The organism is Burkholderia sp. Bp9090, from assembly GCF_003857985.1.
In the GTDB taxonomy this organism is placed as follows: domain Bacteria; phylum Pseudomonadota; class Gammaproteobacteria; order Burkholderiales; family Burkholderiaceae; genus Burkholderia.
The window spans coordinates 1-52,978 of sequence record NZ_QTPV01000053.1; the positions used below are offsets into that span (position 1 = coordinate 1).

Consider the following 52,978-nt stretch of genomic DNA (forward strand, 5'->3'; position numbering starts at 1 on the left):
TCAGGTGTGTAAGCGCAGTAATGCGTTCAGCTAACTGATACTAATTGCCCGTAAGGCTTGATCCTATAACAAGTCTGCCTTATGGATCGGCGCCGTGCGACAGCACCGGCCGCAAGATCCAGAGCGACGAGTTGAATTCTCGTGTGTGATACACACAACTCAAAATTACTGCTTCTTCCAAGATTGGTTCTGTTGGCCATGCCAGCAGAACAACCCTCTTTGCCTGATGACCATAGCGAGTCGGTCCCACCCCTTCCCATCCCGAACAGGACCGTGAAACGACTCTACGCCGATGATAGTGCGGATTCCCGTGTGAAAGTAGGTAATCGTCAGGCTCCCTAAGCCAGAAACCCCCGCCCGAACAGGCGGGGGTTTTTGCATTTGCAGCGCAGAAATGCACGATCTCAGCGAATGTCAGGACGGCCGATCGATCAGATCGGATCCCGGAGTCCTGCAGTTTGTCGATTTGCAGGCATGTCGCAGTTCAACCGATCTGCGATCCATGTCCTGCGACGACACGCCAGCCGCTGCCCGGTCGGCGCCACAGGCGCGTGTAGGCGAACGTGCCGTTGAATGCGGTGCCGTCGAAACAACCGGCAAGCATGGCCTTCGTCGTGGTGAGGATCATCTCGCCGATCGCTTTTGCCTGCGTTTCCCGAATATCGAGTGTGTCGAGACGCAGCAGTTTCGCGCGATGGGCGGTCAGATCGTCGTGCTTCGAGATGACCTGCCCACTCGGAACGGTGAAGACCAACTCGTCATCCAGCAACGTGTCCGTGCGTCGACGCCGTTGGCGAGCATTGCCGCTCGAAGTGCGGTTTCATAGGGTTCGATGACTGCACGAACGGTATCCATATCGGGGCCTCGCATCAGCTCGAAGGATCAGGATTCCACGGATGGTCGGCGGGTGTGCCGCGGTGCCGACAAACGGTACGGTGGTTGCGGGTTCGCAGCCGAATCGACTGCATGGCCGTCGAACGAGCAACAATCGCCGCCTCAAGCAGAGGAACACGGTTCTTCCATACCTTGCATGACGGCCGCACCCGTCAGCGCGCTCGCACCGAGCGTGGCGCCAGCGCCCCAATTCAATGCTCCGCCTGCGCCCCGTTGACTTCCCGCCGAAACGCCCCCGGGCTCGTCCCCGTCCATTTCCGGAACGCACGATGAAACGCGCTGGGCTCGGTAAAACCGAGTTCCGCCGCGATTTCCGCGACGCTGAGCGTTTGTCCGCGCAGCAGCGACTGGGCCAGCGCGCCGCGCAGTTCGTCCTTGATCGACGCGAAGCTCTGCCCCTCGCTGCGCAGGCGTCGCCGCAGCGTCGCGGGCGTCGTGCCGAGGCGCACGGCCAGCGTATCGAAGTCCGGCCACTCGCTGGCCGGCAGCGCCTTCAGGCGTGCGCGCGTCTTCGCCACCCAGCCGGTGTCGTGTCGATAGCGCACGAGCAGGTTGCCGGGCGCGCCGCGCAGGAAGGTCTTCAGCGCCTGCGCGGAGCGGATCGTCGGCAGCGCGAGGTACGTGGCGTTGAACGCGAGCCGGCTGTCGGGACGGTCGAAATGCACGGGCACACCGAAGAACTGGTGGTAGTCAGCGCGCTGGTCGGGGCTCGGGCACGCGAAATCGATGCGCTGCAGCGGAATGCGCCGGCCGATCAGCCAGCAGGCGACGCCGAGCAGGATCAGCCAGAACGTCCGGTAAGCAAACGCCGAATACGGTGCGCCTGCCTGCGTGAGGACGATCTGCGCCTGGCCGTCGGCGACCACGAGCTCGCCGTGCGGTTCGTCGAGCACGGCACGCAGGAACTGCAGCGCACGCCGCAGCGCCTTCTCGAGCGTGCCCGCGTGCAGCACGGCATGGCACAGCAGCGTGAAGCTGCCGCGCCGCATCGGGCGGGCCGCGAGCCCGAAGAATTCGTCATCGATCGCGCTGGCGATCGCCAGCCACAACCGGCCGTACTGCTGCGGCGTGACGGGCTCGCGCACGGCGGCCGGCAGGCCGGCGGCACGCAGCACGGCCTCGGTCGACATCCGCCGCCGGCGCAGGCTCTCGAGCGCATCCTCGACGAAACCCGGCGAGATCATCTGCGGCCCCATTTTTCATGCCCTCCAGACATGGCAAAAGCGATCACGATTCTAGATTCTGTTTGTCATTGATTGCAATGTGACGGCTGTCTACCATCATCGATATACCCCCGGTTCGCCGGCGGTCATAACGAACAGGAGACACGCATGCGTGATGGAGCAACCGCCCGGGTGGTGCCGGCCTACGCCGACGCCGTGGCCGGCTTCCGTATCGAGACTGCCGCCGCACAGCTGCACGGCGACCTGGAGCAGGGCCTGAACGCCTGCGTGGAATGCTGCGACCGGCATGCGGCGGCGGATCCGGATGCGATCGCGCTCGACTGGATCGACGTCGGCGGCCGGCACCGCAGCTTCACGTTCGCGCAGATGCAGGCGCTGTCGGCGCGGGTCGCGAACCTGCTGGTCGAGGAGGGCGTGAAGCCGGGCGACGTGGTCGCCGGCCTGTTGCCGCGCACGCCCGAACTCGTCGCGACGATCCTCGGCACGTGGCGCGCAGGCGCCGTCTATCAGCCGCTCTTCACCGCGTTCGGACCGAAGGCGATCGAGCACCGGCTGCGCATGAGCGATGCGCGTCTGGTCGTCACCAACATCGCGAATCGCGCGAAGCTCGACGAGATCGTGGATTGCCCGCGGGTCGCGACGGTGCGCGAGGCGGGCGACGCGCTGCCGGCGCGCGACATCGATTTCCGTGCGGCGCTCGACGCACAGTCCGCGCTATTCGAACCGGTGCCGCGCAAGGGCACCGACCTGTTCATGATGATGTCGACGTCGGGCACGACGGGCCTGCCGAAGGGCGTGCCGGTGCCGCTGCGCGCGCTGCTCGCGTTCGGCGCATACATGCGCGACGCGGTGGACCTGCGCGCCGGCGATCGTTTCTGGAACATCGCCGATCCGGGCTGGGCATACGGCCTCTACTACGCGATCACGGGCCCGCTGCTGCTCGGCCACGCCACGACGCTGTACGAGGGCGGCTTCACGGTCGACAGCACCTACGACGTGATCGAACGGCTCGGTATCACGAGCCTCGCCGGTTCGCCGACCGCGTACCGGATGCTGATGGCGGCCGGCACGGAAGCAGCATCGCGCCTGAAAGGGCAGCTGCGGGTCGTCAGCAGCGCGGGCGAACCGCTGAATCCGGAAGTCGTGCGCTGGTTCCACGCGGCGCTCGGCGCGCCGATCTACGATCACTACGGCCAGACCGAACTCGGCATGGTCGTGAACAATCATCACGGGCTCGCGCACGTCGTCCATACCGGTTCGGCCGGCCTCGCGATGCCCGGCTATCGCGTCGCGGTGCTTGACGACACCGGTCGCGAACTCGGCCCCGGCGAGCCCGGCAACCTCGCGATCGACATCGCTCGCTCGCCGCTGCTGTGGTTCTCCGGCTACTGGCAGCAGGACACGCCGGCCATCGCGGGCGGCTACTACCGGACCGGCGACAACGTCGAGCTCGAGCCGGACGGCACCGTGAGCTTCATCGGCCGCGCGGACGACGTGATCACGTCGTCCGGCTACCGGATCGGCCCGTTCGACGTGGAAAGCGCGTTGATCGAGCATCCGGCCGTCAGCGAGGCCGCGGTGATCGGCGTGCCGGACCCGGAGCGCACGGAGATCGTCAAGGCGTTCGTCGTGCTGTCGAAGGGCTTCGACGGCACGCCGGCGCTGGCCGACGAACTCAGCCAGCACGTGAAGCGGCGGTTGTCGGCCCACGCCTATCCGCGCGCGATCGAGTTCGTCGACGCGCTGCCGAAAACCCCGAGCGGCAAGATCCAGCGCTTCGTGCTGCGCAAGATGGAAGCCGAGAAGGTCGCTCAATCCTGACTATCGAATACTGACTACGGACTGCGAATGAACATCAAGGATCGCGTTTTTCTGATTACGGGCGCCGGTTCGGGCCTCGGTGCCGCGGTGGCGCGCATGGTGGTCGCCGAAGGCGGCAACGCCGTGCTGCTGGACGTCAATGAAGACGCCGGCGCGAGCCTCGCGCACGAACTCGGCACATCCGCACGCTTCGTGAAGACCGACGTGACGAGCGAAGCCGACGGGCAGGCCGCCGTTGCCGCCGCGCGCGCTGCGTTCGGCCGCATCGATGCGCTCGTGAATTGCGCGGGCGTCGCACCGGGCGAGAAGGTGGTCGGCCGCGAAGGCCCGCATTCGCTCGATCGCTTCGCGCGTGCGGTATCGATCAACCTGGTCGGCACGTTCAACATGATCCGGCTGGCGGCGGATGCGATGTCGAAACAGGACGCCGACGCGGAAGGCGAGCGTGGCGTGATCGTCAACACCGCGTCGGTCGCGGCGTTCGACGGACAGATCGGGCAGGCCGCGTATGCGGCATCGAAGAGCGGCGTGGTGGGCATGACGCTGCCGATCGCGCGCGAGCTCGCGCGGTTCGGCATTCGCGTGGTGACGATCGCGCCGGGCATCTTCGCGACGCCGATGATGGCCGGCATGCCGCAGGACGTGCAGGACGCGCTCGGCAAGAGCGTGCCCTTCCCGCCGCGGCTCGGTCGCCCCGACGAATTCGCGGCGCTGGTGCGCCACGTCGCCGAGAATACGATGCTGAACGGCGAAGTCATCCGTCTCGATGGCGCGCTGCGCATGGCACCGCGCTGACACTGGAGGAATGCAATCATGACGACACAGGATCCGATCGTAATCGTCGGCGCGGCACGCACGCCGATGGGTGGTTTTCAGGGCGACCTGGCCGCTGCCAGCGCGAGCGAGCTCGGCGCGGTGGCGATCCGCGCGGCGCTCGAGCGCGCGAACGTGCCCGCGGAGCGCATCGATGAAATCGTGTTCGGCTGCGTGCTGCCGGCCGGGCAGGGCCAGGCGCCGGCACGGCAGGCCGCGCTGAAGGCCGGCTTGCCGCTGGGTACTGGCGCGACCACGGTCAACAAGATGTGCGGCTCCGGAATGAAGGCCGCGATGTTCGTGCATGACCTGCTGCTGGCAGGTTCGGCGGGCGTGGCCGTCGCGGGCGGGATGGAGAGCATGACGAATGCGCCGTACCTGCTGCCGAAAGCGCGCGCGGGGATGCGGATGGGCCACGGCCAGGTGCTCGACCACATGTTCCTCGACGGTCTCGAGGATGCGTACGACAAGGGCCGGCTGATGGGCACGTTCGCGGAGGATTGCGCGCAGGCCTACCAGTTCACGCGCGAGGAGCAGGACGCGTTCGCGATCGCGTCGCTGACGCGCGCGCAACGCGCGATCGCGGAAGGGCGCTTCGTGTCGGAGATCGCGCCGGTGACGGTGAAGGCCGGCAAGGCGGAAGCCGTCGTGTCGATCGACGAGCAGCCGGGCAAAGCGAAGCTCGACAAGATTCCGACGCTCAAGCCGGCGTTCCGCGAAGGCGGCACGGTGACGGCCGCCAATTCGTCGTCGATTTCCGACGGTGCGGCCGCGCTCGTGATGATGCGCCGCTCGGAAGCGGACCGGCTCGGCCTCGCGCCGAAGGCGGTGATCGTCGGGCATTCGACCTACGCGAACAAGCCGGGGCTGTTCGCGACGGCGCCGATCGGCGCGATCCGCAAGCTGTCGGAGAAAACCGGCTGGAACCTGCGCGACGTCGACCTGTTCGAGATCAACGAAGCGTTCGCGGTGGTTGCGATGGCCGCGATGCGCGATCTCGACCTGTCGCACGACAAGGTGAACGTGCACGGCGGCGCGTGCGCGCTCGGCCATCCGATCGGCGCATCGGGCGCACGCGTGATGGTGACGCTGCTGGCCGCGCTCGAAGCGTATGGGCTCAAGCGCGGCGTCGCGTCGCTGTGCATCGGCGGCGGCGAGGCGACGGCGATCGCGATCGAGCGCGTCGCGTAACGCGCGCCGGGAGGACGCAGGCGGTCTGGTCCGGGGCCATACCGCCGCATCGGCGAAGCGCGTCACGCGCGCTTCGCCGAACCCGCCGTCATTCGACCGTTTCGCCTTTCGCCTGCAGGTCGGCGTGATAGGACGAGCGCACCATCGGCCCCGATGCGACCTGGCTGAACCCGAGCGCAAGCGCGCGCTGCCGCAACTGCGCGAATTCCGCGGGTGGAACGAAGCGCTTCACGGGCAGGTGGTGGCGGGTCGGCTGCAGATACTGGCCGAGGGTCAGCATGTCGACACCATGCGCGCGCAAGTCGCGCATCACCTGTTCGACCTCGTCGATCTCTTCGCCGAGGCCCAGCATCAGGCCCGACTTGGTCGGCACGTTCGGCGCCGCGGACCTGAATGCCTGCAGCAGGCCCAGCGAGTGCCGGTAGTCGGCGCCCGGCCGCGCCTCGCGATACAAGCGCGGCACGGTTTCCAGATTATGGTTGAACACATCCGGCGGGGATGCCGCGAGCAGGTTCAGCGCGACCTCGTGCCTGCCGCGAAAATCCGGCGTCAGCGCCTCGATCCGGAGTGCCGGGTCGATCCCGCGTGCGGCGCCGATGCAGGCCGCAAAGTGTGCGGCGCCGCCGTCGCGCAGGTCGTCGCGATCGACCGACGTGATCACCACGTACTTGAGCCTCATCGCTGCGATCGTTTCGGCGAGTCGTGCCGGCTCGTCCGGATCGAGCGGAAGCGGGCGGCCGTGCCCGACATCGCAGAACGGACAACGCCGTGTACAGATGGCGCCCATGATCATGAAGGTCGCCGTGCCGTGAGCGAAGCACTCGCCGAGATTCGGGCAACCGGCTTCCTCGCATACCGTATGCAGCTTCTGCTCGCGCAGGACCTTCTTGAGCGCCATCACCTCGCGCGAGCCGGGAAAGGCGGCACGAATCCATTCAGGCTTGCGCGGCATGTCGGCCGGTTCGGTCGCGACGATCCTCACGGGGATGCGAGCCATTTTTTCGGCGGCGGAGAGCCGGGTTCCGGCGGCCATCGGCGTGTTGCGGATATTCGTGTTCGCCATGGCTTACCCGCGGTAGTAGCGTTGCGCGACGAACGGGGTTCTCGCGACTTCCATCGGAACCGGTTTGCCGCGGACGATCGCATGCAGCGCCGTGCCCGGTGTCGCGAATTCGGCCGCGACATGGCCGATGGCCACCGGGCCGCCGTACGTCGGACCGAAGCCGCCGCTCGTCACCGTGCCGATCGAGCGCCCGTCGGCGTCGACGATGTCGGCGCCCTCGCGCACCGGCACCCGGTCTTTCACGACGAAGCCGACGCGTCTTCTTTTCACGCCCTCGGCGATCTGCCGCGCGACGACATCCGCGCCGGGATAGCCGCCGGCGCGTGCACCGCCAGGGCGTCGCACTTTCGAGAGGGCCCACAGCAGCCCGCCTTCGATCGGCGTGGTGCCGGTGTCGATGTCGTGGCCGTACAGGCACAGGCCGGCTTCGAGACGCAGCGAATCGCGCGCGCCGAGGCCGATCGGCTCGACGGCAGGGTCGGCCAGCAGCAGGCGTGCGAGTGCTTCCGCCCGATCGGCCGGCACGGAGATCTCGTAGCCGTCCTCGCCGGTGTAGCCGGAGCGGCTGACCATGCACGCCGCGCCGGCCAGCTCGACACGCGTGCTTTGCATGAAGACCAGTTCGGCCAGGCGGGGCGCCAGGCGCGCCAGAATCGACGCGGCGGCCGGCCCTTGCAGGGCGAGCAGCGCGCGGTCGGCCAGTTCGACGACGTTACAGCGGTGGCCGATCCGTTCCCTCAGATGGCGGAGGTCGCGGTCCTTGCACGCGGCGTTGACGACCGCGATCAGCTCGGCGTCGCCGAGGCGGGTGATCATCAGGTCGTCGAGAATGCCGCCTTGCTCGTTCGTGAACAACGCGTAGCGCTGCATGCCCGGCGGGAGGTCGATCACGTCGACCGGCACCAGCGTTTCGAGCGCGGCGGCGGCATCCGGGCCCGACAGCAGCACCTGTCCCATGTGCGAGACATCGAACAGCCCGGCCTGCTCGCGCGTGTGAAGATGCTCTTTGAGGATGCCGAGCGGGTACTGGACGGGCATTTCGTACCCGGCGAACGGAACCATCTTCGCGCCGAGCTCGACGTGAAGGTCGTGAAGTGGAGTACGGGAAAGTGGGATCGTCATCGTTATTCCGGATCAACAGGATTTTAGGAGATCGCGCGCGGCACAGCTTCGGAGTACGGAATGAACGACTGGAACGATCCCGTATCCGGAGGCGTGTCCCGTTCTCCGGAGCGACGTCGAAGTCGCTCCCGAAGAACGGTCGGGCAATGGCCCGAGCGGCCGTTACTTGCCGTATACCGGGAATGCGCCGCACAGTTCGGCGACGTGTCGCCGAACGCGGTCGATGACCGACGGGTTCTCGATATCGGCCAGGATGTCGCAGATCCAGCCGGCCACCGCGCGCGCTTCCGCTTCCCTGAAACCGCGGCTCGTCACGGCAGGCGTGCCGATGCGAATGCCGCTGGTGACGAACGGGCTCTGCGGGTCGTCGGGCACCGCGTTCTTGTTCACGGTGATGTGCGCGCGGCCCAGCGCCGCATCGGCCGCCTTGCCGGTCAGCCCCTGGCGGATCAGGCTGACGAGGAACAGGTGATTGTCCGTTCCGCCGGAGACGATGTCGAAGCCGCGTTTGACGAACGTATCGGCCATGGCCCGGGCGTTGGCGACCACCTGCTGCTGATGGATCCGGAACCCGGGCGACAGCGCTTCCTTGAACGCAACGGCCTTGGCGGCGATGACATGCATCAGCGGGCCGCCCTGGATGCCGGGGAACACGACGGAATTGAGCTTCTTCTCGATCTCCGGGTTCGTCCGGGCGAGAATCAGGCCCCCGCGCGGGCCGCGCAACGTCTTGTGGGTCGTCGTGGTGACGACGTCCGCGTGCGGCAGCGGATTCGGGTACGCGCCGGCCGCCACCAGGCCCGCGACGTGGGCCATGTCGACGAACAGGTATGCGCCGATGGCGTCGGCGATCTGCCGGAAGCGTGCCCAGTCCACCACGCGGGAATAGGCGGAGAAGCCGGCCGTGATCAGTTTCGGCCGTTGCGCGGTCGCCAGCGCCTCGACCTGGTCGTAATCGATCTCGCCGGTTTTCGCGTTCAGGCCGTACTGCACCGCACGATAGAGCTTGCCCGAGAAATTCACATGCGCGCCATGCGTCAGGTGACCGCCGTGCGCGAGGCTCATGCCGAGTATCGTGTCGTGCGGCTCGAGCAGTGCCATGTAGACGGCGGCGTTGGCCTGGCTGCCGGAATGAGGCTGCACGTTCGCGTAGTCGGCACCGAACAGCGCCTTTGCGCGATCGATCGCCAGCTGTTCGACAACGTCGACGAATTCACAGCCGCCGTAGTAGCGCTTGCCCGGATAGCCCTCGGCATACTTGTTGGTCAGCACCGAGCCTTGCGCCTGCAGCACGCGCGGGCTCGTGTAGTTTTCCGAAGCGATGAGCTCGATATGGTCTTCCTGGCGAATGCGCTCGCGTTCCATCGCCGTCCACAGTTCGTCATCGAAGCCTTCGATCCGCATGTCTTTGCTGAACATTTTTCCTTCTCCTGGTATCGGTGCGGCGCGCACGTCGGGTGCGCGGCCGCTCAAGCAGGGTTGAGTGTCGTTACGAGTGGGGCGGCCGGCGCGTCACGATCGATACGCTTCCATCGGCGGACACGAACACACGAGGTTGCGGTCGCCGTAGACGTTGTCGACCCGCGAAACCGGCGGCCAGTACTTGCCGCCTGCCGTCGCCGCGACGCCGAGCGGATAGACGGCCTGTTCGCGCGAATACGCGTGAGGCCAGTCGCCCACGAGTTCGGCCGCCGTGTGCGGCGCGTGCTTGAGCGGATTGTCTTGGGCATCCAGCGTGCCCGCTTCCACGGCTGCGATTTCGGCGCGGATCGCGATCATCGCGTCGATGAACCGGTCGAGTTCGGCCTTCGATTCCGATTCGGTCGGCTCGATCATCAGCGTGCCGGCGACGGGGAAGCTCATCGTCGGCGCGTGGAAGCCGAAATCGATCAGGCGCTTGGCGACGTCGTCGACGCTGATGCCGCTGCTGTCCTTCAACGGCCGCAGGTCGATGATGCATTCGTGCGCGACGCGGCCGTTCGGCCCCGTATAGAGAATCGGGTAGTGTGGCGAGAGGCGCGCGGCGATGTAGTTGGCGTTGAGGATCGCCACCTCGGTTGCACGCTGCAACCCGCGCGACCCCATCAACGTGATGTAGGTCCACGTGATCGGCAGGATGCTCGCGCTGCCGAGCGGCGCCGCGGACACCGCACCGATCCCCGGCACGCTGCCCTCCCGATGCCCGGGCAGGAACGGCGCGAGATGCGCCTTGACGCCGATCGGGCCGACGCCGGGGCCGCCGCCGCCGTGCGGGATGCAGAAGGTCTTGTGCAGGTTCAGGTGGGACACGTCGCCGCCGAACGCGCCCGGCCGGGCGAGGCCGACCAGCGCGTTCATGTTGGCGCCGTCGATGTAGACCTGGCCGCCGTGCGCATGGACGATGTCGCAGGCGTCGCGTACGCGGGCCTCGAACACGCCGTGGGTCGACGGATAGGTGATCATGATCGCGGCCAGCCGGCTGTCGTACCAGGCGGCCTTGGCGGCGAGGTCCTCGATGTCGACGTTGCCGTCGTCGTCGCAGTCGACGACGACGACCTGCATGCCGGCCATCTGTGCGGATGCCGGGTTCGTGCCGTGCGCCGACGACGGAATCAGGCAGATGTCGCGCCGTGCCTCGCCGCGGCTCGCGTGATACGCGCGGATCGCGAGCAGGCCCGCGTATTCGCCTTGCGAGCCCGCATTCGGCTGCAGCGACACCGCGTCGTATCCGGTGATCGTGCACAGCATTGCCTCGAGTTCCCGCGCCAGCACGCGATAGCCGTCGGCCTGTTCGGCCGGTGCGAACGGATGCAGCCGGGCGAACGCCGGCCACGTGATCGGCATCATTTCCACGGTGGCGTTCAGCTTCATCGTGCAGCTGCCGAGCGGAATCATCGTGCGGTCGAGCGCGAGATCCTGGTCGGCGAGCCGGCGCAGGTAGCGCAGCATTTGCGTTTCCGAATGGTGGCTGTTGAACGCCGGGTGCGTGAGGAAGGCGCTCCGGCGCAGCAGCGGGGCAGGCAACGCATCGGCGGTGGCGGCGTCGACGGCCGCGAAGTCGGGAACGGCGCGCCCTTCGGAGAAGATCGACCAGAGCATGACGATATCGTCGGACGTGGTCGTCTCGTCGAGCGAGATGCCGATCCGGCGCGCGTCGATGGTGCGCAGGTTGACCCGGCGGGCCCGTGCCGCCTCGTGCACGGCATCGGTGCGAATGCCGCTGTCGACGGCGATGGTGTCGAAGCAGTATTCGGTTGGCACGGCATGGCCGAGCCGGCGCAGGCCAGCGGCCAGGATCGCGGTGAGGCGGTGGATGCGGCGCGCGATCGCGGTCAGTCCGTGCGGGCCGTGATAGGCCGCGTAGAAGCCGGCGATATTGGCGAGCAGTACTTGCGCGGTGCAGATGTTGCTGGTGGCCTTCTCGCGCCGGATGTGCTGTTCGCGCGTCTGCATCGCGAGGCGCAGCGCCGGGCGGCCGTGCGCGTCGATCGACATGCCGACCAGTCGTCCCGGCATCGTGCGCCTGAACGTGTCGCGCGTCGCGAAATAACCGGCGTGCGGGCCGCCGTAACCCAGCGGCACGCCGAAGCGCTGCGTGGTGCCGACCGCCACGTCGGCGCCGAATTCGCCCGGCGGCGCGAGCAGGGTCAGCGCGAGCAGGTCGGCGGCGACCACGGCCAGCGCGCCGTTCGCATGCAGGGTGCCGACCACGTCGCGGTAATCATGGATGTCGCCGAAGGTGCCCGGATATTGCAGCAGCGCGGCGAAACAGCCGGTGGCGGACAGATCGCGGCGCGGATCTCCGACGACGATCTCGATGCCGAGCGGCTCCGCGCGCGTGCGAACGATCTCGATCGTTTGCGGATGGCAATCATGTGCGACGAAGAAGATCCGGCTGTCCGACCGGGCGAGGCGCCGGCAGAACGTCATCGCCTCGGCGGCCGCGGTGCCTTCGTCGAGCATCGACGCGTTGGCGATCTCGAGGCCGGTCAGGTCGGCGATCATGGTCTGGAAGTTGAGCAGCGCCTCCAGGCGGCCTTGCGAGATTTCCGGCTGGTACGGCGTGTAGGCCGTGTACCAGGCCGGATTTTCCAGCACGTTGCGCTGAATGACCGGCGGCGTGTGGGTGTCGTGGTATCCCATGCCGATGAACGAGCGGAACACCTGGTTGCGGCCTGCCAGTGCAGCCAGCCGGTCCAGCGCGTCGGCTTCGGTGCAGCCGGGAGGCAGGGCGAGCGGGGCATCGCTGCGGATCGCCGCGGGGACGACCTGCTTCACCAGCTCGTCGACGGAGTCCACGCCGAGCACGGCCAGCATCGCGGCCTGTTCGTCGGCATCGGGGCCGATGTGGCGGCGGACGAACGACGCGCGCTGCGCGACGGAATCGAATGCGTTCATGGCCGTCTCCGTCATTCGCCGATATAGGCGCGATACGCGGCGGCATCCATCAACCCGGTCAGCTGCTCCGGGCTGTCGATGCGCATCCTGAAGAACCAGCCGTCGCATTCCGCCGAATCGTTGACGAGGCTCGGCGTGTCGCCCAGGGCGGCGTTCGCTTCCAGCACGGTGCCGGAGACCGGCATCTTGACCTCGCCGGCGGCCTTGACCGATTCGACGGTGGCGGCCTCGTCGTACTGGGCAAAGGCGTCGCCTTCGTTTGGCAGTGCGACATAAACCAGATCGCCCAGCTGCGATTGCGCGTGGTCGGTAATGCCGACGGTGGCGCTGCCGTCGTCTTCGACGCGCAGCCATTCATGGGATTCGGTGTATCGGACCTCGCTCATGTGCTCTCTTCCTGACAGGGTTGCGTTGAGTGATGCGGCACACGCAAGCCGGAAGTGCACGGGCGGGAGGATGACCGACGAGTCGGCATCCGGACGAGACCGGGGCATTCCAGGCTGCGTGCCTGATGCCCCCTCTGTCCGTTTGCCTGAGAGATTGCGCGCCCCGGCGGGGCGCTTCTCCTTCGGCGAGGCTTGGTCGACGACCAGAGGCCTACTCTCCAGAGCGCTAATCGATGCGTCAGTCCTTTTGCCTGAGAGTTTCTGGGGCGATTCCCCTTCGGCGCCGCCGGACGGCGGTCTCTCCTGACACATCCCGATAGCTGGCGACAATCTAGTCGCACGCCCGCGGCGGTGTCAACACCCCATTCGACCGCCCATGCGGCGAGGCAGATGCCGCGGCACGGCGCAGGCGCGCCGAAAACGGCGCGCGGCATGGCGGAGCAAGGCCGCGCGGCGATCGCGGCCGGTCGATACTTCGGTGGAGACCGAAATGAATATCCGATATCGACTATCTGTCCGCCGGCGGGGGGCGGTTGCCCGACTGGGCCATCAGGTCGTCGAGGAACGCGCGAAGCACGGTCGGCTGCGCGGCGCCGCGGCGCGTGATCGACGAGAACGGCCACGCGGACGTGAGCTGTTCCGCGGCGAGCTGGCGCATCTGGCCGGCGTCGACCCACTGTCTCGCGTAGTGCCGCGGCAGAAAGCCGATGTAAGCGCCCGTCAGGATCAGGATCGCCTGTGCCTCGACATTGTCGACGGTCGCGGCCGCGCTGCCGCTCTCGAGCAATTGCAGGTCGCGCTGCTGCAGGAACGCGCGCGCGACCACCTGGCTTTGCCGGACGCGCTCGATCAGCGCGTCGCCGGTGGCGTCGGTCGAGAACAGCGGATGGTAGCGGCTGCAGTAGAGGCCGTCGGGCTCCTCGTACAGCTGCGTGTAGGACAGGCCGGCGACGGTGAGCGGGAAGTGGCCGATCGCGAGGTGAAGCCGCCCGTCGAGCACGCGCTCCTCGAGCTCGGCCGGCGTGCCGATGTAGATGTCGAGCTGGACGTCGTGACCGCGCGAGACGAACCGGCGCAGCGCGAGCGGCAGGATGCTGTCGGTGTCGGTGACCGTGTTGTCGATGATGCCGAGATGAAGCCGGCCCGAGATGCGCTGCTTGAGCGCGTGTGTGTCCATGCAGAACGCTTCCACCGCGAGCGCGAGGCGCTGCGCGGATTCGTAGGTCGCGACGCCGTGTTCCGTCAGACGAAAGCCGCTGCGGCCGCGTTCGCACAATTTGACGCCGAGGCGCGTTTCGAGGCTGGTCATCTGCTCGCTGATGGTCGACTGGCTTACGTTCAGCGCGGCCTGCGCGGCGGAGAAACCGCCGCATTTCACGATGGTCATGAAAATCCTGAGCAGTTTCAGGTCGATGTCCTGCAGCTGTTTCACGTTCCGTTCTCCTCCGTCCGTCACATCGGAATATCCGATATGGACATCTGATGCCTGCTATTTTTCCGGAAAAAATTTTTGCCCATAGTGACCGCAAAGGCAAGCGCATGGACGGCCGTGCGCCGAAGACGAATCCGCATACAGATGGAGACGGAGACAATGCAGAACAACAGCTATGAAAAGGGCAGGCTCAACCTGCCGTTCGTCGGTCACTGCACCTTTGCGAAGGCGCCGGTGTGTCTCGACTGGGAGAACATCGACGCGGACGTCGCGATCCTGGGTGCGCCCAACGACATGGGCACCCAGTGGCGCTCGGGCGCGCGCTTCGGCCCGCGCGGCATTCGCGAGGCGTCGACGCTGTTTTCGTTCGGGCACGCGGGCGCCTACGATCACGAAGACGACGTGCTCTACCTGACCGAGGACCAGGTTCGCATGGTGGACGTCGGCGATGCGGACATCGTGCACACCGACATGGCCACGAGCAACGCGAACATCGAACTGGCCGTGCGCAAGATTCTCGCCGGCGGGGCGATGCCGGTAGTGCTCGGCGGCGATCATTCGGTGCATGCGCCGGTGATCAAGGCGTTCGAAGGCCGCGGGCCGATTCACATCGTGCATTTCGATGCGCACCTCGACTTCGTCGACGAACGCCACGGCGTGCGATACGGACACGGCAACCCGTTGCGCCGGGCCTCCGAGATGGACCATATCGCCGGCATGACGCAGCTCGGCATCCGCAACGTCTCGTCATCCAACCGCAGCGACTATGACGCGGCCCGCGCCGCGGGTTCCAACATCCTGTCCGTGCGCGATGTCCGGCGCCTCGGCACCGACGGCGTGCTCGAGCAGATTCCGCAGCGCGGCGCCTACTACATCACGATCGACATCGACGGCTTCGATCCGTCGATCGCGCCGGGAACCGGCACGCCGAGCCACGGCGGTTTCCAGTACTACGAAGTGCTCGAGATCATCCAGGCGCTCGCGAAGCGCAGCCACGGAAGCATCGTCGGCATGGACCTGGTGGAAGTGGCGCCGGCTTACGATCCGACCGGCACGACCTCGATCCTGGCCGCGCAACTGCTGATGAACAGCATCGGTTTCATTTTCCACGCGCGCAGCCTGGCCCGCGCCCGCTGAGACATTCATATCAGGAATCGGGCGCGACGTCTCGCGGGACGCCCGAAGTCACTACCGTACGGCCCGGGGGACCTCGCCGAGAGGCGCCGGGCAGGCTATCAAGGAAGATCAACATGGATGCCGTAGTCGCGCAATATCTCGATCGTCACGATGTTTCCCAGGCGACCCGCAACTTTCTCGCCAGGCCGATGAAGATGTTCATCGGCGGCGCGTGGGTGGACGGCAGCGACGGCCAGTTCAGCGCCGTCACCGAGCCGTCGACCGAGGGCGTCATCACGCAGATTCCGTTCGCGACGCCGGCCGATCTCGACCGTGCCGTCGCCGCCGCCCGCCACCAGTTCGATCACGGCGAATGGCGCCGCCTCAAGCCGCTGGAGCGCGAGCGGCTGCTGCACCGGCTGGCTGACCTGATCGAGGCGCACGCGGACGAACTCGCGGAGATCGAGTCGATCGACATGGGCAAGTCCGTCGCGCAGGCCCGCGCGATCGATATCCAGGGCACGGTCGATACGTTCCGCTATTTCGCCGGCTGGGCATCCAAGCTGCACGGCCGCACGGTCGAGCCGTCGCTGCCGGGCAACTATCTGGCTTATACGCGCAAGGAGCCGATCGGTGTCGTGGGCGCGATCGTGCCGTGGAACTATCCGCTGCAGACCATGGCCTGGAAGCTGGCGGCCGCGCTGGCGGTCGGCTGCACGACGGTCGTGAAGCCGGCCGAACTCACGTCGCTGTCGACGCTGCGCTTTGCCGAACTGGTGCAGGAAGCCGGCATTCCGGACGGGGTGGTCAACATCGTGACCGGTCGCGGCAGCGTGATCGGCGCCGCGATGGCGAGCCACCCGGGCATCGACAAGCTGACCTTCACGGGTTCGACGCCGGTCGGGCGCGACGTCGGGCAGAACGCGGTGCGGCACATCAAGCGCGTGACGCTCGAACTCGGCGGGAAATCCCCGGTCATCGTGCTGGACGACGCCGATATCGATGCCGCCGCGCAGGCCGTGGCCAACGGCGTGTTCTTCAACTCCGGCCAGGTGTGCGACGCGGGCACGCGGGCCTACATCCACCGCGACATCCATGACCGTTTCCTCGCGGCGCTCGCCGACTACACGGCGACGTTGAAGATCGCCCCCGGGCTGGATCGCGATTGCTTCATCAGCCCGCTCGTGTCGGCCAGGCAAAAGGACACGGTCCTGTCGTACATCGAATCCGGCATCCGGGAAGGCGCCGAATGCTACTACGGCGGCCGCGCCCATGCGGGCCCGGGGCACTTCGTCGAACCGACGATCTTCGCGCATTGCCGTCCCGACATGCGGATCGTCCGCGAGGAAATCTTCGGCCCGGTGCTCGTGACCGCGCCGTTCGACACGCTCGACGAGGCCGTGGCGCTCGCGAACGATTCGTCGTTCGGCCTGGCCGCCGCGATCTACTCGAACGACCTGGGCCGCGTGCACGGCCTGATTCCGCGGTTGCAGGCGGGCACGGTCTATGTGAATGCGCACAGCACCATCGATCCGGCGCTGCCGTTCGGCGGGTTCAAGACGTCCGGGTTCGGCAAGGACCTCGGGCCGGAACAGCTCGACTATCTGATGGAGACCAAGTCAGTCTGCATCACGCTTCCCTGACCGGTTGCACGTGATGTGCCGCCTTCGGCCGGCATGCACGGCAAAAGCCTGCAGCCGGCCGAAGGCGGCCTGATTCCGATGCGAAATCTTCTCGACCCGTTCGTCCGGACCGGTCCGGGGAATTCGCTCTGCTTAGCCCTTTGCGATCATGGGGTACGACATGCAGGCAGAAACAAACGTATTGAAGGCGCCGCGCGGCGACCACGGTGCCATCGAGGCGCACTCGATCGACTTCGTCCCGGAAAGCGAGCGTACCGACCGGCTGGCCAGCCAGGGGCCGTTCTGGTTCGTCGGGAACTTCACGTTCTTCACGATGACGATCGGCTTCGTCGGGCCGAGCGTCGGTCTCGATTCGTTCTGGACCACCGTCTCGGGCACGCTCGGCATCATGTTCGGCACGCTGTTCATGGCGTTCCACGGCTCGCAGGGACCGCATCTCGGCTTGCCGCAGATGATCCAGTCGCGCGCGCAGTTCGGTTATCGCGGCGTCGTGCTCGTGCTGCTGGCGACGTTGTTCGTCTTCGCGGGCTTCAACATCGTCAACCTGGTATTGATGATGCAGGGCCTCAGGACGCTGTTCCATTGGGATCCGCTGCAGGTCGCGCTGGTCGTGACGGTGCCGGCCACGATCCTCGCGATCCTCGGACACGACTGGATGCACCGGACGTTCAAATGGTCGTTGTATCTTTCGCTGCCGCTTTACGGCCTCGTGACGCTGGCGGTGCTGGCCGGCTGGATCCATGACGCGCCGGCGGCGGCCGGTGCGCCGGTCGCGAAGCTGGGCTTCAACTGGACCGGCTTCATCGCGCAGTTCGCGGCGGCGGCCAGCTACAACATCGCGTATGCGCCGTACGTGTCGGACTATTCGCGCTACCTGCCGAAGAACACGCCGAGCGGCAGGCTGATCGCCGCGGTGTTCGTCGGGGCATCGCTGTCCGGCGCGTGGATGATCGCGGTGGGCGGATGGCTCGGTGCGCACCTGCATGCGACCGATGTGCTCGTCGCGCTCCACGGCGTGGGTGCCGGAATCGCGCCGCAGCTGGGCACGGCGGTCGTGGCCATCACGATCGTCGCGTTCCTGCCGGTGATCGCGATGAACATCTACAGCGCGAAGCTGACGGCCATCACCAGCGTGGACTCGTTCCGGAAGGTGGAGCCGACCGCGAAGGCACGGATCGCGGCGATCGTCTTCGTCGTGCTGCTGCAGTTCGGCGTCGCGATGCGCATCTACGCGTCCGGTTCCGGCCTGTCGGTGCTCAACATCTATCTGGTGGTGATGCTGTATTTCCTGGTGCCGTGGACGGCAGTCAACCTGACCGACTACTTCTTCGTGCGCAAGGGGCGTTACGCGGTGCCGCATTTCTTTCGCCCGCGCGACAGCCTGTACGGGAACTGGGGCGGACGCGGCCTGCTTTCGTACCTGATCGGGTTCGTGTCGATGGTGCCGTTCTTCTGCATCTTCGACGGCGACCGCGAGGTCTATGTCGGCCCGCTCGCGAAGGCGATGGGCAGTGTCGACCTGGCCTGGCTCGTGGGGCTGATCGTCTCGGCGCTCGCGTACTACGTGCTGTGCCGGTCGCTCGACCTGCGGCGCGAGGAAGCGGAAATCGCGCACATCGAAGCGCACATGCCGGAGTTCACCACCGGCGAGAAAAAGCGCGGCTGACCCGGCACGCCAGGATCATTCATCGAGCAGGATAATCAAGATGACTAAATACTACGACTACATCATTGTGGGCGCCGGGTCGGCGGGATGCGTGCTGGCGAACCGCCTGACCGAGGATTCGAACGTCAGCGTGCTGGTTCTGGAGTACGGCGGAAGCGATCGCAGCGTGATCATCCAGATGCCGAGCGCGTTCTCGATGCCGATGAACACGAAGCGGTTCAACTGGCACTACGAGACGGCGCCGGAACGGAACCTGGACGGACGCCGCCTGCATTGCCCGCGCGGCAAGGTGCTCGGCGGCTCGTCGTCGATCAACGGCCTGGTCTACATTCGCGGGCATGCGTGCGATTTCGACGAATGGGAATCGCTCGGCGCGCGCGACTGGGGATACCGCAACTGCCTGCCGTATTTCCGCAAGGCCGAGAGCTACAAGTTCGGCGGCGACGAATATCGCGGCGCGGACGGCCCGCTGAGCACCAACAACGGCAACAACATGCAGAACCCGCTGTACGGCGCATGGGTGGAAGCGGGGGCCGAGGCCGGCTACATCAAGACCGACGATTGCAACGGCTACATGCAGGAAGGGTTCGGCGCGATGCACATGACGGTCAAGAACGGCGTTCGGTGGTCGACCGCGAACGCGTACCTGCGCCCGGCGATGCAGCGACCCAACCTGACCGTTCTCACCCATGCGATGACGCGCCGGATCGTGATGGAAGGCAAGCGCGCGGTCGGCGTGGTCTACGAGCAGGGCGGCGTCCAGCACACGGTACGCTGCACGCGCGAAGTGCTGGTGTCGTCGGGGCCGATCGGCTCGCCGCATCTGCTGCAGCGCTCGGGGATCGGGCCGGCCGACGTGTTGAGCAAGGCAGGGATCGAGGTCGTGCACGACCTGCCGGGCGTCGGCGAGAATCTTCAGGATCACTCGGAAATCTACATTCAGTACGAGTGCAAGGAGCCGGTGTCGCTCAACGGCAAGATGGGGCTGCTCGGCAAGGCGATGATCGGCCTGCGCTGGCTGCTGTTCAAGGACGGGTTGGGTGCCAGCAACCATTTCGAGGCAGGCGGGTTCATCCGTTCCGAAGCAGGGCTGCGCTGGCCCGACATCCAGTTCCACTTCCTGCCGGCGGCGATGCGTTACGACGGCGACAAGCCGTACAAGGGGCACGGCTTCATGGTGCTCACGGGGCCGAACAAGCCCAAGAGCCGCGGGCACGTTCGGGTTCGCTCCGCCGATCCGTACGAGCATCCGGAGATCCGGTTCAACTATCTCGACCGCGAGGAAGATCGCGAGGGGTTCCGTCGCTGCGTGCGCCTCACGCGCGAGATCGTCGGGCAGCCGGCCATGGATCGCTTCCGCGGCGTGGAGCTGGCACCCGGCCCGGACGTGACGACGGACGACGAGATCGATGCGTTCGTGCGTGCCAACATGGAAAGCACGATGCATCCGTGCGGCTCGTGCCGGATGGGCGAGGACGCGATGGCCGTGGTGGATTCGGAATTGCGCGTGCGCGGCGTTCAGGGCCTGCGCGTCATCGATTCGTCGGTGTTTCCGACCGAGCCGAACGGGAACCTGAACGCGCCGACCATCATGCTGGCCGAGCGGGCGGCCGATCTGGTGCGCGGGCGGAAGACGCTCGCGCCGTCCGATGCGTCGGTCGGCTTCGTCGAGAACTGGGAAGCGCAGCAGCGCACGGGCGTTCCCAAGCGCAAGGTGGCCGCTTAAGCGCGGCGCACGGCGGCGCGCGTTCGGCGGTCACGTCACCGATCGCGCGCCGCCTCCGGCGACACCGCGCCGCACGCGCGGATCACGAGCTGCACGACCTCTTCGGTCGTCTCGGCGAAAGCCTTCTGCGTGAGCGCACGCTTGCCGCTCAGCGCGCGGATCTGCGCATCGAAATCCGCATAGTGCTGGGTGGTCGCCCAGATCAGGTACATCAACGCGTGCGGATCGATCGGCGCGAGCAGGCCGCGCGCGATCCAGCCTTCGATCACCTTCACGCGCGTGTCGAACCACGGCTTCACGCGCTCCGACAGGATGTCCTGCATGTGAGCGGCGCCGTGGATGATCTCGTTCGCCCAGACCTTCGAGCCGAGCGGGCGCCGTCGCGACAGATCCATCTTCGCGCGCACGTAGCTGGCGATCGCTTCGACCGGATCGTCGCCGGTCTCGAACGATCCGGCCGCGCGGTGCCAGTCTTCGAACAGGTCGTCGAGCACACGGCGGTACAGCGCAAGCTTCGTCGGGAAGTAGTAATGCAGGTTCGCCTTCGGCAGGCCCGCGCGCTCCGCGATCATCGCGGTGCTCGCGCCGTCGAGCCCGCGCTCCGCGAACACGGCTTCCGCGCACGCCAGCAGATGCGCTTCGTTGGACTCGCGGATGTGTGCCTTGCGTCGCCGCAAAGGCGTGCCCGTTTCGTCGTCGCCGATGGTGTCGGCGGCCGCCTGGTCATGTCTCATCGTTGCCCTCGCGCGGCATGCATGCCGCGTTGGGCTTCATTCTAGCCGCTGGTTCGCATCGAACGCACGCGCGAACACATCGGCGCGTGCGCGGTGCTGCGATGCGGTGGCACGTTTCTCGCTCGATCGATTCACGCAAGAAAGACATTGCGCTGCGCATTTTGATCGTCTAAAACCTGTCCAATCGGACAGGATTCGACGGGCGGCGGAACGTAGTGCCAACCCTGACGCCGTTTGATCGGACGAATCGCGCGAACGATGCGCATCTGCACCTCGCAGGTGCGGGTTTGCCCCGACGGCTGCAATGCGCGCACCGGCATGGGCCGGGATGACGGCATGACCGACCCCACAGGAGCGATACGAATGGACACGGTATCGGAAACAGTGAAGCGGGCAGGATTCGACACGTCGATCAAGGTCGACGGCAGGCGGTTGTGGGACAGCCTGATGGAGGTCGCGAAGATCGGCGCCACGCCGAAAGGCGGCGTCTGCCGCCTCGCGCTGACCGATCTCGACAAGGCCGGCCGCGACCTGATCGTCGGCTGGGCGAAAGCCGCCGGCTGCGCGGTGACGGTCGATACGATGGGCAACGTGTTCATGCGCCGCGCGGGCCGCGTGGCCGACGCGGCGCCGGTCGTCACCGGGTCGCACGCGGACTCGCAGCCGACGGGCGGCCGCTTCGACGGCATCTACGGCGTGCTCGGCGGTCTCGAAGTGATTCGCACTCTGAACGATCGCGGCATCGAGACCGAACACCCGGTCGAGGTCGTGATCTGGACCAACGAGGAAGGCTCGCGCTTCGCGCCGGCGATGGTGGCGTCGGGCGTGTTCGCCGGCGTGTTTACGCTCGAGTACGGGCTGTCGCGCAAGGACGTCGACGGCAAGACGATCGGCGAGGAGCTCGCACGCATCGGCTACGCGGGCGACGTGCCGTGCGGCGGCCGCAAGCTGCACGCGGCGTTCGAGCTGCATATCGAGCAGGGGCCGATTCTCGAGGCCGAGTGCAAGACGATCGGCGTCGTGACGGACGCGCAGGGGCAGCGCTGGTACGAGATCACGTTCACCGGCCAGGAAGCGCACGCGGGGCCGACGCCGATGCCACGCCGCCGCGACGCGCTGCTCGGGGCGTCGCGCGTGGTGGACCTCGTCAACCGGATCGGCCTCGATCACGCGCCGTTCGGCTGCGCGACGGTCGGGATGATGCAGGTTCACCCGAACTCGCGCAACGTGATCCCGGGCCGCGTGTTCTTCACCGTCGATTTCCGTCATCCGGACGACGCCGTGCTCGCGAAGATGGACGCCGCGCTGCGCGACGGCGTCGCGCGCATCGCGGGCGACATCGGGCTCGAAACCGAGCTCGAGCAGATTTTCTACTACGAGCCCGTCGCGTTCGATCCGGCCTGCGTGGCGGCCGTGCGCGACGCGGCCGAGCGCTTCGGCTACTCGCATCGCGACATCGTGTCGGGTGCGGGGCACGATGCGTGCTACCTGGCGCAGGTGGCGCCGACGTCGATGGTGTTCGTACCCTGCGTCGACGGCATCAGCCACAACGAGATCGAGGACGCGACGCCTGCGTGGATCGAGGCCGGCGCGAACGTGCTGCTGCACGCGATGCTGTCGCGTGCCTGCGAGCCGGCTTCATGACGGACGGGATATAGCGCGGCCGGCAGGCTGCGCACTGCGTGACATTGGCATTCCAAAGCATGACCGCCCCGACTGTGCATTCGCAGCCGGCGGGGACGGCTTTGTCTCCACCCAGTCGAAGGAACGCGTATGACCACCCAGCCAACCGGCGATATCGCCGCGCATCGCCTGTCGTCCACGCAACTCTCGTGCGAATTCGCCGATATCGCGCCGCTGCTCGATCCGACTGCCGCCGCGGCCGCCGCGAGCCGCTGCCACTACTGCTACGACGCGCCGTGCGTGCAGGCCTGCCCGACGCAGATCGACATCCCGGGCTTCATCCGCAAGATCGGCAACGGCAACCTGAAGGGCGCCGCGACCGACATCCTGTCCGCGAATCCGCTCGGCGGGATGTGCGCACGCGTGTGCCCGACCGAGATCCTGTGCGAAGGCGCGTGCGTGCGCAATCACCAGGATGCGCAGCCGGTCGCGATCGGCGCGCTGCAGCGCCACGCGACCGACTGGGCGATGGCGAGCGGCGCGGTGCGCTTCACGCGTGCGCCCGATACGGGGCGGCACGTCGCGGTGGTCGGCGCGGGGCCGGCCGGGCTCGCGTGCGCGCACCGGCTCGCGCTCGCCGGGCATCGCGTCACGCTGTTCGATGCGCGACCGAAGGCGGGCGGCCTGAACGAATACGGGATCGCCGCGTACAAGACCGTCGACGATTTCGCGCAGCGCGAAGTCGAGTGGTTGCTGTCGGTCGGCGGCATCGCGCTGGAGACGGGCGTCGCGCTCGGCCGCGACGTGACGCTCGACGCACTGCGCGAGCGGCACGACGCGGTGTTTCTCGCGATGGGCCTCGGCGGCGTGCGCACGCTCGCGATCGACGGCGAGCAATTGACCGGCGTGATGAACGCGGTTGACTTCATCGAGCAGGTGCGCCAGGCCGACGCGCTGGAGAACGTGCCGGTCGGGCGGCGCGTGGTCGTGATCGGCGGCGGCAATACGGCGATCGACGCGTCCGTGCAGAGCCGCAAGCTCGGCGCGCAGCGCGTGACGATGGTGTACCGGCGCGGCGCGGACGCGATGAGCGCGACCTGGGCCGAACGCGAATTCGCGCAGAAGTGCGGCGTCACGCTCGTCACGCACGCAAAACCGGTGCGCATCGCGGGCGCGAACGGGCACGTGACGGGCGTCGAATTCGAGGCCGCGTCGGGTGAGCGCTTCACCGTCGACGCGGACATGGTGCTGAAGGCGATCGGCCAGACGCTGGTGCCGGACGGTGTCGCGGCCACGCTGCTGACCGAGGACGGGTCGCGCATCGCGGTCGACGCGGACGGGCGCACGGCCTTGCCCGACGTGTGGGCCGGCGGCGATTGCGCGGCGACGGGCGGCATCGACCTGACGGTGCAGGCCGTGCAGGACGGCAAGCGCGCGGCGGCCGCGATCGACGCGGCGCTCGCGCAGCGCGACGCCCGGGCCGCGTGAGCGCGCGATACGCACCTGCACCGCGGACCCCGCGCGCACCACGATAAACGCTCTCACCGACACGGAGCCGAACATGGCCGACCTTCGCTGCACCATCGCAGGCATCACTTCGCCGAATCCGTTCTGGCTGGCCTCCGCGCCGCCGACCGACAAGGCATACAACGTCAACCGCGCATTCGAGGCGGGCTGGGGCGGCGTCGTGTGGAAGACGCTCGGGCTCGATCCGCACGTCGTCAACGTCAGCTCGCGCTACGGCGCGGTGCAGTGGAACGGCCAGCGGATCGCCGGGCTGAACAACATCGAGCTGATCACCGACCGGCCGCTCGACGTGAACCTGAAGGAGATCGCGCAGGTGAAGCGCGACTGGCCCGACCGCGCGCTGATCGTGTCGCTGATGGTGCCGTGCAACGAGCGCGACTGGAAATGGATCCTGCCGCTCGTCGAGGATACGGGCGCCGATGCGGTCGAGCTGAACTTCGGCTGCCCGCACGGGATGAGCGAGCGCGGGATGGGTGCGGCGGTCGGCCAGGTGCCGGAATACGTCGAGATGGTCACGCGCTGGGTCAAGGAAGGCACGAAGCTGCCGTGTCTCGTGAAGCTCACGCCGAACATCAGCGACATCCGGATGGGCTCGCGCGCCGCGTACAAGGGCGGCGCGGACGGCGTGTCGCTGATCAACACGATCAACTCGATCGTCGCGGTGGACCTCGACCAGATGGCGCCGATGCCGACCGTCGACGGCAAGGGCACGCACGGCGGCTATTGCGGCCCGGCGGTCAAGCCGATCGCGCTGAACATGGTCGCCGAGATCGCGCGCGACCCGGAGACGCCCAACCTGCCGATCTCCGGCATCGGCGGGATTTCGTCGTGGCGCGACGCGGCCGAGTTCATGGTGCTCGGCGCCGGCAGCGTGCAGGTGTGCACCGCCGCGATGCATTACGGATTCCGGATCGTGTCGGATCTCGTCGACGGGCTGTCGAACTGGATGGACGAGAAGGGCTACGCGACGCTCGACGACATACGCGGCCGCGCGGTGCCGAACGTCACCGACTGGAAATACCTGAACCTGAAGTACGACATCAAGGCGCGCATCGACCAGGACCGCTGCATCCAGTGCGGGCTGTGCCATATCGCATGCGAGGACACGTCGCACCAGGCGATCACCGCATTGAAGGACGGCGTGCGGCATTTCGAAGTGGTGGACGCGGCGTGCGTCGGGTGCAATCTTTGCATGCATGTGTGTCCGGTCGAGCAATGCATCACGATGGAGCGGGTCGATGCGGGCGACTACGCGAACTGGACCACGCATCCGAACAACCCGGCGCGGGCTGATGCGGGTGCGAGCCCGGCGGAACCCGCGAAACACGAGAAGCACGCGAAGGCGGCCTGACCGACGTCCGGCGGCGCGGTATCGCCCGCGCTGCCGCTTGTGTCCTGTTCTGCCGGCATCGCACGATGCCGGCGTCGACGTTTACGTGGAGCGCATTCGATGAAACCAGCAGCGATTCCCGCCGAACCCGACAGCGCCGCGGCGCCGGCCGGCAGCCTGTACAACGACGACCTCGCGCCGACGACGGCGGCGCAGCGCACGTGGCGCTGGTATCACTTCGCGGCGCTGTGGGTCGGGATGGTGATGAACATCGCGTCGTACATGCTCGCGGCCGGGCTGATCCAGGAAGGCATGTCGCCGTGGCAGGCGGTGCTGACGGTGCTGCTCGGCAACCTGATCGTGCTCGTGCCGATGCTGTTGATCGGTCATGCGGGTGCGAAGCACGGGATTCCGTACGCGGTGCTCGTGCGTGCGTCGTTCGGCACGCAGGGCGCGAAGCTGCCCGCGCTGTTGCGCGCGATCGTCGCGTGCGGCTGGTACGGCATCCAGACCTGGCTCGGCGGCAGCGCGATCTACACGCTGCTGAACATCCTGACCGGCAACGCGCTGCACGGCGCCGCGCTGCCGCTCGTCGGCATCTCGCTCGGGCAGCTCGCGTGCTTCATCGTGTTCTGGGCGCTGCAGCTGTACTTCATCCTGCACGGCACCGATTCGATCCGCTGGCTCGAAAGCTGGTCCGCGCCGATCAAGGTCGTGATGTGCGTCGCGCTCGTGTGGTGGGCGACGTCGCAGGCGGGCGGCGTCGGCTCGATGCTGTCGGCGCCGTCGCAGTTCGTCGCGGGCGGCAAGAAGGCCGGGCTGTTCTGGGCGACGTTCTGGCCGGGCCTGACCGCGATGGTCGGCTTCTGGGCGACGCTCGCGTTGAACATTCCCGACTTCACGCGCTTCGCGCATTCGCAGCGCGACCAGATGATCGGGCAGTCGATCGGGCTGCCGCTGCCGATGGCGCTGCTGTCGGTGGTGTCGGTCGTCGTGACGTCGGCCACCGTCGTGATCTACGGCAACGCGATCTGGGATCCGATCGACCTGACGAGCCGGATGACCGGCATCGGCGTGGGCATCGCGCTCGTGATCCTCACGCTCGACACGATGTGCTGCAACCTCGCGGCGAACCTCGTCGGCCCCGCATACGATTTCTCGAGCCTGTGGCCGAAGGCGATCTCGTATCGCGCCGGCGGGATGATCACCGCGACGATCGCGATCGTGATGATGCCGTGGAAGATCCTCGCGACGACGGACGGCTACATCTTCACCTGGCTCGTCGGCTATTCGGCGCTGCTCGGGCCGGTCGCGGGCATCCTGATGGTCGACTACTTCCTGATTCGCGGCACGCGGCTCGACACGCGCGCGCTGTTCGACGAGCGCGGCGACTTCAGCTATGCGCGCGGCTGGAACCCGGCCGCACTGGCGGCGCTCGCCGTCGGCGTGCTGCCGAACCTGCCCGGCTTCCTGCACACCGCATTCCCGGCGTCGTTTCCGAACGTGCCGGCGTTCTTCAACACGCTTTACACGTATGCGTGGTTCGTCGGCCTCGTGCTGGCGTCCGGCGTGTACGGCACCTGGATGAAGTGGCGTGCGGCGCAGCGCGCGCAGATCGCGAACGCGTGATGCGCGAACGCATGCGGCACCCGACAGTCAACGAGGAGGCAACGACATGGCAATCCTGATTCGCGGCGGCACCGTGGTCGATGCGGACCGCACCTATCGCGCGGACGTACTGTGTGCCGACCCGCAGGACGGCGGCACGATCCTGCAGATCGCCGAGACGATCGACGCGCCGGCCGGCGCGACGGTGGTCGATGCGCACGACCAGTACGTGATGCCGGGCGGCATCGATCCGCATACGCACATGGAACTGCCGTTCATGGGCACGACGGCCAGCGACGATTTCTATTCGGGTACGGCCGCGGGGCTCTCGGGCGGCACGACGAGCATCATCGACTTCGTGATCCCGAGCCCGAAGCAGCCGCTGATGGACGCGTTTCACGAATGGCGCGGCTGGGCCGAGAAGGCGGCCGCCGACTACGGCTTCCACGTGGCCGTCACGTGGTGGGACGAATCGGTGCACCGCGACATGGGCACGCTCGTGCGCGAGCACGGCGTGTCGAGCTTCAAGCACTTCATGGCGTACAAGAACGCGATCATGGCCGACGACGAGGTGCTCGTGAACAGCTTCTCGCGCTCGCTCGAACTCGGTGCGCTGCCGACCGTGCACGCGGAGAACGGCGAGCTCGTGTTCCAGTTGCAGAAGGCGCTGCTCGCGCGCGGGATGACGGGGCCGGAGGCGCATCCGCTGTCGCGCCCGCCGGAGGTCGAAGGCGAGGCCGCGAACCGTGCGATCCGCATCGCGCAGGTGCTCGGCGTGCCGGTGTATATCGTGCACGTGTCGTCGAAGGACGCGGTCGATGCGATCACGCGCGCGCGCAGCGAGGGGCTGCGCGTGTTCGGCGAAGTGCTGCCGGGCCATCTGGTGATCGACGAGGCCGTGTATCGCGACCCGGACTGGACGCGTGCGGCCGCGCACGTGATGAGCCCGCCGTTCCGCTCGGCCGCGCATCGCGAAGCGCTGTGGCGCGGGCTGCAGGCCGGGCAGCTGCAGACGACGGCGACCGATCACTGCGTGTTCTGCGCGTCGCAGAAGGCGATGGGCCGCGAGGACTTCACGAAGATCCCGAACGGCTGCGGCGGCGTCGAGGACCGCATGTCGGTGCTGTGGCATCACGGCGTGAATCAAGGCCGCATCACGCCGAACGAGTTCGTGCGGATCACGTCGACGAACGCCGCGCAGATCTTCAACCTGTATCCGCGCAAGGGGGCGGTGCAGGTCGGCGCCGATGCGGACCTGGTCGTATGGGACCCGGCCGCGACGAAGACGATCTCGGTGAAGACCCATCACCAGCAGGTCGACTTCAACGTGTTCGAAGGGATGACGGTGCAGGGCGTCGCGACCCACACGCTCACGCGCGGCGCGCTCGCGTGGGCCGACGGCGAGCTGCGTGCGGTGCGCGGTGCGGGCCGTTACCTGAAGCGGCCGCCCGCGGCCGGCTACTACGAGGCCGCGCGCATCGCGAACCGGCTGCGCGAGCCGCATCCGGTCGAGCGCGCCGGCTGAACGCGCACGAAACCGGCGCGAGGCCGGTTCGCAACGGGTTCGAAACGGGCACGCGCGCTGCGCAGTCAGCGCGCGTCGCCCGTGTTTGCCTCGCGGATCGGAATCACGGTGCGCGCGCCGCACTGGCGCAGCAGGTCACGCAGTTCGTTGATGACCGGAAACACCTCGTGGTTCCAGTCGGCGCCTTGCCGGTCGTGCGCTTCCTGCTCGCGCTCGACGATCCAGCGATCCTCGCGGAAGATCCGCTCGGTGAACCAGACCAGCAGCGGCCACGCGAGATCGAGCGCGAACGGAATGCCCGGCTTGTGGATCGACAGCAGTCCGAACGTGCGGTTGGTGCGCTGTTCCGCGTCGAGCGGCACGTAGACGATCCACAGGTCCATCACGAGCGTGCCTTCGCTCGAGCGGATCTGCAGCGTCTGGTACGGGTAGCCCGTGCGCACCGTCATCACGCTCTTGTCGGCCTGGTCGGTCGGTTTCTTGCTGGCGCCGAACACGAGCGCCTCGCCGACCGGCTGCTTGCCTTCCATGCGTGCGAACGTGTAGTCGACCTCGACCCAGTCGTCGCCGCGCCGGCGGCCGACGCTGCGTGCGCGCATCTGTCCCATCTGCTTGCGATGCAGGAACTGATGGTTCATGTCCATCAGGTTCTCGTGCATGAACGAGTAGTGGCACTTGACCTCGCGGCCGAAGCGGCGCGTCTTGTACGCGGGATCGTCCGCCGATTCCAGCGCGGGGAACGGGCGTTCGTCCGCGAGCGTCGCATCGCCGGGGAACACGAAGATCAGCCCGTGCGCCTCGCGGCACGGATACGCGCGCACGCCGTTGGGCAGGCGCTCGCGGCCGAGGTACGGCACGTCGACACAGCGGCCGCTGTCGCACGCGTAGGTCCAGCCGTGGTAGCAGCAGCGCAGCGTTTCGCCGCTCACGACGCCCGCATGCAGCGGCACCTGGCGGTGCGCGCAACGATCTTCGAGCGCGTAGACGGCGCCGGATTCGGTGCGCACGAGCACGATCGGATCGCCGGCGAAGCGCACGCCGAGCGTCTTGCCGCGCTTGAGTTCGCGCGACCACGCGAGCGGATACCAGTGATCGGGATGGATGGGCACGCGGCGCAGGTCGCGCACGACCGAGCCACTGGACGGTTCTTCGAGAGCACTGCTGTCAGACAAAGGCACTGCGCGCATGCGTGACGCCTCCTGGCTGGCTGGAGAGTTCCGAGCGCCGCGCGGTGCGCGGCGGGGGACTGATCTGGAGAAGTCTACGCGAAGTTTGCCCGCGAAGCTGACCCGATGCGGGTTTGCCCGGCCCGGACAGCATGCGTTTCGTTGACGCAGCGCAAACGCGGGCGGCGGCGCGGGCCGGCCGGGTCAGCGCGCACACCGGCCGCCGCGGCGCCGGCGGTCCCTCACAGGCCGGCGTCGCGCCACAGCACCGCGTCGGCGCGGTACAGCGCCGGAAAGCGCTGCTTCAGCCCGGCGACCTTCGGCAGGTCGTTGAACGCGATGTACGGCGCGTCGGGATGCAGCTCGAGGTAGTTCTGGTGATACGCCTCCGCCGGATAGAAGCCCTTGTACGGCTCGACGCGCGTGACGACGGGCGCCGGGAACGTGTGCGCGGTGCCCAGCTGCGCGATGTAGGCGGTCGCGACCGCGCGCTGCTGCGCGGTGGTCGGGAAGATCGCGGAGCGGTATTGCGGCCCTTCGTCGGGCCCCTGACGGTTGAGTTCGGTCGGGTCGTGCGCGACCGAGAAGAACACCTGCAGCAACCGGCCGTAGGTGACCTGCGTCGGGTCGTAGACGATGCGCACCGATTCCGCATGGCCCGTCAGCCCGCTGCCGACCAGCGCGTAGTGCGCGGTTTCGGAGGCGCCGCCCGCGTAGCCGGCCGTGACCTGCTTCACGCCCTTCACGTGCTCGAACACGCCCTGCACGCCCCAGAAGCAGCCGCCGGCGAGCACGGCCGTTTCCTCGTGGGAGGCGCCCGGGGTTTCGTCGAGCGTCGGCGCGGGCACGGAGCGCATCGGTTCCGCGGAACTGACGACGCGCTGGTAGCCGAACACGGCGGCGGCCGCGATGGCGATCGCGCCGATGCGGCGCAGCATGGCCGCCCGCCGCCGCGGTGCGGAATCGCGAGTGGATGTCGGAATCATGAGTTGCTCCTTCGAAATGCGGGACGGAATGAGGTGGACGGCAGGCGGCGCGCGTGACGGCGTCCGCCACTGCGTGCGCGTTCAGCCGAACGTAAACGCATAGGCATCGACGCCGGCATCGAGAAACTCGATCGAGAACGTGCGGTCGGCGATCGCGCCCGGTTGCCGGACGAGCTGGTACAGGCGCTGGCCGGTGACGGTGCCGTAGCCCTGCGCGTCGACGTCCGTGCCGTGTGCCGCGCCGGGCGCCGCGCCGTCGAGCGTCACGCGAAAGCGCACCGGCCTGCCGTTCGCGCCCGGGCCGAGCACGAGGTGCAGGTCGCGCGCATGGAAGCGGTAGACGATCCGGCCGACCGGTGCGGCGAGCGTCGCGCGCTCGGCGCCGACTTGCCATGTGCCGGCGAGGCCCCAGTCGTTCAGGTCGGGATGCGCGGGCGCGTCGTAACGGTGTGCCGCGTCGCGCACGACACCGCCCGGCGACGTGAAGTCGTCCGCGCGCGCATAGCCGACGTAGGTTTCGGGCGAGCGGACGTCCGCGCTGTCGGCCGCCGCGAGCGCGCCCTTCGCGGGTGCGCCGGCGAGCCCGAGCGGCACGTTCAGCGCTTCCGGGTGACCTGCTTCGGCGAGCAGCGACTGGATCGCGCGTTCCGACTGCGCGTATTCGCCTTCGCCGAAGTGGTGGTGGCGGATCCGCCCTTGCGCGTCGACGAAGTAGTGCGCGGGCCAGTATTCGTTGCCGAACGCGCGCCAGATCGCATAGCCGTTGTCGATCGCGACCGGGTAGTCGATGCCCAGGTCGTGCACGGCCTTCTTCACGTTGCCGATGTCGCGCTCGAACGCGAACTCCGGCGCGTGCACGCCGATCACGACGAGGCCGTACGGCGCGTACTTGCGCGCCCAGGCGGTCGTGTACGGCAGCGTGCGCAGGCAGTTGATGCACGAATACGTCCAGAAATCGACGAGCACGACCTTGCCGCGCAGGCCGGCCGCGCTCAGCGGCGGCGAATTCAGCCACTGCACGGCGCCGTCGAGCGACGGCAGTGTGCCTTCGACGGGCAGCGCGGCCGGTGCCTGCGGCGCCGGGGTCGTGCCGGCGGTGCGCATCATCGCGGCGCCGGCCGCCGGTGCATCACCGGACGTCGCGGCCATCATCGCGCTGGCGGGCGCGGCACCGTTGCCGCCGGCGGTATCGCTGGTCGCGGACGTCGCCGCCGGCGCGCCATGCGAGCGGCCGCCGAGCCGGTCGACGAGCTTCGTCTCGAGGCCGCCCGTCGTGACGGTCGACAACTGCGCGAGCGCCCCCGTGTCGAGGCCGAGCGCGATCGCGCCGACGCCGGCCAGCAGCGCCGCGCCGATCCCGCGCTTGATCCATTCGCCGGCGCCGAGCGAGCGCTTCATCGCGGCGAACACCTTGCCGCCGATCACGAGCGCGACGCCGAGCGACGTCACCGCGCCGGCCGCATACGCAACCAGCAGCAGCGTCGTGCCGACGCTCGCGCCGCGCAGCGCGGCGCCGGTCAGCACGAGCCCGAGGATCGGACCCGCGCACGGCGCCCACAGCAGGCCGGTTGCGACGCCGAGCAGCAGCGACGACGCGGGGCCGGCCGGGCGGCCGTCACGCTGCGCGAACCCGGTGAGGCGGTTGCCGGCCGCGACGAGCGGGCGCGTCAGGTGCTCGGCGAAGCGCGGCAGCAGCAGCGTCAGGCCGAACACCGCGAGGAGCACGATGGCGAGCCAGCGGCCGGCCTGGTTGGCCTGCGCGACCCAGCCGCCGCCGACGGCGGCGAGCGTCGCGACGACGGCGAACGTGAGCGCCATGCCGATCAGCAGCGGCAGGCCGGAACGCACGAACGGCTGGTCGGCGCGCGCGAACACGAACGGCAGCACGGGCAGGATGCACGGGCTCAGGATCGTGAGCACGCCGCCGAGATAGGCGAGGACGATGAGCAGCATGGAGCGGTCTCCGGTCGTTCAGGAAGGCGGCGGCCCGTCAGGCGGCGGCCGGGTGGAAGGCGAGCGCGAGCCCGTTCATGCAGTAGCGCAGGCCGGTGGGCGGCGGGCCGTCGTCGAACACGTGGCCGAGATGGCCGCCGCAGCGGCGGCAGTGCACTTCGGTGCGCGACATCCCGTACGACGGATCGAGCGCGGTCGCGACCGCGTGGTCGAGCGGCTTCCAGAAGCTCGGCCAGCCGGTGTGGCTGTCGAACTTGGTGTCCGACGAGAACAGCGCGAGGTCGCAGCCGGCGCACGCGAACGTGCCGTGGCGGTGCTCTCCGTTCAGCGGGCTGCTGTACGGCGGCTCGGTGCCGGCGTCGCGCAGCACCGTGTATTGGGCGGGCGTGAGGCGGCGGTGCCATTCGGCGTCGCTGCGGGTGATCTCGAACGGGGCGGCCGTCGGTCCGGCGGCGGGCGGCGCGGCGAACGCACGGCCGACCAGCGCACGGCGGCCCGTCGACGACAGCGCCGCGAGTGCCGCAAGGCCGGTCGCGCCGGCGAACAGCAGATGTCTGCGGGTGGGCATGATGGGCTCCTGGAAGCAGGTCCTGAAAACATGCGCACAGAGTAGGTGGCGGGCGGTGTCGAAGTCCTCACGGAAAGTTAAATGAATCGTGATTATTTTCCGGGTGATCCGGCCAAGTCCGACGAAATCCGTCTGAGCCGCGTCGGATAAGGGTTTGCGGGGAATCGGTGGTCCGCCCAATTCCGCGGAAATCCCGCACGAGCCGCAACTTTTTAGTGTCTTTTTAGTGTTCGTGGCGTGGGGTAGGCTCTGCTGAGGATGCGCGGGCCGATCGGATCACGATATCGATGGAGGGCGATCATGGGGGCATTGACGGTCAGGCAAATCGAAGCTGCGAAGGCGACCGGAAAGCGGTATTTCCTGTCGGATGGGCGTGGACTGTTCCTGCGCGTGGGGCCGGCCGGCGGGAAATCTTGGTTTGTTCGCGTCAGTATCAATGGCAAGCAATGCGATAAGCCGCTCGGCAAGACGTGGGCGCGCTCGACGACCGATGCGCAGTTATCGCTAGAGGATGCGCGCGCAGCGGCTGCGACGATTCGTTCACACGCGCGCGACGGCGTGGACTACCTCGAAGCGAAGAAGCGTGAACGCCAGGCCAAGGTTGAACAAGCGGTGACGGCGGACCTCACATTCGGCGACTTATTCGATGCGTGGTTCGCGACGGTCAACAAGAAGCGCGGCAAGAAAGGCCGAAAGGATGGCGGTAAGTCGCTTCGAGCTGCGATGGAAAAGCATGTGCTGCCGACTCTTCGTGCTCACCGGATCGCAGGCGTGTTTGCGTCGAACGTACTGCCGCTGCTTACCGCGATTTCCGATGTGGGATACAACCGCCAAGCGGTCGAGATGCTGATAACCATCCAACAAATGATTCGATGGGGCGAGCGTAATCAGCCGTGGAAGCGCTTGTTGATCGATTGCGATGTGCTTGCGCTTGCAAAAGAGGATGTTGTTTCAGGCGATTACGATCCGGTGCGTGGCAACGAACGCGATCGGACGCTTACGGACGACGAAATCTGCATGCTCGGTGAACTGATTCCGGCCGCTCGGCTTCCATGCTCCATTGCGTCAGCGGTATGGGTGATGCTCGCTTGCGGAACGCGCGTCGGCGAAACAGTCCTGACGCGATGGACCGATCTTGACTTCAAGGCACGGACGTGGACCATCCCAAAGGAACACACGAAGTCGAACACGGCGATCACAATTCACCTTTCCGATTTCGTCCTCGCGCAGTTTGCGGCGCAGCAGGTCGTGCGCGCCGGCGTGCCGGAGGGCGACGCACGGCGCGATTATGTGTTCCCGTCGGAAAAGGGTAAGCTGCCGCACGTCAGCATCCATACGACCTGCGGGGCTATCCGTAATCGGCAACGCCCAAAGGATGCGCCGACCGAGGGTCGCACGAGGGCAACCGATGCGCTCACTGTCCCGGGGGGCAATGGAAATGTCACGACTTGCGTCGGACGTGCGCAACGATGATGCAATCGCTGGGCATTCCGGAAAGCATCGTGCATCGATGTCTGAACCACGCACGAAACGATCCGCTTGATCGGATCTATCTGCAGTTCGATTATGACGCGCAGATGCGCGACGCTTGGCGGCGATGGGGTGACCGCCTGTCGGTACTAGTTGGCACGGGTACGGAAAACGTACGTTTTCTGTTCTCGCCCTAATCGGAGAGGGCATCTCCGCAGAGGGAAGGAGGAAGATGTAACCCTGATACGACTTATCAGGGTTACAATATATGGGGCCAAATCATCGCCTGAGAGTCGGACGACTATCCTGAGCCTTTGTGCGCAAGGACGGTGAGCGCCGCGCTCGTCCCGTCGATGATGCAAGTGCACCGGCGTTTCGATTGCTGCGATGAGTTGCCCCGGTGTCGCTCGATGCGGTAGGGTAGACGGCGCCTTCATCGAACGAGGTTGACTCATGAACAAGCAGGAACTCATTGATGCTGTCGCAGCCGACACTGGCCTGAGCAAGGCTGCCGCCGGCGAGGCGATCCAGGCCGTACTGGACGTAATCACGCGTGTTGTCAGCGACGGCGGCAGCGTGCAACTCGTCGGATTTGGCTCGTTCTCGCAAGGGCAACGTGCAGCACGGACAGGTAGAAATCCAACGACGGGCGCTGAGATAGCAATTGCTGCAGCGACGACGGTGAAGTTCAGTGCCGGGAGGGCGTTTAAAGAAGCCGTGAACGCGTCTTGAGTGCTGGCTCCCCAGTTGGCAAGCCTACCGCTTGGAGCATGCAGACGTCTGCACTATTGCGGTTGATCGGCCATCAGATAGTGACGTCGCGCCGGATCACCGAGTTGTCAATGACGCGGGCGCGGGCGCGACGTTGAAATGCAGGCGAAATTGCTCGCTCAGCGTGTTGTTGATACGTATCAACATCCGACTCGGCTCATCGAATTGTTGGGTTGAGAGGGGACGACAGGGGATTTCGCGTCGTTGATATCGCGTTAGTCAGCCGCCGGGAGTGAAGGGGAACATAGTAAGGGCTATGTTACCCTTCATTTCGGGACATCGAGCGGACGGCCCAGGCTCGTGCGCTTACACAACTAAATTTGTTACTAGTTTTCAACTAATTTTGTTACCACCGGTCATCGGTAGGCCGCCGATAACCTGTCGTTCAACCGCCTCGCCCACAAAAATTCGGACAGTTTCTAGCGGTACAGGAACCTCTACGCATCATGGTTCAGCACGTACTACCTGCGCCTGCGCGAGACGATAGCAACGTGCCGCCTCGGCTAGCTTGCTCGCGTCGTCCCAGAACCCTCGCGCGCCCCGCACACATGCGACGAAAAACCGATAGTCGGCCGCCGATCGTGCCGTGAGCGGCTCGGGCACAACAAGCGGTACCGACGCCGCGGGCGGCAACGCAACTTGGCAGATCCGGCGATAGTCCGTCGCACAACGTCGGAGCGTCATGATCGCTGCGGTGGGCGTGGCTGCCAGCACCTGCAACCGGGCACCGTCCACGCGCGCGACAAAGCGGCCGTCGGCGGACCGATAGAGCCAGCACGAAGGGCGTCCAGCAGGCAGCCCCAATAGTCTGCGCCGCCGCAGATCGCCATCGGCTGGAGCGATCGAGTCGATCACGTGCCATCCAACGTCGTCGGACCAGGTCAGGCACGCGCCCCGGCTGGCCGCCCACATCGTGTCTCGACGCACCTGTCGGCGGGCCGCATCGGTCGCCTGACGCGTCGCTTTGTCGACATGGTTCGCTGCTGCCCAGTTCGCCTGGCTTGAGGAGACGAAGGCAAGCCCGGCGGGCGTCACGCGCGCAAGCCAAGCGCTGTCGCGCCAGGACGTGATGGATGCGGTGGCCGACCAGTCGGCCACACCGGATCGCGCAGTAGCCGTCGCGCGCGCTTGCGCGTTGCGCCAAGCGGCACCGAGGCTCACGCGCGCGGCATGGCAAGCGAGCCAGTGTCGGGCCTCGGCCTCGACACCCGTTGCGCCTCGGATTAGGCAATCGGCTGCCACAGGCTCGATGAAATTCGCTCTAACCCCCTCCGGCGGCGGCCGATCGGGCCAGCGCCGCTGTTCGATGCCGGACTCGGTCGCACGCCCCCAGAGCAACTCGACAAAGGCTTGACGCGCGTGGTGGCTACCGGCCACCTGCTCTGCAATCACCAGCGAATCGCAGGCGTCGATGAAACCAGCCACCCAACGCGCGCTGCCGGGTGCCAGATGTCGTCGGACGTGGCGGGCGAGCGCTCGGTAAACCGTGATGGCGGGCGTCGTCGGCCAATACGACGTCCGCTCATAGTTTCGTGCGACGGTTTCCTGCGACACGGGACGACGCAACGGTACTGCGGGAACCCGGGTGCCGTACGCTACTGCCGCGGCACGGATCGAGGGAATCGTCCGGAAACAGGCGGGAAACGGCACGCCGAGTTTGTCTGCAGCGGCGGCCAGCCATGCGATGCTGTCGGCCGTTGGTTGACGCAAGGCCTCCTCTAGTCGAGCGGGGCGGATCAGGCTCGACATCGCTTCCAGCCAAGCGGCAACTGGATCGAGACAGCGGGTCGCGGCCGGGGTGAGCACAGGCTGACGGCAAGTGTCGCGGGTAAAAAAGTGCAGTCGACCGCATCGGCAACTGCCTGCCGTCCCGTAGTCGGTCAGCGAGCGCAACCTCGCAGGAAATGGCGCTCCACAGTGGCAGCGATCGACGAGTGGTACACCGTGAATCGGGCACGTATCGAGCAGCGCGATGGAAAACAGCGCGGCATGGTAGCCAGCCGCCAGACAGGCCAGGCACAGTCGCGGCCGCGGCACAACGAGCGCGCAATCCAGCCAAGGTGGGAGCGCTCCGAGGGACGACCACCGAAAGGCAGTCGGCGACTCGCCAAGTGCGAGCGCGAATGCCGTCTCGTCAACATGACCGCGGTTCTCGATCAACTCTACGTTAGCGGGCGGGCGAGCCAGGCACGACGGTAAGTCGCGCGGATGCAGCGCATTGAGTGCACAGGCGCGTAGCACCGTGTGCCAGAGCGACGCGTACGGCAGCACACTACCGGTGTGCCACGTCAAGCGGACCTCAGGCATGGCCGGATTCTCGGCGACCTGCGCCGCGCAGTGCCGCGGTCGCCGACACCAGCGCCATCAGCGTGCGGTGGCCGCCATTCTCGACGGCGGATTGCCAGGCCGTGGTCGATGTCTCTGAGTCAACGTCCGCGCCGCTGGCGACGCGCAGCAACACGTGCCGGCACGCGTGCGCGACGGTTTTCATCGGGAAATCGACCGGTCCCGCGTACCGCGGCGGCAAGGCGTCCTGCATCGCCAGCATCAGTGCCTCGGCCTGATCTGCCATCCGGAACCCGCCGGCCCACGGACGTGGCGCCAGGCCTGCTGTGAACGAGCAACCGGAACCGGCCGGCCATTCACTACCCTCGTCGTAGCCGCGCATTACATAGGCGAGTTCGTCTACCGTGCGCACGCCGTGAAACGGGGCGGACGCCAGCATGAAGCGCGCGGCAACATGAGCACCCCCAGCCAGTGCCATGCCAAGGGGTTCGTCGAAGAACTGCAGCGACGCGATCGAGAATACGCACAAGCGAATGCGCTGCTTTTCGAGCAGGCTATGCAGTTCGACGAGCCACAGCCATTCGCGCTGGCTCATGCCTTGCGCTTCGTCGATCACGAGCACGAGAAAGCGGCCACCGCCTTGCGCGGCAAGCTCGATCCAGCGCTCGACAAGCATGGTCTGGCGCTCGAGCGGGCTGCGCCGCGCCTGCGCCAGCCGGTGCCCGCTGGCCTCGAGCAGGTGCGCGTAAAAGCGTCCCACGGCCGTTGCGCTGCCTGAGTCCGTATGGCTCCAGACGACGAGCGGCACATAACCGCCGTAGCGCTCGGACAGCAGCCGCTGCAGCCAGTGGTCGACGGCGCTCGACTTGCCGAAGCGCGACGGCCCGAAAATAGTCGCGCCGTCGATCTGGTCGTCCAGCCAGGTGCCGATACGCTCGACCATGTCGTGAATCGCGACCGTGAACAACGAATAGTCGCGCGTGACGACCGGGTGATCGCGTGGCACATGGGCGGCTACGAGCGGTTCCGCAGGCCCGGGAAATGTCACCATTGCTGCGCTCTCCGCATCGGTGGCAACGGCGCGGGAGGACGCGGCTCCTGCGCCACGGGTGCCGTGGCGACGGCAGCCTCCTCGGGGCGTTTGGCGAGGCTCACCATCGATTGCCCGGCGAGCCGCTCCGCGTGCTGCTGAAGGATGCGCCGCGCCTCAAGATAGGCGGGGTGTACCGGCAGTTTGCCCGCAGGCGCCGCTTCCGCGTACCGGATCAACGCCTCGACTGCGTCGCCGTGGTTCGCCAGATGCAGCAGCCGGCGTTTTTCGAGCGCGCGAATTGCCTCGCGCACGTACAGCGAATGCGGCGTGCGGTGCCATGGGGGTGCAGCGCGCACCACGCCCACGAACTGCCCACGCTGGGTCGACACGGCGGCATAGCGCGCATCGTCCTCATTGTCGAGTTGCAACCAGAAAGCCTGGCCTAGCAGATCGGTACGCAGGCACAGCCACTCGGCCGAGTAGCGGGCGTTGGCGAAGTTGAAATGCGGGCGGCGGCCGGTCTTGACGCCGCCGAGCAGCGTACAGAGCTTGCGCACGCCGACTATTCTGCGGACCGCCTCCGGATCAGCCACACGGGGCGTCCACGCGCGCTCGGCCATCAATCGTTCGAGCTGCTCGAGCGGGCTGCGGTATCCTAGTCCCGAATGCGGCGTGGCGTTGTAGTTGGCGATCAGCGTGTCCAGCAGTTCCTGCGCGTACTCGAGCTGGAACTGCGTGGCGAGCGCGGCCGCGTCGGGATCGGCGCCGCGTTTGTCGGCAGGCAAACTGCCGGTCGTGGTTGCGAGCCGGTGAAAGGCGCCGGCGGCCAGATGCCCGAAGAAAGATTCCACGAACGGACGGTCGTCCTTGCTGCGTCGGCAGCTGTAGCTCGCCGGATCTTGCGGCTTGACGAGCGTCGCGCCCACCACGTCGCGCAGCACGCCCTCGACGCGCGCGCAGATGTTGGCCAGCGCGCCGTCGACGCTGAATTCGTTCCAGCACGCGCCGGCTAGCGGAGGAAGACGATACGACGGCAAGCCAGCACCCGGCACATAGGCGTCGTCGCTGAACTGCAGGTCGCGCGGCATCCACGGTACGAGCGCGCAACGCACGGCGCGCAGCACGTCCTCGGCTGCGCACTCGCGCCGCAGACTCAGGTGGTAGCCTAGCACCGCGCGCGAGGCGACCTCGATTAACACCACAACCCACAGGCGGTGGATCAGGCGCGGCTCGGTGCCGCCATGCGGTGACGGCACCAGTACTGTCATACGGGCGTCGAGCTTGTGCGCATCACACTCGACGCGGTCGAACGGCGCCAGCGGTGGCCGGCGCGTACCGTCGCCGGCGCGCGCCTTGCGCACCGCCTCGGCTCCGCCGGCCAATTGGCGCGCCCGAGAGGGATGCTCGGCAAGAACGCGATCAATGTAGCGGGCGAGCGTGACGTAGCCGCGTTTCTCGACATTGAACGGCCACTCGCCGCGACGCTCGAAACCGCGTGCACGCAGCTCGGCCAGAAACCAGCGGAACACCGCCATGCGCGGCCGACGCGAGGCTTCTAGGTCACTACGTTTGCCGAGTATCCGCTCACGCAGGCGCTCTTCGAGGCCATGCCCCGCAGGCGACTCGAACACCCACTGCAAGGCTCCCACGGCTCCGCCGCTCCAGGCGTTGAGCTTGAGCGGTGCAGTTCGTTCGTAGGATTTGACGCGGGTATATGGCAGGAGGCCTCGCCAGCCGTTGACGCGGCCATCCGCGTGCGTTTTGAGGCAGCGCTCGGTCAGCAGCCGGTACGTCTGGACGCGGCCCAGGCTGCAGGCCGCTTGGATTTGGCGGTCGGTCGCGCCGTTTAGATACAGGCGGATCGCGCGCTCGCGTCGCCGATAGAGCGCGCGTCGCTCGGCGGAAAGCGCGAACTCGTCGATCGACGGCCAAGCGGCAAGATCGACGTCGTTCAATCCCGTGCCGTCGTTCAAGGAACCGCCTGCCCGTAAGCGTGAGCGTCGTGCCATCGGTCGCCTCCGCCAGCGCGTCGACCATTACGACACAAGATTAGTTGAAATCGCGCAGTACGTTACAAATTTAGTTGACGTCGCGGACGCGATAGTTACAGATTTAGTTGAAATCGCATCCGGCCGCTTCGCCTTGTAGATCAAGGGATTGCCGGAAATGCTGCGCCGCACCGGATTGGTTACAGATTTAGTTGTGCAAGCGTTTGCCCCGCGCGGTCTGGCCGTAGTTGTTGGGCGCGCCCTGCCTGTCGGCGGGGCGCGCCGGGCTCAGAGCACGCCGTGGCGTTGCAGGAGCTCGATCAACTGCCACGTGACAAGCACGAAGGTCAGGAGCGGATTGACGGTCGTACGCAAGACGCGCTGGAAGCGGCGGAATCGCACCATGATCAGGTCCTTTCGGATGAGGAATGGACCTCTTGAAGGTGTTCAAGAAAGAGCTAAGTTGGCGCGCTACCAGTGTCAGTAAGGGGAGCGGCGGGCGAGCGGAGGCGGGAGGCCGCCGGCCGCGGAGTGTGTGGCACACTGGATATAGTCCACGCCAAGATTGAGGCGGGCCGCACTTTTTGGGGCGCTACCGGCGGTATTTGCGGTCGGGCAGAGCAAATGCGCTGCTGAATTCGGGCTTGACTCGCGCTACTAGATGAGAAAATGCTTCGGATCTTGCGAGTGGAGTGTTCAGTTCGATGATCGAGTACGTGAGCGACGCCTTGTTGGCGACGCTATTTCCGCCCGGTGTTGGGGGCGTGGATCTCTTGCGCGTCGCGGGGCCGGTTGCAGTCGATGCAGGGACCGAGGCGAGCGGGATCAACTTTGCAGGAACGCGTCACCTGGTGTTTTTTGCCGACGTCATGACGTATGCGGGCCATGACGAACAGTACATTCAGGATACGGCGGTCGCGTGGAACGGCGGATTCGTTCCGGCTCCGCAGTCCCGGCTGGTAAAGTTTTTTCGGGCTGAGGCGAATCAGGAGACGATGTTCTACCCGTCCGAGTGGCCACTGCCAGATCCGGCGATGATTTGGCAATTTAGCGAAGCGCTTGTTGTGGCACTAATTGGCCATGCCGACGCATTCCCAGAGACGACGCAGTACTTCTATATGCCGCAGACAGGTAAACTTGACGCGCTATATAATAGGTTGGCTAGGAAATTCGAGCGTGGCGAATTTGGGGTATCGTTTCGCTGCGTGACCCGGCCCGCATCTGACGAAGGAGGTTTCTATGGCTTTGAACGCATCTAGCAAGCTACGCCCGAAGGTGATAGCGCTGCAGAAGCGCGGGGTTGCCATGATCCTCCAGCGTACGGAGGCGGCGGCCGAGAGCGGCGCACTGACGGAAAAGACGGCTCGTGAAACGTATCGCGCGAAAGTGCGAGTGCGCACGCGACGCACTGCGGAATCGGAATCGGAATCGTAGCCGACCGTAGGTCATTCTGTCCAAACTAGGCGCCACCGAAAGGTGGCGTCTTCGTTTTGGGCGGGCAATTCGGCGGTGCGGCGATGGCAAAGAAGAACCGATAAAACGAGAGGTCATAAGTGCCGCTGCAACTGCGAATCTTGCTGGACACCAATATCCTGATTCCGCTTCAGGACTCCCTTGCCGTGCTTCGACCGAACCTGGCGCACGTGATCGAGATGTGCAACGGCCGCCATCGGCTTGTCTACCATCCTGCTTCAGTGAGAGACATCGAGCGTGACCGCGATCCGGAAAGGCGCGCACGGACGCTCGCGAGGCTCAATCAGTACCGTCGCTTGCCGGAGGGGCCCGCGTGCCCTTGGAACAATGACGCAGGGCTGTCCCCGAACGACCAGTGTGACAATTCGATCCTGTATGCCCTGCAGCGGGACGCGGCGCACGTACTGGTGACGGAAGATCGCGGATTGCACGCCAAGGCGTTCGCCCGAGGGCTGGCAAATCGGGTCTACTTCATCCAAACAATCGAGGACCTGCTCAGTCGACTTCACGAACCGGCGACCGTCGAGCTTCCGGACATCGTCGAGGTTGAGCTGAATGAGTTGACTGACCAACTGGGTGCCCCTTTCTTCGAAAGCCTGCGGAATGGATACGCGCCCTTCGACCAATGGTTTCGTGAGAAGGCAAGGGAAGGCCGGCAGGCCTGGATCTATCGTCACCCGCCGGCGAACGATCTGTCTGCCATTTGTATCTACGATGTTCAGACCGATGAGGAAGTCACGGATACGAACGAGCGGCTCCAGGGTCGGGCGCTGAAGCTCTGCACCTTCAAGGTCGGCGAGCGAGTCCGCGGTCGCAAGATCGGTGAGCTGTTTCTGAAGATGGCGTTTCGCTACGCAACTGCGAACGCGTGCGAGCACATATTTATTGAGGTACGAGAAAACGCCAACCCCGACCTCGGTCACCCGGAACTGATCGCGCTGTTGCAAGACTTTGGCTTCTATCGCGCGGGTAGTCGTAACGGTGACGGCGTCTACGTTAAGCGCCATCCGAGTGCAGCTCCGGTCGCGGACCGCGAGGCCGTTGATCGGTTTGAGTACACGCGCGAGTACTATCCTCACTACCGTTCCGATCAGGATATCCGGAAGTTCATCATTCCGATTAAACCGCGGTATCACACCGTCTTGTTTCCGGACCATCCCGGCAATGACGGGCAACGGCCTCGTGGTCATGGTGAACACGTTGGCAACGCGATCAAGCTCGCTTACCTTTCGCACACACCGTCAAAGAAAATCCGGCGCGGCGATGTTGTGCTGTTTTACCGTGGCCATGACTGGAAGGCGATTACGACACTGGTGGTCGTGGAGGCGTTTGTCACGCTTAACGACCCCAACCGGATTGCTCAGCTCGTTAGTCGACGTACCGTGTACACGGACACCGAGATCGCCCAGATGGCACGCCATCCGACCGGCGTTCGAGTCATGCTCTTCCGCACGATTGAGCATTTTGACCATGCTGTTCCCCGAAACCAAATTCCGCGACAGGTGCGCGGAAATATTCAAACTACCCGCCAAATCGACGATGACACTTTTTCCAGAATCCTCGCAGCCGCAGGGCGGTAGGGCAGCCTTGCTTTCGATCAAGCCGCGTTTTTGCGATCTGATCCTCGCTGGTGCGAAGCGAGTGGAGTTTCGGCGAAGCTGGCCGGCGGGGGTTGGGGCAATGGTTCTCTATTCGTCGTCGCCAGTGCAACAGCTCGTGGGTGTGGCGTTCGTCGATCGTGTCGAGGAACGAGACGCCGAAGGTCTGTGGGAGCTCGCACAGCAGTATGGTGGTGGACTCGACCGGGACGAGCTAGTCAGCTATTTCCACGGGAAGGCCCAAGCATTTGGCATCCTGATCAGCAGTGTGAAGGTCGCGCGCGTACCGGTTGATCCGAAGGAGTTGTTCCCGGATTTCAAGCCTCCGCAATCGTATCAGTACCTCTCGCCTAAAGAGTTTTCGCAGGTGATGGCGCGACTGTTTCCAGGGGAGTGAGGATGAAGAATACCTTCGTTGCTGGCGTTCATGCCGTTGGGAAGACCTACTTGTGCAAGCCAGCCGCTGAATCTGGCGAGTGGGTTCACTCTTCGGCAAGTACCCTGATCAAGCAAGAACTCGGCCGTGAAAACTGGACCGATGACAAACGAGTCGCCGATGCTGACAGAAATCAGCAAGCGCTGATCGCGGCCGTGAAGCGGATTAACGACGACGGGAAGCGATTGCTGTTGGATGGGCACTTCGTGCTTCGTGGCAAGAACGACGACTTGATCTTGCTCGGCGCCGATGTCTTCGCGGATTTGAACCTCGAGGCGGTGATTCTCATCGCTGCACCGGTTCGGCTTATCGCTGAACGACTCCATGCCCGCGATGGCGTGGCGCGGATCGAGAGCGATATCGAGGCGTTCCAGGATGCTGAGCGGCGGCAAGCCGAGGTGGTGTGCGCCAAGTTGGGCTTGAGGCTGGAGGTGCTTGATACACCAACCGAGCAAGCATTCCGGGCCGCGCTGGCTGGCTGATGCACGTGACAGCGCAATGCGAATGGCTGCGCGGTGAGAACGACGCAGCTGAAATTCCTTGGGCAGTCGCGCGGCCAGATCGCTGGCCATGGTGGCGGCGGCAATTGAACCGACCGCCGATAGCCGATCGTGCGAGGATGTCGGCATGGATTGACCTACAGAAGCACGTTCATGCTATCGACAGCGGAAGCCTCCCGAAACCGTTGGAAATACGAGGGGAAGGCATCTTCGGCAACTCGATCCGTCACGTTGAATGGCTCGACAGCTGGGACGGTGCCCAGTTCGAGATTGGCGGATTGGTGCGGACGTCCAGCGGCCTGCGGCGATGCCGGCTCGCATGTCCAGATGGTCGCCTCACGCAACGTCGCGGCGTTGAAGGGTTTGAGTTCGACATTGCCGACATCGAAGGCATCGGTAACAGCAAGTCATCTGATCGCTACTTCGCGTCGGTTAAGGCATTCGGCCGAGATTTTTCGACCTATGACAAAGAGAGTGTCGATGTGGCGGGTCTCTCGCGAATGCTTTCTCACCGAGAGGTTCGCATTTTGCGGAGGGAACCTGGTGATGCGGTCGGCGTGCGCCTGTGGGACGGCCGCTTGTTTCTCTACAATGCCGGCGGCTCGCATCATTTCGCGGGTGCACATTACATCGCAAGCGAAATCAAGATGTGCGTACCTCTGCGAGCAAAGCTTGAAGTCATCGAACTAAACGTGCCGGCGGTCCGATGGCTTCTTGAGCGCTTCACCCCAATTTCGATTCCGCTTAACACAGCAAATGCAATTTCGCATTTGGTCGCTCAGATGCTTGGCAGCTCGTACACGCTTCAAGTTCCAAGCGGACTCGCGCGTGCCACTGAACTCCTACTTGTCCCCGAAGTAGGGGACGCGAGTGCAGTGGTACTCGAGCAATTTGAGAGCGCGGGCATGCCCCGGATCAACAGTTGGTTTGAGGGGCTGGTTCGTGAACAACAAGAGCATCGCGCAGCTTTGTCGCGCCGTTTTCCAGCTGCGTTTCCCGTAGGCGTCCAGGCGCCCCAATGGGTATAACTTTATCGAAGTAGGAAGAAGCGTATGACAACTGCGTATCAACTGGACGGCCCGGTGCGCAAGAGTGTGAGAAAGGCCAATGCGAACCTCTTTTCAGAGGATGCTATCGCACCTAGCCAGTATCTTTTCAAGGTACCCGACAGTCCGTCGCGTTGCTATCATATTCAAAGCGACAAGTCTGAGTTTCCAATCGGTTTCGTCCGGATTGCATTCGATTGGGACGAAGACGTTCCCGAGATTCTGGTAGCTCATGTTGACTATGTTTATGTAATCAAGTCAGCGCGCGCAAAACTATCTCCTTGGATTTCTGATCGATTGGTCGACTTGCTTGAGAACTGGTTGGATAAATCACCCGATGTACTTGAGTCGATCACAACTCTCAGTTCAACGTCGCATCCCGTCCGTGGAGGTGGGCACTATTTCGTTGATTGTCTCAATCAACGACTGAGAGAGTGGTGCGATAAGCGAAAAATCACACTGTTGGTTGACGAAAAGTAGTTTTGGGTGCCTGTAAAAGTTTATAAATTATGAATTGGATCGCTCCATATTTGAACGTCGTCGGTCTTTGTGCAGGATTTCTCGGTGCCTTGATCACATTGTTTTTCGGGTTGCCGAACATACGCGTTTTGAATTCCGGTGGATATGCCGAAATGGAGGAAACGGACCAGATCCGTCGGTACAGGTGGATATCTAGAACGGGCGTTGGACTAATCGCTAGCGGATTTGCATTTCAACTCCCGGCGGCATTGTCTGCGATTCACTATTGAACGATCGGAAGGCGGATTGGTTTCAACCGGGCTGCGCCATGATTTTCGCGATAGCGGGATGGCAAGTTGTGGTGACTGGACCAGGATCGACAATCGCAGGTTGAGGGATGCCAACGACATCGAGGAAATCGATAGTGAAGAAACTATTTTGTGCGGCGATTCTAACCCTGTGCGCGGCCGCATGCCATAACAGCACTGACGGCACCGACAACACCGACAGTATCGTTGGAACGTACGGTGTTGAGGACCACGGTAAAGTGGAGCCGTTTGTGAAAGTCGATGTCAAAGATGGCAAGTACACGTTGTCGGAGTTCCACTCCGGAACTTGGGTGCCGACGAAAGGTGATCTGAGACCGTTCACGAAAGCGGATCTCGAGTCGTTCACCAAAAAGAAGGTGGACGTTCCTGTCGATGGTATCTACAACAGCGCCTTTGCGTTGATTCACGTGCCGAAAGGGTGGACCGACGGTTCGCTCACGACGAAGACAGGATACTTCGCGATCGTACTTTTCGTGCCGGTTGAGCTAGAGAAGCTTTGACGCCGTCGGGACAACAACACGGATTTGTGACGGGCCGTGTTCATGACGTTCCTGAACGCGTTGAGCAGGTGACTGGTCAGCCAGCAGTATCTGCGCATGAATTCGTTCGCCGGCCTTCCGGCGGCGCCCTTCGTCGCGCTCGACGCAACCGGCCGCGCGATTACACGCGCGCAGTGCCAGTTCGTGCTGCAGACTGTATTACGGCCTGTGTCCTCCTTTGACGTTTCGGGCGAGGCAGCGACGGATGCCGCAACGACCGCGCGCGATGCGTTTCTGCTGCTGTACGCGTACGCGACCGGGTTGCGTCGCGCCTAGTTCGCCGGGGCGGCCACCGACGGTCTGATGCGCACCGACCTTGCCGGGGCGTTCGACGACGCCTGGATCCTGCGCGTGATCGGGAAGGGCAACAACGAGCGCTTCGTGCCGGTAACCGATGACGCTAGCTGGACCTCGACGCCGGCGACGCCCGCCCGCCGCTCGTCGCGCCGACGTTCGTGCCGCCGATGCCGGCTGGATGCTGGTGCGCGCGTTCGACAACGCGAAGCGGCTCGGCCGCACGATCGGCGGCTATGTGGCGTTCAACGACTGGTTTGGCGAACACGTGATCGGGATATAGCGCCAGCTTGCGTAGAGCAAAGCAAAGATGTCAATTCGAGGTGCCCGTCGCACGTGGCTCTTGGCGCCCGAGTTGACGACATTATCGACAATCTCACCGAAATAATTTCGTCACTTCGTCTATGTCCGAAGCAAAGTCGTCAATTCGCGTCGTACACTCCCCTGCACGACCGTAGAGGCATGATTTATATACGATTCTCGGTATGCGAATCGTTCAGTCGCGACGCCCCGCCCCGGACACGCCCTTGACGACTGCATGGGCGGTGGCGGCTCGGCCGCTACTGACGGCTTCCGGCCATAAACGGCACTCGACGCCGCCATCTGAATCGTTGACAATCAGCGCGGCCTGACGCTATATGTGATTTGAACTAGAGCAAGGTCGACAACGACTACGAACCGCGCAAAGACTCGGCTAGCTGGTGAGCTTAGGTGCTTCCTCTAACAATGTGCCCGCGAGACTCAGGCCTCGGAGCCCAATGACTGGCAATACGATCGTAAGCTCGAAAAGAAGATGAAGTGGCTCTCCCGATCTGAACTGCCCGACCTCCTTTTCCACGGCAGGCAGGTGCCACTTGAGCCAGGGCGTGAAAGATTTCAGTTTCGGCCACTCGACAGACCGCCGTGCAGCGTCAGCTCATAACAAGACTATTGGTAGGCGAAAGAGAGATGATTACGAATATACCGACTTCAGCCGATTACTATACGTCGGGGAAAGAGCTCTTGAATTTTGCTTGGGACACTACGGCGAATCTCCTCATAGAGTTCGGCCAGGCAGACTATTACGGATACGACGAAACAGAAATATCGGACGCGTATTGGGCGGCCGCGAAGCGCACGCTGACGACGGCACTGACGATTGTGCAACAGGCCGTAGAGCTAATCATCAAAGGACGGATCGTTGAGGTTTCTCCATACCTCTTGATATCAGACTCTCCGTCCCGATGGCCCTCGCCGTACGAAGGAAGTGCGATTGATTTTGAGCTATTCAGAACCATCGATGCTCAAGACCTTATCCGAGTGCATGACACATTTGCGCATACGGCATTCGACGCAAGCTTCGTCGAAATATTTCACAACCTCCGGGCGGTACGAAATGTAGTTATGCATTCAGCCGGCAAGAACGTTTCTGTGCCCGTCGCAGAGGTTGTCGACAGTGTGCTGTATATGCATAAAGCTCTGTTTCCCGACGAGAGCTGGTTCAAGATTCGCAGAGAATTTCTGCGGCGCGCGCCAAGCTCTCAGCTCGGGGCAGAGGAGTTCGCAACGAACACGACTTGCTGGGAAGCGTCGATCGTTGTGAAGCTACTACCACCAGCAAAGGTAGAGGCATACCTAGGAATCGACAAGAGGCAGCGCCTGTACCTCTGCCCCGAATGTCTTTACGACGCCAATACGGACGCCGGTTTTGAGCATAAACTAGCCGTTCTGAGGCCGAAGGCCCCGGATTCAACCAACTTGTATTGCCCCGTATGTGTTCAAACACATAGCGTAGCTCGTAAGGACTGCACCAAAGCGGGCTGTCCTGGGAACGTCATCGATGAGGAATACAACCGGTGCCTGACGTGCTCGTCGTGGCAAGATGAGGAAGGGAAAGACGAGTCCTGATACAACATCTGAAATGGCAGATAGCCGCGCTGCGGACGTCTGCTATCGGGAAACCTGACTGTCCCTTTGGGGTCGCAAAGAGCCCTTCGCGCGGCTCCACAACCGCCGCTCGATGTCACGGGTGGCTGCTTGCCGACGTCGCCGAACGGTGTGATAACGAGATAAGCCTGCTTTATCACGACGACATGATCGCCGCTTCAAACTGGCGATCTACCCAACGCGTAAGCACGACCGTCCTCGCTGCAGCGGAGCCACGTGGAGTTGACACCGGGCTTCGCGAGGCAGTGGCCGGTGACAACTTTAATGCGCAACCTCCAACCTCATGGATTCCCGAGGGTTTCGCATCCTCGCTCGAAAACGGTCGGCGAATTGACATTTTTGCTTCGCAAACGGTGACGACTTTATTTTGCTCTACGGTTGCGCGCGTTGTACGACGATCTGCAATTGACCAACTACAGCCCCATGCCGGGCGTCGCCTTTGATTATGCGATACCAATTTACGACTGCGCAGAGGCTATCGCCGTGGGGCTGGCCATTGCCAAGGCGATGGGATGCCCAGAGGACGACTGTACGCTGGAATTTGCTTTCCGTTGGTCGGGCCTTCGCGATCGTGAGTTGGTCGCATGGTACGACCGTCTCGGCGGTGTCATTTCACCTGGTAGAAAGGCGCGGCAAGACGCCATCACGGTGCACCAGTCCGTACCCCTGAGTACGCCGCCGTCTGCAATCGGAGGACTGCTCGCTCAATCGCTTCAGCCGCTGTATCGGCTATTCAAAGGTTTCGAGATGAGTGCCAAGGTCATCGAAGACAAGTCGGCACTTCTCGTGGAACGCAAGGCAAACTTTTGATTTCTCAGGTTCGGGCGGTTTTCTGATTCGATGGGTCGTCCCGACTAGACGTAAACGTCAGCACGGGGCTCGTACACCTCAACGATTTGAGCAAGGCCAAAGAGCTATTCAAGGTCAGTTGTAAGTGACAAGCGCTGGAGGACTGTATGAGCGGTAGCCGCCTGCTACCGACTCCGGAATCCACCCGCGGATGCAACACACTTTGCGCTGCCAAGAGAAGCTGAACTCAGCCGCTAGTGGCCGCCTGTCACGATAAGATGCACGACACGGGGGAAAAATGCACCTATCCAAACTGGTGATCAAGAACTTCCGCAAGCTGAAGTACGCGGAGTTGTCATTTCAAGCCGGACTGAACGTCTTGGTCGGCGGCAACAACGTCGGCAAGACGGCAGTGGTCGACGCCTTGCGCGCGCTGCTGGCCGGTCATGATGAGCCCTATCCGCGCCTCGGCGAAGAGGATGTACACCGCCCCCACGATGGCACGCCGTCCGGTGACATCGTATTCGAGTATGTGTTCAGCGGGCTTAGCCTCGACGACGAAGCCGACTTTCTAGCCGCGCTGGTGCCCGACGCGGCCGATGGTCTGGAAGCCCACATTAAAATTCGCTACTCGGACGCCGACAAGGCTGGCCGCCTGCGTGCCAAGCGGTGGTGCGGCGAGCACGAGGACGTTGGGCTGACGGCCGACATGATGGAAAACCTGCGTGGGGTATACCTTCCACCGCTACGCGATGCCTCGCAAGGCCTGAAACCCGGCCGGACCAGCCAGCTTGCGCGACTGCTACAACTGTTAGCAGACGAGTCCGGTATTGAAGGTATCAACAAGGCGCTGCAGGAGCTCGATGGGAAACTGAAGGAGCACCTTCCCATCGCGAACACGCATAACGCGATCAACACCCGGCACAAGACGATGCTGGGTCCGCAACTCGCGCAGCTGCTGGAAGTCGGCCTGAGTGCCAGCGACTTCAAGAGCCTAAAGTCTCGACTGTCGCTGCTAGTGGATGCATTCGAAATTGAGCAGAATGGGTTGGGCTTCAACAACCTGATCTACATGGCGGTCGTGTTGAGCGAGCTGACCAAGAACCCCGATTCTTGCTATCGCGGCCTGATCGTCGAGGAGCCCGAGGCGCATTTACATCCTCAGCTCCAGGCCGTGCTGCTGCAGTACCTGCAGTCCATCCAATCCGTCGAAGGCGAGAAGCCCGTCCAGCGTTTTGTGACCAGCCATTCACCGAACTTTGCCAGCATCGCCGACCTTAACAGCTTAGTCTGCTTGGTCGACACAGGTACCGCGGTCGAGATTTTTCTCCCGCGCAGCGTCGTTTTCGAGAAGGGTCGGCGCGAGAAGCTAGAGCGGTACCTCGATGTCACGCGCGCCGAACTCTTCTTCGCGCGCCGTGTGATCTTTGTTGAGGGCGCGGCTGAGCTGATGATGGTCAACGCGCTAGCCAGGCGCATCGGATGTGACCTGCGCCAGCATGGCGTGAGCCTCATCAGTGTCGAGGGTCTGAACTTCGACTCGTTCCTTCCGCTCTTTGGGGACAATGCGCTGAAAATTCCCGTGGCCATCCTCACCGACGCCGACCCGGTACCCCCCGAGACTCAACCAGCGTCGGCGGGAGCGGTGGCTGTGGCTGTGGGTGGCACGTCTCCGTTATCGTCGGCCGCCCCAGCAGCTGACGAGCCAGTCGATGAAAGTCAGGACGCCGACCCCGAGCCGGTGTATCCGGCGCCCGGCGACGTCATAACCTTGTCGCCCAATACTGCCAAGATGAAGAACCGCGAGGACACCTACGTCAAAGTTTTCCACGGCCTAAAGACGTTCGAATACGACCTAGCCTTGGAGTCGGCCAATCGCACAGCCATGCTTATTGCGTTGGCCGAACTGCATCCCAGGATCGCCAAATCGTTGGCTGCCACGGTCGATGCAGAAGTGGGCGACGCGGCCAAGGCCAAGGCATTGTTCTGCGGCATGTTCGAACGCCCGAAGAACAACGTCCAGAAAGGTGGCTTCGCTCAATCGCTGGCCCAGGTCATTTCGGACGACAAGGTGGCCTTCACCGTGCCGACCTACATCCAGGCAGCCATCCAGCATGCTTGTAGAAAGGCGGAGACACCAAAGAAATGAGCAAGCTGACACCAGACCAGCAGGAAGTCGTCGACGCGCCGATGGAGGCGCTGTGCGTCATCGCCTGCGCGGGCAGCGGAAAGACTAAGACGGCCGTTCACCGCCTCGTGCAAATGCGCCGCAATCTCGGCGAGGCGCGCGGCCGCGTGGCGTTGCTGTCGTTCTCCAATGTCGCCGTCGACACCTTCCGAAAGACCTACGACGACCTGACGAGCAATCTGCCGTCTAGCGCTGGCCGATCAAGGGTCGACATCGACACACTGGACGGCTTTATCACCACCAACATCATCCGTCCTCATGGCCATCGGACAATGCGATCCACGCGGGCGGCATTCCTAGTGACGGGCGGCGAATCCTTCCTTGTAGTGGTCAACTGATCCCGGACACTGCGTTAAGTTTTTCTTCCGCAACCGCCGGCGCCAGTCCGTCATTGAACTG

Annotated in this window: 44 protein-coding genes, 1 rRNA gene, 1 pseudogene and 1 riboswitch; of the genes and pseudogenes, 29 read left to right on the plus strand and 17 right to left on the minus strand. The window is 64.9% G+C overall.

The annotated features are described in order from the left end of the window. Positions 1-222: 222 nt before the first annotated feature. A 5S ribosomal RNA gene (gene rrf, locus DIE16_RS31900) occupies positions 223-335 on the plus strand. A 149-nt stretch (positions 336-484) separates the two neighbouring features. Here the strand turns inward: rrf and DIE16_RS31905 are convergent. After that, positions 485-855 (minus strand): annotated as a pseudogene (locus DIE16_RS31905) (nuclear transport factor 2 family protein). A gap of 230 nt (positions 856-1,085) precedes the next feature. Next, the gene (locus tag DIE16_RS31910) at positions 1,086-2,090 is read right to left on the minus strand and encodes an AraC family transcriptional regulator (protein WP_124894116.1); all 1,005 of its coding nucleotides are present in this window, start codon (positions 2,088-2,090) and stop codon (positions 1,086-1,088) included. A gap of 135 nt (positions 2,091-2,225) precedes the next feature. Here DIE16_RS31910 and DIE16_RS31920 point away from each other — a divergent pair, with 135 nt between their 5' ends. From DIE16_RS31920 to DIE16_RS31930, 3 genes are read left to right on the plus strand one after another with little or no spacing between them, the layout of a single operon-like run. Next, positions 2,226-3,899 carry an acyl-CoA synthetase gene (locus DIE16_RS31920; protein ID WP_124488496.1) on the plus strand — a complete coding sequence of 558 codons (1,674 nt, stop codon included), beginning with the start codon at positions 2,226-2,228 and terminating at the stop codon, positions 3,897-3,899. Positions 3,900-3,926: 27 nt separating this feature from the next. Further along, positions 3,927-4,694: a 3-hydroxyacyl-CoA dehydrogenase gene (locus DIE16_RS31925; protein ID WP_124894117.1), complete on the plus strand. Its 768-nt coding sequence runs from the start codon at positions 3,927-3,929 to the stop codon at positions 4,692-4,694. Positions 4,695-4,712: 18 nt separating this feature from the next. Continuing rightward, on the plus strand, positions 4,713-5,903 hold the full coding sequence (locus tag DIE16_RS31930) for an acetyl-CoA C-acetyltransferase (protein ID WP_124894118.1): 1,191 nt from the start codon (positions 4,713-4,715) through the stop codon (positions 5,901-5,903). 88 nt (positions 5,904-5,991) lie between these two features. Here the strand turns inward: DIE16_RS31930 and lipA are convergent, their stop codons facing one another. The 6 genes from lipA to DIE16_RS31960 all read right to left on the minus strand — a co-directional run bounded on the left by lipA (position 5,992) and on the right by DIE16_RS31960 (position 14,283). Beyond that, positions 5,992-6,966, minus strand: coding sequence for a lipoyl synthase (gene lipA / locus DIE16_RS31935; RefSeq protein WP_124488499.1), 975 nt, complete (start codon positions 6,964-6,966; stop codon positions 5,992-5,994). A 3-nt stretch (positions 6,967-6,969) separates the two neighbouring features. Continuing rightward, positions 6,970-8,088, minus strand: a complete 1,119-nt coding sequence (gcvT, locus tag DIE16_RS31940; RefSeq protein ID WP_124523610.1) for a glycine cleavage system aminomethyltransferase GcvT — start codon at positions 8,086-8,088, stop codon at positions 6,970-6,972. 162 nt (positions 8,089-8,250) lie between these two features. Continuing rightward, entirely contained in the window at positions 8,251-9,507 is a 1,257-nt protein-coding gene (gene glyA, locus DIE16_RS31945; protein ID WP_124646631.1) for a serine hydroxymethyltransferase, read from the minus strand. Positions 9,508-9,600: 93 nt separating this feature from the next. Further along, on the minus strand, positions 9,601-12,465 hold the full coding sequence (gene gcvP / locus DIE16_RS31950; RefSeq protein WP_124646630.1) for an aminomethyl-transferring glycine dehydrogenase: 2,865 nt from the start codon (positions 12,463-12,465) through the stop codon (positions 9,601-9,603). 11 nt (positions 12,466-12,476) lie between these two features. Then, positions 12,477-12,851 carry a glycine cleavage system protein GcvH gene (gcvH, locus tag DIE16_RS31955; RefSeq protein WP_124488503.1) on the minus strand — a complete coding sequence of 125 codons (375 nt, stop codon included), beginning with the start codon at positions 12,849-12,851 and terminating at the stop codon, positions 12,477-12,479. Positions 12,852-13,080: 229 nt separating this feature from the next. After that, a riboswitch (glycine riboswitch) is annotated at positions 13,081-13,167 on the minus strand. Positions 13,168-13,359: 192 nt separating this feature from the next. Further along, entirely contained in the window at positions 13,360-14,283 is a 924-nt protein-coding gene (locus DIE16_RS31960) for a LysR family transcriptional regulator (protein ID WP_059534474.1), read from the minus strand. 50 nt (positions 14,284-14,333) lie between these two features. Here DIE16_RS31960 and DIE16_RS37350 point away from each other — a divergent pair, with 50 nt between their 5' ends. From DIE16_RS37350 to betA, 5 genes are all read left to right on the plus strand, one after another. Further along, positions 14,334-14,462, plus strand: a complete 129-nt coding sequence (locus tag DIE16_RS37350) for a hypothetical protein (protein WP_260427325.1) — start codon at positions 14,334-14,336, stop codon at positions 14,460-14,462. Then, the gene (gene speB, locus DIE16_RS31965; protein WP_124488504.1) at positions 14,443-15,420 is read left to right on the plus strand and encodes an agmatinase; all 978 of its coding nucleotides are present in this window, start codon (positions 14,443-14,445) and stop codon (positions 15,418-15,420) included. Before DIE16_RS37350 ends, speB begins: the two co-directional genes overlap by 20 nt. 113 nt (positions 15,421-15,533) lie before the next feature. Then, a complete protein-coding gene (locus DIE16_RS31970) occupies positions 15,534-17,042 on the plus strand; it encodes an aldehyde dehydrogenase (RefSeq protein ID WP_124646629.1) in 1,509 nt (502 codons plus the stop codon). A 160-nt stretch (positions 17,043-17,202) separates the two neighbouring features. Beyond that, complete coding sequence (locus DIE16_RS31975) at positions 17,203-18,708, plus strand: cytosine permease (protein ID WP_221622576.1); 1,506 nt, start codon at positions 17,203-17,205, stop codon at positions 18,706-18,708. Between the two features lie 40 nt (positions 18,709-18,748). Then, positions 18,749-20,434, plus strand: coding sequence for a choline dehydrogenase (gene betA, locus DIE16_RS31980; RefSeq protein ID WP_124571969.1), 1,686 nt, complete (start codon positions 18,749-18,751; stop codon positions 20,432-20,434). 35 nt (positions 20,435-20,469) lie between these two features. Here betA and DIE16_RS31985 read toward each other — a convergent pair whose 3' ends face one another. Both DIE16_RS31985 and DIE16_RS36835 read right to left on the minus strand, forming a co-directional pair. Beyond that, positions 20,470-21,168 (minus strand): TetR/AcrR family transcriptional regulator, encoded by a 699-nt coding sequence (locus DIE16_RS31985; RefSeq protein WP_124488508.1) that lies wholly within the window; start codon positions 21,166-21,168, stop codon positions 20,470-20,472. A 131-nt stretch (positions 21,169-21,299) separates the two neighbouring features. After that, a complete protein-coding gene (locus tag DIE16_RS36835) occupies positions 21,300-21,506 on the minus strand; it encodes a hypothetical protein (protein ID WP_185735541.1) in 207 nt (68 codons plus the stop codon). Positions 21,507-21,531: 25 nt separating this feature from the next. Here DIE16_RS36835 and DIE16_RS31995 point away from each other — a divergent pair, with 25 nt between their 5' ends. The 5 genes from DIE16_RS31995 to hydA all read left to right on the plus strand — a co-directional run bounded on the left by DIE16_RS31995 (position 21,532) and on the right by hydA (position 28,781). Next, entirely contained in the window at positions 21,532-22,812 is a 1,281-nt protein-coding gene (locus DIE16_RS31995; RefSeq protein ID WP_124646628.1) for a Zn-dependent hydrolase, read from the plus strand. A 129-nt stretch (positions 22,813-22,941) separates the two neighbouring features. Then, positions 22,942-24,279, plus strand: coding sequence for an NAD(P)-dependent oxidoreductase (locus DIE16_RS32000; protein WP_124523614.1), 1,338 nt, complete (start codon positions 22,942-22,944; stop codon positions 24,277-24,279). Between the two features lie 73 nt (positions 24,280-24,352). Next, positions 24,353-25,669 (plus strand): NAD-dependent dihydropyrimidine dehydrogenase subunit PreA, encoded by a 1,317-nt coding sequence (preA, locus tag DIE16_RS32005; RefSeq protein WP_124488510.1) that lies wholly within the window; start codon positions 24,353-24,355, stop codon positions 25,667-25,669. Positions 25,670-25,768: 99 nt separating this feature from the next. Next, entirely contained in the window at positions 25,769-27,277 is a 1,509-nt protein-coding gene (locus DIE16_RS32010) for an NCS1 family nucleobase:cation symporter-1 (RefSeq protein WP_124523616.1), read from the plus strand. A 46-nt stretch (positions 27,278-27,323) separates the two neighbouring features. After that, positions 27,324-28,781, plus strand: coding sequence for a dihydropyrimidinase (gene hydA / locus DIE16_RS32015; protein ID WP_124488511.1), 1,458 nt, complete (start codon positions 27,324-27,326; stop codon positions 28,779-28,781). A 65-nt stretch (positions 28,782-28,846) separates the two neighbouring features. Here hydA and DIE16_RS32020 read toward each other — a convergent pair whose 3' ends face one another. The 4 genes from DIE16_RS32020 to msrB form a co-directional block, all read right to left on the minus strand. Then, entirely contained in the window at positions 28,847-29,968 is a 1,122-nt protein-coding gene (locus tag DIE16_RS32020; RefSeq protein WP_124523193.1) for an aromatic ring-hydroxylating dioxygenase subunit alpha, read from the minus strand. A gap of 221 nt (positions 29,969-30,189) precedes the next feature. After that, a complete protein-coding gene (msrA, locus tag DIE16_RS32025; RefSeq protein ID WP_124523620.1) occupies positions 30,190-30,933 on the minus strand; it encodes a peptide-methionine (S)-S-oxide reductase MsrA in 744 nt (247 codons plus the stop codon). An 81-nt stretch (positions 30,934-31,014) separates the two neighbouring features. Then, the gene (locus DIE16_RS32030; RefSeq protein ID WP_124646627.1) at positions 31,015-32,886 is read right to left on the minus strand and encodes a cytochrome c biogenesis protein DipZ; all 1,872 of its coding nucleotides are present in this window, start codon (positions 32,884-32,886) and stop codon (positions 31,015-31,017) included. A gap of 37 nt (positions 32,887-32,923) precedes the next feature. Beyond that, entirely contained in the window at positions 32,924-33,454 is a 531-nt protein-coding gene (gene msrB / locus DIE16_RS32035) for a peptide-methionine (R)-S-oxide reductase MsrB (RefSeq protein ID WP_124523624.1), read from the minus strand. A gap of 300 nt (positions 33,455-33,754) precedes the next feature. Between msrB and DIE16_RS32040 the strand changes: the two genes are divergently transcribed. From DIE16_RS32040 to DIE16_RS32050, 3 genes are all read left to right on the plus strand, one after another. After that, the gene (locus tag DIE16_RS32040) at positions 33,755-34,927 is read left to right on the plus strand and encodes an integrase family protein (RefSeq protein ID WP_185643564.1); all 1,173 of its coding nucleotides are present in this window, start codon (positions 33,755-33,757) and stop codon (positions 34,925-34,927) included. Continuing rightward, positions 34,924-35,121, plus strand: a complete 198-nt coding sequence (locus tag DIE16_RS32045) for a hypothetical protein (protein ID WP_124646625.1) — start codon at positions 34,924-34,926, stop codon at positions 35,119-35,121. The genes DIE16_RS32040 and DIE16_RS32045 overlap by 4 nt, the downstream gene beginning before the upstream one ends. Before the next feature lie 256 nt (positions 35,122-35,377). After that, entirely contained in the window at positions 35,378-35,656 is a 279-nt protein-coding gene (locus DIE16_RS32050) for an HU family DNA-binding protein (RefSeq protein ID WP_124646624.1), read from the plus strand. Between the two features lie 483 nt (positions 35,657-36,139). On the opposite strand, the gene DIE16_RS36840 is transcribed toward DIE16_RS32050, so the two are convergent. From DIE16_RS36840 to DIE16_RS37355, 3 genes are read right to left on the minus strand one after another with little or no spacing between them, the layout of a single operon-like run. Next, positions 36,140-38,002, minus strand: a complete 1,863-nt coding sequence (locus DIE16_RS36840) for a hypothetical protein (protein ID WP_185735542.1) — start codon at positions 38,000-38,002, stop codon at positions 36,140-36,142. Beyond that, entirely contained in the window at positions 37,995-39,032 is a 1,038-nt protein-coding gene (locus DIE16_RS32060) for an ATP-binding protein (RefSeq protein WP_124894119.1), read from the minus strand. Before DIE16_RS32060 ends, DIE16_RS36840 begins: the two co-directional genes overlap by 8 nt. Further along, positions 39,026-40,987, minus strand: a complete 1,962-nt coding sequence (locus DIE16_RS37355; protein WP_260434495.1) for a hypothetical protein — start codon at positions 40,985-40,987, stop codon at positions 39,026-39,028. The genes DIE16_RS32060 and DIE16_RS37355 overlap by 7 nt, the downstream gene beginning before the upstream one ends. Before the next feature lie 719 nt (positions 40,988-41,706). On the opposite strand from DIE16_RS37355, the gene DIE16_RS32070 reads away from it, so the two are divergent. From DIE16_RS32070 to DIE16_RS32130, 12 genes are all read left to right on the plus strand, one after another. Further along, a complete protein-coding gene (locus tag DIE16_RS32070) occupies positions 41,707-42,261 on the plus strand; it encodes a hypothetical protein (protein WP_124894120.1) in 555 nt (184 codons plus the stop codon). Between the two features lie 294 nt (positions 42,262-42,555). Continuing rightward, on the plus strand, positions 42,556-44,055 hold the full coding sequence (locus tag DIE16_RS32075) for an N-acetyltransferase (RefSeq protein WP_221625289.1): 1,500 nt from the start codon (positions 42,556-42,558) through the stop codon (positions 44,053-44,055). Between the two features lie 7 nt (positions 44,056-44,062). Continuing rightward, entirely contained in the window at positions 44,063-44,470 is a 408-nt protein-coding gene (locus tag DIE16_RS32080; RefSeq protein ID WP_124894121.1) for a hypothetical protein, read from the plus strand. 2 nt (positions 44,471-44,472) lie between these two features. Beyond that, positions 44,473-44,991, plus strand: coding sequence for an ATP-binding protein (locus tag DIE16_RS32085; protein WP_124894122.1), 519 nt, complete (start codon positions 44,473-44,475; stop codon positions 44,989-44,991). A gap of 137 nt (positions 44,992-45,128) precedes the next feature. Further along, positions 45,129-46,037: a DUF6685 family protein gene (locus tag DIE16_RS32090; protein ID WP_124894123.1), complete on the plus strand. Its 909-nt coding sequence runs from the start codon at positions 45,129-45,131 to the stop codon at positions 46,035-46,037. 24 nt (positions 46,038-46,061) lie between these two features. After that, the gene (locus tag DIE16_RS32095; RefSeq protein ID WP_124894124.1) at positions 46,062-46,535 is read left to right on the plus strand and encodes a hypothetical protein; all 474 of its coding nucleotides are present in this window, start codon (positions 46,062-46,064) and stop codon (positions 46,533-46,535) included. Between the two features lie 403 nt (positions 46,536-46,938). Then, positions 46,939-47,343, plus strand: a complete 405-nt coding sequence (locus DIE16_RS32100; RefSeq protein WP_124894125.1) for a hypothetical protein — start codon at positions 46,939-46,941, stop codon at positions 47,341-47,343. 96 nt (positions 47,344-47,439) lie between these two features. Then, positions 47,440-47,658 carry a hypothetical protein gene (locus DIE16_RS32105; RefSeq protein ID WP_124894126.1) on the plus strand — a complete coding sequence of 73 codons (219 nt, stop codon included), beginning with the start codon at positions 47,440-47,442 and terminating at the stop codon, positions 47,656-47,658. 966 nt (positions 47,659-48,624) lie between these two features. Then, a complete protein-coding gene (locus DIE16_RS32115) occupies positions 48,625-49,563 on the plus strand; it encodes a hypothetical protein (RefSeq protein ID WP_124894127.1) in 939 nt (312 codons plus the stop codon). 444 nt (positions 49,564-50,007) lie between these two features. Continuing rightward, a complete protein-coding gene (locus DIE16_RS32120; RefSeq protein WP_124894128.1) occupies positions 50,008-50,412 on the plus strand; it encodes a hypothetical protein in 405 nt (134 codons plus the stop codon). A 277-nt stretch (positions 50,413-50,689) separates the two neighbouring features. Further along, positions 50,690-52,540 (plus strand): ATP-dependent endonuclease, encoded by a 1,851-nt coding sequence (locus DIE16_RS32125; RefSeq protein ID WP_124894129.1) that lies wholly within the window; start codon positions 50,690-50,692, stop codon positions 52,538-52,540. Beyond that, the gene (locus DIE16_RS32130) at positions 52,537-52,917 is read left to right on the plus strand and encodes a UvrD-helicase domain-containing protein (RefSeq protein WP_260434497.1); all 381 of its coding nucleotides are present in this window, start codon (positions 52,537-52,539) and stop codon (positions 52,915-52,917) included. Before DIE16_RS32125 ends, DIE16_RS32130 begins: the two co-directional genes overlap by 4 nt. The last annotated feature ends 61 nt before the right edge of the window (positions 52,918-52,978 follow it).

Excerpts from the sequence above, each read along its gene's own strand:
- DIE16_RS31910 (WP_124894116.1), bottom strand. The coding sequence starts at position 2,090 with ATGGGGCCGCAGATGATCTCGCCGGGTTTCGTCGAGGATGCGCTCGAG.
- DIE16_RS31920 (WP_124488496.1), top strand. The coding sequence starts at position 2,226 with ATGCGTGATGGAGCAACCGCCCGGGTGGTGCCGGCCTACGCCGACGCC.
- DIE16_RS31925 (WP_124894117.1), top strand. The coding sequence starts at position 3,927 with ATGAACATCAAGGATCGCGTTTTTCTGATTACGGGCGCCGGTTCGGGC.
- DIE16_RS31930 (WP_124894118.1), top strand. The coding sequence starts at position 4,713 with ATGACGACACAGGATCCGATCGTAATCGTCGGCGCGGCACGCACGCCG.
- lipA (WP_124488499.1), bottom strand. The coding sequence starts at position 6,966 with ATGGCGAACACGAATATCCGCAACACGCCGATGGCCGCCGGAACCCGG.
- gcvT (WP_124523610.1), bottom strand. The coding sequence starts at position 8,088 with ATGACGATCCCACTTTCCCGTACTCCACTTCACGACCTTCACGTCGAG.
- glyA (WP_124646631.1), bottom strand. The coding sequence starts at position 9,507 with ATGTTCAGCAAAGACATGCGGATCGAAGGCTTCGATGACGAACTGTGG.
- gcvP (WP_124646630.1), bottom strand. The coding sequence starts at position 12,465 with ATGAACGCATTCGATTCCGTCGCGCAGCGCGCGTCGTTCGTCCGCCGC.
- gcvH (WP_124488503.1), bottom strand. The coding sequence starts at position 12,851 with ATGAGCGAGGTCCGATACACCGAATCCCATGAATGGCTGCGCGTCGAA.
- DIE16_RS37350 (WP_260427325.1), top strand. The coding sequence starts at position 14,334 with ATGCCTGCTATTTTTCCGGAAAAAATTTTTGCCCATAGTGACCGCAAA.
- speB (WP_124488504.1), top strand. The coding sequence starts at position 14,443 with ATGCAGAACAACAGCTATGAAAAGGGCAGGCTCAACCTGCCGTTCGTC.
- DIE16_RS31970 (WP_124646629.1), top strand. The coding sequence starts at position 15,534 with ATGGATGCCGTAGTCGCGCAATATCTCGATCGTCACGATGTTTCCCAG.
- DIE16_RS31975 (WP_221622576.1), top strand. The coding sequence starts at position 17,203 with ATGCAGGCAGAAACAAACGTATTGAAGGCGCCGCGCGGCGACCACGGT.
- betA (WP_124571969.1), top strand. The coding sequence starts at position 18,749 with ATGACTAAATACTACGACTACATCATTGTGGGCGCCGGGTCGGCGGGA.
- DIE16_RS31985 (WP_124488508.1), bottom strand. The coding sequence starts at position 21,168 with ATGAGACATGACCAGGCGGCCGCCGACACCATCGGCGACGACGAAACG.
- DIE16_RS36835 (WP_185735541.1), bottom strand. The coding sequence starts at position 21,506 with ATGCCGTCATCCCGGCCCATGCCGGTGCGCGCATTGCAGCCGTCGGGG.
- DIE16_RS31995 (WP_124646628.1), top strand. The coding sequence starts at position 21,532 with ATGGACACGGTATCGGAAACAGTGAAGCGGGCAGGATTCGACACGTCG.
- DIE16_RS32000 (WP_124523614.1), top strand. The coding sequence starts at position 22,942 with ATGACCACCCAGCCAACCGGCGATATCGCCGCGCATCGCCTGTCGTCC.
- preA (WP_124488510.1), top strand. The coding sequence starts at position 24,353 with ATGGCCGACCTTCGCTGCACCATCGCAGGCATCACTTCGCCGAATCCG.
- DIE16_RS32010 (WP_124523616.1), top strand. The coding sequence starts at position 25,769 with ATGAAACCAGCAGCGATTCCCGCCGAACCCGACAGCGCCGCGGCGCCG.
- hydA (WP_124488511.1), top strand. The coding sequence starts at position 27,324 with ATGGCAATCCTGATTCGCGGCGGCACCGTGGTCGATGCGGACCGCACC.
- DIE16_RS32020 (WP_124523193.1), bottom strand. The coding sequence starts at position 29,968 with ATGCGCGCAGTGCCTTTGTCTGACAGCAGTGCTCTCGAAGAACCGTCC.
- msrA (WP_124523620.1), bottom strand. The coding sequence starts at position 30,933 with ATGATTCCGACATCCACTCGCGATTCCGCACCGCGGCGGCGGGCGGCC.
- DIE16_RS32030 (WP_124646627.1), bottom strand. The coding sequence starts at position 32,886 with ATGCTGCTCATCGTCCTCGCCTATCTCGGCGGCGTGCTCACGATCCTG.
- msrB (WP_124523624.1), bottom strand. The coding sequence starts at position 33,454 with ATGCCCACCCGCAGACATCTGCTGTTCGCCGGCGCGACCGGCCTTGCG.
- DIE16_RS32040 (WP_185643564.1), top strand. The coding sequence starts at position 33,755 with ATGGGGGCATTGACGGTCAGGCAAATCGAAGCTGCGAAGGCGACCGGA.
- DIE16_RS32045 (WP_124646625.1), top strand. The coding sequence starts at position 34,924 with ATGATGCAATCGCTGGGCATTCCGGAAAGCATCGTGCATCGATGTCTG.
- DIE16_RS32050 (WP_124646624.1), top strand. The coding sequence starts at position 35,378 with ATGAACAAGCAGGAACTCATTGATGCTGTCGCAGCCGACACTGGCCTG.
- DIE16_RS36840 (WP_185735542.1), bottom strand. The coding sequence starts at position 38,002 with ATGCCTGAGGTCCGCTTGACGTGGCACACCGGTAGTGTGCTGCCGTAC.
- DIE16_RS32060 (WP_124894119.1), bottom strand. The coding sequence starts at position 39,032 with ATGGTGACATTTCCCGGGCCTGCGGAACCGCTCGTAGCCGCCCATGTG.
- DIE16_RS32070 (WP_124894120.1), top strand. The coding sequence starts at position 41,707 with ATGATCGAGTACGTGAGCGACGCCTTGTTGGCGACGCTATTTCCGCCC.
- DIE16_RS32085 (WP_124894122.1), top strand. The coding sequence starts at position 44,473 with ATGAAGAATACCTTCGTTGCTGGCGTTCATGCCGTTGGGAAGACCTAC.
- DIE16_RS32090 (WP_124894123.1), top strand. The coding sequence starts at position 45,129 with ATGTCGGCATGGATTGACCTACAGAAGCACGTTCATGCTATCGACAGC.
- DIE16_RS32095 (WP_124894124.1), top strand. The coding sequence starts at position 46,062 with ATGACAACTGCGTATCAACTGGACGGCCCGGTGCGCAAGAGTGTGAGA.
- DIE16_RS32105 (WP_124894126.1), top strand. The coding sequence starts at position 47,440 with ATGAATTCGTTCGCCGGCCTTCCGGCGGCGCCCTTCGTCGCGCTCGAC.
- DIE16_RS32115 (WP_124894127.1), top strand. The coding sequence starts at position 48,625 with ATGATTACGAATATACCGACTTCAGCCGATTACTATACGTCGGGGAAA.
- DIE16_RS32125 (WP_124894129.1), top strand. The coding sequence starts at position 50,690 with ATGCACCTATCCAAACTGGTGATCAAGAACTTCCGCAAGCTGAAGTAC.
- DIE16_RS32130 (WP_260434497.1), top strand. The coding sequence starts at position 52,537 with ATGAGCAAGCTGACACCAGACCAGCAGGAAGTCGTCGACGCGCCGATG.